This window comes from Candidatus Methylomirabilota bacterium, assembly GCA_003104975.1.
Classification (GTDB): domain Bacteria; phylum Methylomirabilota; class Methylomirabilia; order Methylomirabilales; family Methylomirabilaceae; genus Methylomirabilis.
The window spans coordinates 1-57,671 of the sequence record PQAM01000017.1 but is presented as its reverse complement, the minus strand read 5'-3'; the positions used below and the strand labels follow the sequence as shown (position 1 = coordinate 57,671).

Below are 57,671 nucleotides of genomic sequence, written 5' to 3'. Positions count from 1 at the left end.
TCGGTCTGGGCGGCGTTGCTCTGGGTGACGCTGTCCATCTGAGTAACCGCGTTGTTGACCTGTTCGATCCCCTGGGCCTGCTCCTGCGAGGCGGCTGAAATCTCGGCGATGAGATCCGCCACCTTCTTGACGGCCGCCACGATCTCGGTGAGGGTCTCGCCGGACTGATGGACCAGCCGGGCCCCATCTTCCACCTTGGTCATCGAATCGGTAATGAGGGCCTTGATCTCCTTGGAGGCAGCGGCCGAGCGTTGGGCCAAGGCTCGGACCTCGGAGGCCACAACGGCAAAGCCGCGACCTTGTTCGCCGGCGCGGGCGGCTTCAACGGCGGCATTCAGCGCGAGCAGGTTGGTCTGAAACGCGATCTCGTCGATGGTGGTGATGATGGCGGCGATCTGCCTGGAGGACTGGGTGATCGCCTCCATCGAGGCGACGGCCGCCCGGACCACCGCGCCCCCTTGCTCAGCCCCGTCGCGGGCGCTGACGGCCATCCGGTTGGCCTGCCGGGCGTTATCGGCGTTCTGCTTGACGGTGGAGGTCATCTGCTCGAGGGAGGCAGCCGTCTCCTCCAGGGAGGAGGCCTGCTCCTGGGCGCCACTACTGAGCTGCTGACTCCCTGCTGCGAGTTGGTGTGAGGCAGACGCGACCTGCCCTGACACCTCCTTTACCCTGGATATGACGTCGTGGAGCTTGTCCACGAAGGTGTCGAACCAGCGAGCCATCTCCCCAATCTCATCCTGGCTCGTGATCTCCAGCCGTTTGGTCAAGTCGCCTTCGCCTTCGGCAATGTCCTTCAGAACCGCGACTGCTTGGCTCAATGGCCGGGTAATCGAACGGACCGTGAACCACGCCAGGCAGAGGCCCACCACAATCGAGATCGTCAGCAAGACCAGAGAGAGCTGTGTTGATCGTGCCGCACCGGAGAGCACCACTTCACCTGCCTGCTTCGCTTGTACCTGCTGCTCGGAGACAACCGCCTGAATTAAGCGGGACGCCTCCTCCGCACTCTGCCGGCTCTTCGCCACCATTGAGTTCCCCAGCACCCGATTGTCATCAAGATAGGCCTTCAAAGCCTCCTGCATCGCCGTCCAAATGTCGTCCGAATACTTCTGAATCTCCGCGACCCGCTTGGGGTCAGCCGCCTGAAGAGCCTTCAGATGCGTGTCCATCAACCGGCGAGCCTGTATCGCCTTAGCCTCGGACTCATTGAGCTGACTGACGGCCAAATCTGTGAGCCAATATCGGAACTCGCTGAAAGTCTTGGCCACGGCATTCCCGGTCTCCAACTGTTCCAAGACGGCGCCCTGGGCGCGCATGGCCTCACCGCCGCGCACGAGCGTTACCCGCACATACCAGAGCGAGCCGCCAAGAAGCACCAACAGGAATATATTGGTAAGAATGATCTTGGCTCGAATCGTCAAGCAAAATCGCCATATACTCGTCGCCATGGCCTATCTCCTATCACTTCGACGCGGACTCGCGGCGGCTTCGGCGCCTTATCCCCGGTCGGCAGGGCGCGCGAAAGCCGGCGCCAGTCGTAAAATTATTTGATGTAGATCGCCACGCTGATCGCTCCGCCGAGTTCATCCAGCTTGCCGCCCTCTTTCTTGCCACCGCCGTGGGGGTCCTCTGCCCCTTTCGGCTCACCATGACACTCGAGACAGGAGGCGACGTAGTACTCCGGGATGATCAGCCGGAACGCGGGCTTCCCCTTGTGTTCCTTCATCTCAGTGTACGCCTTCCCTTTAGCCCACCCGTTGGATTTGAACTGGCTCTCAATTGCCAGATCCTCCCAGGCGTCTGGGGCATTGGCCCTATTGCGCACGTAGTCCTTTGGCGCGGTCAGTTTAATGTCCGCGACGCCGTCGGCCTTCTTCCTGAAGGCGTCTCCGACCTGCTTGGCAAACACCGCGGGCAGGAATCCCTTGTACTCGACCCCTTTTTTGTTGATGAGGGGCTGGGCCTTGTCCATTACTTCCTTCATGGACTCCAGCATGGCTTGCGTCAGCTTGCCCTCCACCGTGCTACGATCAACCTTGTCCAGTTCCCTGTTGGTAGCCTTCTTATAGTTCTCCTTGGCGAGGGCCACCACCTTCTCCCCAGTCAGCCCCTTGTCACCCTTTGTCTCGTCGTTGATGAGCGCCTGGTTGTTCGAGATGACCGCTCGACCGGATCGAAGCAGCGTGGCCAAATGTACTGCCATCCGTTCCTGCTCCGCCGTTTGCGCAAGAGCGCCCGCCACCTCACACTGCCCCAAGCTGAGCGCAACCGTCCAACTCACGAGGCCGGTCACCATCACCGTAAGAATCCGCTTGCCTTGCGCGTGCCACTTCATCTCTTCCTCCTTTTCATGCCGGGCGAGCCCGCTGGGCTCGCCCTAATTATGTAGCGCGGCCTCGACCGTTGCCCCGATGGCCCGTGCCGCCTCGCCCGTCGTCAGGACCTTCTCGATATCTACGAGGATCACCAGCTTCTCTCCTGCTTTGGCCAACCCGTTGATGCAGGTTGTGTCCACCTGGCCATGGAGGTCCGGGGCAGGCTGGATGTCGGTCCCGGCCACGTCCAGGACGTCGGAGACGGCATCGACGATAAACCCCGTGATCTTGCCCTGAACCTGGACCACCACAATGACCGTAAACTTGGTCAACTCCACCTCCGGCAGACCGAACTTCTTCCGGAGGTCGATGATGGGGACGATGGTTCCCCGGAGGTTCAGCACCCCTTTGAGGAAGGTCGGGGCATTCGGGAGGGGGGTGATGGCCGCAAACCCCTTGATCTCCTGGATCTTCAGGATCTCGACCCCATACTCCTCCTGGCCCAGGGCGAAAGTGAGAAACTGCTGCGTGTCATTGGCATAGCCGGTCTTGATCGCTACGTCCGTCATATCCGTGCCTCCTTTCATAGCTGTCAGCCATCAGCGGTCAGCCTTCAGCCTATTCGCCTGTCGTTCTAAAACTCCTCGAACGTTCCGTGCGCCGCATCGGTCCCGGTGGCGGCTGCTACCGCCGGGTACCCACGGCCCGCCGTGGGTGCGGTCTCGGGCTTGCCTTTGCCCCTCGCCTTTAACGGCACCACTTTCTGGCTCACCGAGACCTGTCTGACCGCTGCCGGCTGATCGCTGCCGGCTGTCGTCGTCAGCCGGAACTGGCCCACCTGAGCCGAAAGCTCCTCCGCCTGCGCCGCCAAGGCCTGGGCGGTCGAGCTGAGCTCCTCGGTCTGGGCCGCATTCTGTTGGGTAACGGAATCCATCTGGGTGACGGCCTTGTTGACCTGCTCGATCCCCTGGGATTGCTCCTGGGAGGCGGCGCTGATCTCGGCGATGAGATCTGCCACCTTCTTGACCCCAGTCACGATCTCGGTGAGGGTCTCGCCGGACTGGTGGACCAGCATGGCCCCGCCTTCGACCTTGGCCACGGAGTCGGTGATGAGGGCCTTGATCTCCTTAGAGGCGGCGGCAGAGCGCTGGGCGAGGGCCCGAACCTCACTGGCGACCACGGCGAACCCTCGCCCCTGTTCCCCGGCGCGGGCGGCCTCCACGGCGGCGTTCAGGGCCAGGAGGTTGGTCTGAAACGCGATCTCGTCGATGGTCGTGATGATTTCAGCGATCTTCTTGGAGGAGGCGGTGATCGCCTCCATCGAGGCCACGGCCTCCTTGACGACGGCGCCGCCCTTCTCGGCCCCGCCCCTGGCCGAGACCGCCATCTGATTGGCCTGCCGAGCATTATCTGCGTTCTGCTTCACGGTGGAGGTAATCTGCTCCAGCGAGGCGGCGGTCTCCTCCAGGGAGGAGGCCTGCTCCTGGGCGCCACTACTGAGCTGCTCGCTGCCGGCCGCCAGTTGTTGGGCCGCGCCGGACACCAAGGACACCGCCGTCGATACTTGATGGAACAATGGATTCAAGGTGTCCAGCGAACCGTTAAGCGCCGCAGCGATCTGGCCCAGTTCATCGCCCGAGCGCGCCTCGACGCGCTTGGAGAGGTCGCCCTCGGCCATTCCCCGGATTACGGGAAGTATGCCGGCCACGGGGCGCTGCACGGAGGCGCGAACGATCCACGCTAGACCTAGCCACAGCCCGCCCAGCACAACCGCCAGACCACCAATGGCGCCCCAGGCACTCTTGGCAGCGCCGGCGAAGGCTGCCGTTAACGGAACCTGCACCATCAGGCCCCCCATGACGTCGCCCATCTTGAAATCTTTCCTGGGGCTGTCAGGGTGGCCGTTATGGCACTCCGCGCACGCTTGAGCCGACACCACATCCGGGACAAAGAAGTGCAGCGATGGCACGCCATCCACCCATCGAATCTCCACCGGCTGGGTCTTCGGATCCTTGACGAGCTGCTCAAGAGACTTCCGCTCGAACTCATTTCGAGGCCCTTTGGCCTTGTTGATCGGCCAGAGGCTTAACAGGTCTACTTTGTAGAGCCCCTTCTCGTTCACCCGAGCGGTAACCTCGTTGACAAAGGTGGCCGGGAGCGGGATCCATCCCTTTTCGTCTCGATTCTGCGCGTCGCCTGGCTTCACCTCAAGGCCATCCTTCCGCAGTTTGGCCACAACCTGACTGTTGTAGTAAGCGCGATCCTCGGCGACCTGCAGTGCGATGGCCTGCGCCGTCTGCCTGGCCTGAGACTCAACGGCCTGCATAGCCTGGGAATAGATATAGAACGCTCCGCCTACGCAGAGCAGCACCACCACGGCTCCAAAGGGGACCAGAATCTTTGCACTGATGTTCCAGTTCGCGAGCTTCATGACTGTCTCCTTCTCCGAGCAGTTCCCTGCTCCTCAGGCCGCAAGGCGGAGCACGTGTGATCCGGACGCCAGCCGAATCAATCCCGGGATGTCCAGGATCATCGCTACCCGACCGTCACCCAAAATCGTCGCCCCGGACACGCCAGGAACCTTCCGGTAATTGGTTTCCAGACTCTTGATCACCACCTGTTGTTGCCCCAGAAGTTCGTCTACCAGGAGTGCGATCCTCCGGCCTTCCTGCTCAACGATGACGAGCAGGCCCTGGGCGGGATCATAGATCTTTGGGGTCACATCAAGACGCTCGTAGAGGCGAACAATCGGCAGGGCCTGACCGCGAACGTTGACCACCTCGCCGCGACCGACCACGGTCCCCAGATCCGCCGGCTTGGGCCGAATCGATTCGGTGATCGAGAGGAGCGGGATGATATAGACCTCATCGCCGACCTGGATCGACAGGCCGTCCATGATCGCCAGGGTCAGCGGCAACTTGATCGTGAACCGGGTCCCGCGGCCCGCCTCGGTCGCAATGACGATCGAACCTCCCAATCCTTCGATGTTCCGAATGACGACATCCATCCCGACCCCGCGGCCGGATACGTCGGTCACCCGTTCCGCAGTCGAGAAACCGGGCTGGAAAATCAGGCGATAGACCTGGTCGTCGGTGAGCGACTCATCCCCACTGATGAGGCCCTGCTCAGTTGCCTTCCTGAGGATCCTGGACCTGTCGAGACCCCGGCCGTCATCGGCCACCTCAATAAAAATGCTGCCGCCCTGATGGTAGGCGTCGAGCTGAATCCGCCCCTCTGCAGGCTTGCCCAGAGCCAGCCGCCGATCCGGAGGTTCAATGCCGTGGTCCACCGCATTGCGAATCAGATGGGTCATCGGATCACTGATCCGCTCGATCACGGTCTTATCCAGCTCGGTCTCCTCGCCATGGATCTGCAGCACGATCGTTTTCCCGCACTCCTTCGCCAGGTCGCGTACCACACGAGGAAATCGCCTGAATACCGTTCCAATCGGGAGCATCCGTACGGCCATCACCCGCTCCTGCAACTCCCGCAGATTTCGATCCATCTGGCCGACCACCCCCTCCAGCAGCCCGGCCCGCGCCGGGCCGAGCGCCGCCACATTCTGGTTAATGATCGATTGGGTGATGACCAGCTCACCAACCAGATTGATCAGCTTATCCACCTTTTCGGTGCTGACGCGTATCGTCGAGGAATCCTGCTTATGTTGCAGTTCTACCTGCTGCTCGAGGGCTCTCGCGACATGCGGCGGACTTGTCGCCCGGTCCTCAATCAGGATCTCGCCGACCTTCTTCTGCTTGCGAAGGGCCTCATCCAGTTGGATCGGCGTGATCGCCTGCGCCTCAAGCAGTAACTCACCGATCTTGGGGACCTCTTCGTGTGGGCGGATGTCTGAGGTCGGACCCGATTCGGCGACTGACCGGCTTACAGCGGGGCCGTCCACTCCGCGCTCCAGGAATTCATGCAGTGCCTGCTTCAGCTCGTCGCCATCGGTCTCGTCACCCTGCCCCCCCCGTGCCGCGGCGAAGAGGCGCTTGATGACGTCGGCGGATCGAAGCAGGAGATCGGCGGCGGGACGGGTCAGTGGCATCTCGTGCTTTCGGAGACGGCCGAGCAGATCCTCCACGCTGTGCGCTACGGCCCCAATCCGTTCAAATCCCAGCATCCCGCTGTTGCCCTTGATGGTATGAATGGCGCGGAAACTCTTATTCAGGAGTTCCTGATCGTTGGGGTTGGTCTCCAGTTGTAAGAGGCACTCCTCGAAATCTGCCAGCAATTCGGCCGACTCCTCAAAGAACCCTTGCAACAGATCATCGTCTTCCACGTCGCGCCTCCTTCGTCCCGGCCTAGCCCGCCTGCAGCGGGAGAACCTTGGCGATGACCTGCCGAAGCTGTTGAGGATTAAACGGCTTGACGATCCATCCGGTCGCACCGGCTGCCCTGCCCGCCTGCTTCATCGCGGCATCGCACTCAGTCGTCAGGATCAGGACCGGGGTCGACCCGTTGACCGGGCGTCGGCGGATCTCCTTGACAAGGGTGATCCCGTCCATGACCGGCATATTCACGTCGGTAATGATCGCATCAACCGCGTGCCGATCCAGCATGGTGAGGGCATCCCGCCCATTGCTCGCCTCGATGACGTCGAGACCGCCGTCCGTCAAGGCGGTACGGATAAACCCCCGCATCGAGTTCGAATCATCGACGATTAATATCCGCTTCGCCATCCCTACCTCCTGCCATTATTCGGTCGGAAAGAACATCCACATCGCACACAAGGGTTACCACTGACGGCTTGCGCTCGGTTTACGACACCTCCGTCTTGTTGCGTTATCGGCAGCCGTGGCCCCGCACTTGAGTCGCTTCGCGCTCATCGGAACCGAGATCCTGCAGCACATTACAAACCGGTCATCGGAAGCAAGAGACCTGCCGATAGGACAAGAGGGGCTATATCGATAGGAGGACAGATGATGAAGACGATGCTGCAGCAGCCTGAGCGCGCAATCGCCGCAGACCCGAGTCAGATCGCATTGTGTACGCACGCCGAGACTCTAATTGGCCGTTCGCGACCGGACGACGACTCTCGGTTACAAACGACCGATCTCGGCCAGGCTCATTGGACAGCGGTGGGCAAACTGACGCCGGGGCTTATCCACGAAATCAACAACGCCCTGTGCGTCGTCGGCAACTATCTTCAACTCCTGATGTTGGAACGGGAACGTCGTGGCTGGGATATTCTCAAGCCGCTCACGGCAATGAGCAGCTCGCTCGAGCGCGCCCAGACCGTCACTCGTCGTATTGCGGCCTATGCGAGAGAAAAGGCGCACCCTCCCTCTGTCATTCGGGTGAACGACCTGATGGAAGCAGTGCTGACCCTCGCCAGCGTGCAGAGGCGGTTTCAGGAGATCGAGATCTGCAGGGTGTTCGACGCTAATTTACCGGAGATCACAGGCGAATCCAGATCGCTCACGGATGCCTTTGTCGAACTGCTGACCATCGACGGCCAGACAAGCGTGCAAGGGAACATCATCACAATCTCGACACGCTCGATACCGGGCTGGGTGATGGTCACCCTGAGCGTACCGGACCACGCGTGGCCCTGTTCGGAGGTGAGCGTGGATCTTGCCCGCTGGATTATCGAGCAACAGGGAGGCCGAGTGGTACGGAACGGGGGCTCGGACCGGGCGGGGGATATTTGGGTCTGGCTTCGGGCATCGGCCGGCACTACAGCGTCGCAGGCGGCCTAGAGGACGAACGGTCCGAGGTTCGTTCAGCAGCGAGCCTCAAAGCGCCGCCCGCCCTGCGCCCGCACCCACGCCTGACTCAACCCCTGCAACAGCGCCTGAAGCGTGTAGGGCTTGGCCACCACGGCGTCTATTCCGCTCCCGGCGAGCTGGGCGGGCTCCAACTGGTCCCCCCACCCGGTGACGAGAATGACCGGAAGGTCCGGGCAGTACGCCCGTGACGCCCGAGCCACCTCCCAGCCCGACATTCCCGCCATCCCGAGATCGGTGATGAGGAGATCAAAGCGCTCGGCACGCAGACGCGCAAGGCCCATCTCGCCGCTTGTCGCCACAATGGCCTCGTGATCGAGGAGTCTCAGAAGGTCGGCCAGGGTTTCACCGAGCAGCGGTTCATCATCGATGACAAGCAAACGCAGCCGATGCGGTAATCGTGGGACCGGAGCATCGACGGGCAACTCCGAATGGCCTGCTTGCGCTACCGGCAGCCGAACGATCACGCTGGTCCCCCACCCCTCCGCACTCGTAATATGGATCTCGCCCCCATGGCGTCGTACGACCCCTTGAACCATACTGAGCCCGAGGCCGGTTCCATGGGCCCCTTTCGTAGTAAAGAACGGTTCAAAAAGACGCGCCTTGACGTCTGGAGTCATCCCGATGCCGGTGTCGGTGACGGCCAGCTCTACCCACTCGCGCTCATTCGGCAATCCCGGGGCCAGTGACCGGGTCCATGGTCCGTGAGCAGGCGCACCGCTCATCTCGGACACCGGCACATGTCTCGTCGCGATCGTGACCATGCCGCCCTGCGACATGGCATCCAGGGCGTTGAAGAAAATATTGGTGAGCGCTTCCCGCAGTTCCGCCGCATTCCCCAGAACCGGAGGCGCGTCGCCCAACTTCTGCGCGACCGTGATTCGAAGCCCTTGTGCTTCGGCCTGATCTTTCCACCGGGGCCGGGTGGTCTCGAGGACCTGTTCAACAACCTTGTTGAGCGGGACCGGCGTGAACGGCTCTTCACCTCGAGGTCGGGTGGCTTCCCGGATCTTCCGGACGATATCGGAGCCGTCAAGCGCCGACCGCTCCACCAGGCGCAGGTTCCGACGGAGTTCATCGGACGTGACGACCCCCTGCGCAAGGCGCGTCTGCAAGAGCAACACCTGTCCGAGGATGCCGGTCAGGATGTTGTTGAAGTCGTGGGCGACCCCGGAAGCCATCTGTCCCATCGCTCGAAGCCGTTCCGTTTCAATGAGGGTGGCCTGGGCGCTTCTTAACGCTGTGGTTGCCGTCTTCGCCGCTTCGTAAAGACGGGCGTTCTCAATGGCAATGGCCAACTGCTCACTCAAGGGTACCAGGAGGTCCAACTCGCGCTCCCCATAGCGATATGGATCAACGCTCGCCATACAGAGGATACCGATCGCCTGCCCCTTGCTGATCAGCGGGAGGCGCACGCAGGAACGGATACCTGCCTGCAAGAGGGCCTCGTCTTCTCTGAACTGCTGCGCCTCGGCGAGATCCGATTCGAGATAGGGTTGGGACTGCGTAAGCATCCACTGGATATCGGTCCTTTCCGCTCGTGACGCGATACGCACCCGGTGGATCGGCCGATCGACCGCGAGTTGTAGTACTCGAAGGCTCGCATCGGCTCCATCCGGCACGACGACCTCCATCTGGTCGTATGGGATGAGCCGCTTGACCTCTCTCGCGAAACTCTGATAGATGCTCTCGAGATCAAGCGAAGAGCTGACGACCCTACTCAGTCGGTTGAGGGCATGCAGCCGATCCGCGCGCTCCTCCAGACGGATACTTAACTCCCGGACGACGGTCTCCGCCTGCTTACGATCGGTGACGTCCTGCTTAATCGCAATAAAACGGATGATTTCTCCGCGCTCGTCCCGTACCGGAGCGATGGTCTGCTCCTCAGTATAGAGGGTTCCGTCTTTACGCTTATTGATGATCTCCCCCTGCCAGACCTGCCCCGCAAGGATCGTCTCCCACAACTGCCGATAGACCGCCTCATCGTGCCGACCAGACTTGAGCAGGCGAAGATTCCGGCCGACAACCTCTTCAGCGGTGTAGCCGGTGAGCCGCGAAAAGGCGGGGTTCGCCCAGATGACTTTGCCCAACAGATCGCAGATCACAATGCCGTTCGCGGCGGCCTGCAGGGCGGCGGCCTGAATCAGTAGACTGCTTTGCGCCTGCTGGACCTGTACTATGTTGTCCTGAACACTGTCCAGCACCCGGTTCAGGGCGGCCCCCATCTGGGCAAGTCGATCCTCGCCGGTAGTACAGACCCGTAGCGTCAGGTCGCCCCTGATCCCCTTGGCCAAAACCGCCATGACCTGCCCCACGCTGTCCTCAAGGCGCGCCAGCATCTGATCGATCGCCTTTCCCATCTGACCCAGATCATCCTCAGTCGGTAGGCCGACGCGCGCGGAAAAATTTCCAACCGCCGCTTGCTCAGTAACCGTAATCACCCGATTGAGCGCCCGGCCGATGAGGGTGGCGATGACGTACCCAAGGATGAGGCCAACAATCACGCCCCCCGCAATAAAGCTGAGCATGAGGATCCGAGAGTGGCTGTAGGTCGCCTGGGCCTCCTCGTAGCGGTCCCTAGCGGCCTGAGCCTTCAGATCGATGAGGACATTGACCGCTGCAACCGAGGCTTGATACCGCTCTCTGTCCTTATTCAACGCAAATTGGTAGGCCTCGTACTTCCTGCCCTGGGTACTCATTGGCAGAAAATCGTTTACGAAGTCCGTCTGGTAGGCAGCGACCGCCGCCTTGAACGCGCCAAGCGCTTCGCGCTCCTGCCGTGTGAGCCGCATCTGCTCAACCTGTCCGATCCGCGCCTCAATCAACCGATAACCGTCCCGAATCTGGACGGCCAATTGGTTCATCTTGGCGGGATCGTGTTCGATGGCGTGTTGGAGAATCCATCCGCGGATCTGATGGGTCAGCCCGCGAGCTTCGGCAATAGCCTTGATGCCAAGCAGGTCCTGCTCATATACCTGCTGTACACCGGCATTGACGCTTCCCATGTTACGGATACCGAGAACACCGACACCGGCCATGATGGCGCCGATCGAGGCAAACCCGATCGTCAACTTGGTCGCCGTCTTAAGATTTTTAAACCACTGCATCGCTATTGTGTCGGATCGCAGCAGAGCAGAAGGCGGACGGGGCGGGTACGCGAAACAGGGATGGTGGGCCGTGTAGGACTCGAACCTACGACCCGCTGATGAAGCGTTCTCAACGCGGCCGGTCGCGCCCACGAAAACCGTTGTATGTCAATCAGTCGCAAAGCGTCCGTGTGTTCCACCTAGTCGCACAATCCCTTTTGTGCCATTGTTCCCACCTCAAGATGGAATGCCGGTAGAGTAATAACGCAATCCGATAGCTGATGAGATTTTTACCACAGTTGCGCCGCCGTGAAAAGAATTTTGGGCAAGGCCGCTGCTATGTGATCAGATCCCACAGGTGCGCCGCCATCTGCCGTGTCGCCTCTTCCACCATCTGATCAATCTTGGGCCGATCCGCGGCTCCCACGGGGCCGCCCGCCTCCACGTACATCTTTAACTTGGGTTCAGTACCGGACGGCCGCACGGTAACCTTGAGGTCTTGGTCGAAAAAGAACGCCAGGATGTTGCGAGAGGCGAGATCGGTCTCGGATGTGATCGGGCCATAGCGGTCCTCATCCTGATAGTCAACCGTCTGGATCAACCGACAGCCCACCAACTCCGGTGGCTGCCGGCGTCGGAGCGCCACCATCATATTTCTGATGCGCTCCTCCCCCACCCCGCCCTCCAGGATCAGCGAATAGGCGCTGTGGGCCACGTAACCGTACCGATCGTACAGGCGCTCGAGTTCGTCCTGTAAGGTCTTGCCGTGGCGTTTGAGGGCCGCAATGTACTCGGCAACGAGGAGAGCGCCGCCGGCCGCGTCCTTGTCGCGCAGCTCTGGGGTCACCAGCACCCCGTGGCTCTCCTCGGCCGCACAGAGAAAGTCATCAGGGGTCGCTACCATGTCGTGATAGCGACCGGTACGAGCCACGGCCTCCAGGACGTCGCCGATGTGCTTAAAGCCGACCGGCAGATCGCCGATGATCGCCACTCCGTACGCCCGGGCGATGGCCGTCATCAGTTTCGTGGTGACACAGGTCTTGACCACAAACGGATGCGGGGGCATCTCGCCACGCGCCGTGCGGCGTTCGATGATCCACGTGGTGAGCAAGGCCGCGATCTGGTTGCCGTTCAGAAACCGATCGCCCTGGGCTGTTCGAATCACGACACCCAACCGATCGGCATCCGGATCGGTGGCAAACGCCGCATCTGCCTCCAGGCGGTGCATCTCCGCGGCGGCTCGATCCAGTGCCTCAGGCAGCTCCGGATTGGGCATCCGATTGGGTACGTCGGGAAACTCTCCGTCGGGGTCGGCTTGACTCGCCACCAGCGCCACACGGAAGCCGGCCTTGGTGAGCAGGTCATAGACGGTTCGTCGGCCGGCGCCGTTGAGCGGGCTATAGACAATGAACGCGTCGCGTGCCTCGCGCTCGATCGAACGGGCCAGGCTCGCCTCGAGGTAGGCCTCATGCTTAGCCGGTCCCCACCACCTCACCAGATTGTCTTGCGCTGCCTGCTCGAACGGCATCTTCCGGACTTCCTGCACAGCCTGCACCGCTTTGGCCATCTCGTCATCGCGGGGCGGGACCGGCTGCCCACCGTACTCGGTATAGAACTTCATGCCGTTATCGTCGGGATGGTTGTGGGACGCGGAGATATTCAGGCCGCCGCTGGCGCCCAGATGCCGAATGGCAAACGACAGCTCAGGCGTCGAGAGGAGCAGGTCGCTCCCTCGAACCGTCCACACGGTGATCCCGTTGCCGGCGTAGATCTCGGTGGCTAGTTGCGCGAAGTCGCGCGAGCGAACGCCGAGCAGCGGATTCGGTAGCGACGGATCGTACCGTCCACGCAGGTCTTTGTAGATGCGACAGTCAAAGGCCACGACGACCGAGAGCGGCTCGTCGCCATACCGCCGGCGCAGGTACTCGACGTGGCCCTGGACGGCGGTCGCCACGGTGTAGCGATTGATCCGGTTAATGCCGATGCCGACCGGGCCGCGCCGGCCGCCGGTGCCAAAGGGGATCACACGACGGAACGAGTCGAGCAGAAACTCCCACTGCTCGCGACCGATCAGGCGGACCAGTTGCGGCCGATACGGCTCAAACTGCTCTCCCTCGAACCAGATCCGAAGGCGCCGGAGCGCCTCAGCGCGCACCTGCGCCGACACCTCCAGCGTAGCGAACCCCTGCTCGACCGTTTGCTCCCACGATGGTGTCATGCCGTCTCCCCCGAATCATTTCAACTCAACGCGGGCACCAGCATCGATACCCACCCATGTCTGATCTACCGTAACCGCTGTGGCGCCAAAACGTCGAGCGAGGACCAAATAGACCCCATGGCCCACAGCGACAACTCCCAAGATCGAGTCGCAGGGACGAGCAGTCCCACCTCGCTCCATTGCTCCACAACGAACGGGACTGCTTCCAGTGGAATGAGGTTTGAATGAATGTGGATGGCCGCGAATGACGGTGGGAATAGTCGGAAAGCCGGACTGCCGGCAGTTAGGGGTGGTGGGCCGTGTAGGACTCGAACCTACGACCCGCTGATTAAGAGTCAGCTGCTCTACCAACTGAGCTAACGGCCCCATGACATCAGGGTATAGGGTTTAGGGTATAGGGTATAGGGTTAAAAGCACGGCGCGCCTCCCAAACTTGGATCCTGTTTTTATACCCTACACCCCACACCCTCCACCCGATCTTTTCATGGCGCGCCCAGCAGGACTCGAACCTGCGACCTACTGCTTAGAAGGCAGCCGCTCTGTCCGACTGAGCTATGGGCGCAGTAGAACGGGGTGTAGGGTATAGGGGGGTCGGGTGTCGGGTTAAACGAATCAAGCCGCAATCCTGTCTCGTCCCCCACACCCTACACCCTCTGCCCTAAACCCTGTCTTATCGTGGCGCGCCCAGGGAGACTCGAACTCCCGACCTACGGATTCGAAGTCCGGCGCTCTATCCAACTGAGCTATGGGCGCGTGGGGTGAACGGAGGGACTCGAACCCTCAACCCCTGGAGCCACAGTCCAGTGCTCTGCCATTGAGCTACGCTCACCATTCGCAAAACAGTGATGAGTGACTAGTAATTAGTGAAGGCGGCGGGCTCTTTTCCTGACCACTGACCACTTATCACTATTCACTGTTAAACTGGCGCGCCTGGCCCGATTTGAACGGGCGACACACGGCTCCGGAGGCCGTTGCTCTGTCCGGGCTGAGCTACAGGCGCAAAACAGCAGGGGTATAGGGGTTAGGTGTTTAGGGGTCTAGGACAAATAATAAATCGTTGAACTATCGATTTAACCCTTACCCTTCTACCCTATACCCCGAACCCTGTCTTTTTGGTCGGGGCGAGAGGATTTGAACCTCCGACTCCCTGCTCCCAAAGCAGGTGCGCTACCAGGCTGCGCCACGCCCCGTCCTTCGTCCCCTCAGACCTGGGGGTCGAGATCAACCGCCGCTCAGCTCACGCCGCGGCGAGGTAGAGGCGGCGCAACAACGGCTTGATCTTCCCAAGAGCCTGGGCACGATGACTGACTCGATTCTTCAGATCCGGCGGAAGTTCGGCCATCGTGAGTCCGAGGTCCGAAACAATGAAGATCGGATCGTAGCCGAATCCACCGCCACCGCTGAGCGCTTCAGCGATGATTCCGTCGCAACTCCCATCCGACAGGGTCAACTCGCCTTGTGGGCCCGCCAGAGCCACCACACACCGGAAACGGGCGCAACGCTCAGAGGCCGGCTTCCCCTCCAACAACTCGAGGATCCGCTCGTTGCGCTCCTGATCGGTCGCCGTTGGGCCGAGATACCGGCTCGAGTACACACCCGGTTGCCCCCCGAGTGCTTCAACCTCAAGCCCCGAATCGTCTGCAAGCGCCCAGCAACCGCTGTACGCCGCAACGGCCCGAGCCTTGATCCCGGCGTTCTCAGCGTACGTGGTTCCCGACTCGACCGGCGGCACATACCCATAAAGGGACGCAAGCGAACAAAAAGAGATCCTCAGGTCGCTGAGGATCGTGACGATTTCTTGAAATTTGCCCGCGTTGGCCGTGGCTACAACTACCTGCATTCTAGAAACCTCGCCCCCCGATGTCAAGCTACATCTTTACATCTTCAGGCCGTTGATCTCAGTCCCCAACAACCCCCGTTGAAGGTCGACAAACCGGTCGATCCCTCGTGTCGCCAAGCCGAGCATCTCATCCAACTGCGCCTTATCAAAAGGGATCTCCTCGGCGGTCCCCTGGACCTCAACAAATCTCCCGGAGCCGGTCATGACGACATTCATATCGACGTCGGCCATAGAGTCCTCGGGGTAGTTCAGATCCAGCAACAGTTCCCCGTCGACATACCCGACGCTCACGCCGGCGACAAAATCCTTCAGGAGCGGCCCCTTCAGTTGCCCGTTCTCTTGGAGCCGAGCGAGCGCATCGGCCATCGCCACAAAGGCCCCCGTAATGGCGGTGGTTCGGGTCCCGCCGTCGGCCTGGATCACGTCGCAATCGACCAGCACCGTTCGCTCCCCCAATCGCGTCAGATCGATCACAGCCCGTAAGGAGCGGCCGATCAGACGCTGAATCTCAAAGGTCCGGCCGCTGGCGCGCCCGGTCGCCGATTCCCGAGGCGTTCTTGTCGTGGTCGCGCGGGGGAGCATGCCATATTCGGCGGTCACCCACCCCTGACCGGTCGCGCGCAGAAACTGCGGGACCTTCTCCTCTACCGTCGCCGTGCAGAGGACCCGGGTCTCACCGACCTCAATGAGTAGCGACCCCTCGGCATGTCTCAGATAACCGCGGTTTATCTTTATCGGCCTGATCTCATCTACCTTTCGACCATCACTCCTCACGGGCTCTCCTTTCATACGATTATCCGACAGATCTCAAAAGACGTATTGCGGTAGTAAGGCCGTGCGTGTGTCCACATGTCCGGCCAATGTTGCCGTCTCGGCCCCCTCGATAAGGATCTGCACACGCGTGATCTGGGAGAAGTTGGAGGCCAGCGTGTTGACGATAGAGAAGACGGTGTAGAGCTCCTCTTGAGCGCCCCCCATCAGACCGTTCCGTATGCCTTGATCAAAATCGACGTACGCGGTCCCGGATGAGTCGATAAAGAGGTTCTGTACCTTCGTCTCTCGAGGAACCGTTGCCGACAGGTCGTCGCCACTCGGTCCCTTCATCAGCTCGACGAGAGTCCGCTTGGCATCGTCAGTTATCGTCGTCCCCGCCTCTATCTCTCGTCGCTCTTCACGGAAGGCGTGATCGTCACGGCTGACAAAGAAGAGCGTCACGCGCCTTCGTCCTCCTTCAGGTGCCGACCTTGGTGCCTCCGAAGCGGTGCGCTGGACATCGGGTCGGATCATCGCGACGAATTCGGCGCCTCGCAGCACGATAGCGCCAACGATCACCACCAGTACGGCAATGAGGATGGCTGCGGTCTTCATCTCATGGCAGACGAGGGTGCAGGTACCCATCCTACCCGTTTTTCATATCGTGTTTTGAACTTGGCGATACCGGCCAGCAAGGCCTGCGCAACCTGGTGCCGATACGACTCCTGTTCGAACTTCTGTTCTTCATCCGGATTCGTGATAAAGGCGAGTTCAACCAGCACGGACGGCATCGCCGCCCCAACCAAGACGTAGAAGGGTGCCGACTTCACGCCGCGATTCTCTACTTTGAAATGGCGTCCAAGCTCATTGAGGAGTGACTCCGCCAACTCACTCGATTCCTTTACGTAGAACGTATGCGTCATATCCCAGAGGATAGTCTTGAGGCCTCGCTGGGCATCTCGACCGACACCATCAAGATGGAGAGCCGTATTCTCCCTGATCGCGGACGCCTTTGCGCCCCGGTCGGACGGTTCGCGGCTCAAGAAATAGGTCTCAAAGCCGACCGCACGACTCTGAGGAGCGGCATTGACGTGTAAACTGATAAAAAAATCGGCCTTGTGGCGATTAGCAATCATCGTCCGATCTTCAAGCGGAACGAAAATGTCCTCCGTCCTGGTCATGATGACCCTCATCCCAAGCGTCTCTTCGATCAGTTCCTGCAGTCGGAGGCCGATATCAAGAACGATGTCTTTCTCTTTCGCACCAGACTGGCCGATCGCTCCGGAATCCCTGCCTCCATGACCGGGGTCAATGACGACCGTCTTGATGATGTGTTCCGGCGACGATACGTCGGACGGCGCGATCGGTTCGTCGCTTCGAACTGCCGCCTTCGACCCGACGGTTTGTCCGGGTGTTGGTTGGATCGCGGCTTCGGCCTGCCGTGAAGAGCGCGCTTGCCGATCGCGCGAGAAGAGATCGACGACAATCCGGTCAGGCCGCTGCAGGGCGAAGATCGTACTCGATAAGCTGCGCCCCATCCCATAAATAGTAATCTGACTGGCATTACCGAGCTGTTGAGTTTCAATCGTTCTCACCAGACCATCAGACACGTGACGCGATCGAATTAACGGGCTCAAGATCCCTTGTTTCACCTCCACCACAACCCGACCCGATGCCCCATCATCCAACACGATAAAATCGTGCGGTCTGGTACCTTCCAGGACGACCCGGGTATGGTCTGGATAGGTGTGAAATCGTAAGACGCGCAGCGTATGGTCCCGCTCGACGATCGTGGCTGTCAGCGTCTCCTGGTCCCAACTGACCCGGGTTTCACCATACTGCGCACCGAGGGTAATCGGTACAAGCTCAATTGGCACCACGATCGCCCTTCCGAGTCGGCGAGGCGGTTTGGACAGCGAGACGACGCGCGTGCCCACTCGAACCTCCGGTGAGCCGACTGTGAGTGAAAGAACAGATCTCCCCAAGGGAATTCTGACACGCTCTCGGGTTACGACTTGATTTGCCGGACGTCCCACAGCCTTGGCCAGATTTGCCAGCGACAGATATTCCTCGCCTTGAATCACGATGGTGGAAAGCGTCAGGCGCTGCTCTTTCAGAATAACCGTCACCGGCCCCGCCAGGGCCACGGGTAAATGCGTGGCCACCACCGCAAATCCACACAGCAGCGAGACTGCCCTCACCAGCCATTGTTGAGCTGGTTTCCTATATCTCACCCGATACTTCCTCTCTCAGCCTTCCCGACCCATTCGTACATCTCTCTTGCGAGTTGCTGTTATTATAGTCTCGGGAGGTTCTCCAGGACGACCAAAAACACAGGAAAAACGAAAAGCCCACACGGTAGAGCTAGCCGTGGGGGCTTTTGTTGAATAAATCCTGGCGGCGACCTACTCTCCCGCGCAGTTGCCCACGCAGTACCATCGGCGCTGGAGGGCTTCACTTCCGTGTTCGGTATGGGAACGGGTGTTTCCCCTCCGCTATGACCACCAGGAACTGTCCAGCTTTCCGGGTCTTGTTGTATCGGATCAGTCTCGTGTTGGGCGACAACATTTTCACTGCACTCCATTCACCCGAACCCACTCCTTGATTCTTGCCAATTCCTTCCGCCCCAACACGTTTCTGACGATTAATTCATCAAGTTTATGATAGGGTCGATTCCGAACGACTCGCTCGGCCACTTCAGGGCTGATACCGGGAAGCCTTTGAAGCTCCCGCATTGACGCCGTATTTATATCGAGTTTTGACGCGACCGACTTACTGTTGACGCCCCTCTCTTCAGCCGCGAGACGACGTTCGAGCCATCCGTTCGACATAGCCGGATAAAGTACGATCCCGACTACGCATACCAGCCACAACGCGATCCACTTCATGACCGAACATCCATACAGAGAAAAAAATAATTGGGGTCAAGCCGCACGACCGATTAGTACCAGTAAGCTAAACGCATTCCTGCGCTTACACATCTGGCCTATCAACCTTGTAATCTGCAAGGGGTCTTTAGGGGTTTGCACCCGGGAGATCTCATCTTGGGGTGGGCTTCGCACTTAGATGCTTTCAGCGTTTATCCCTTCCGAACATAGCTACCCAGCGATGCCCTTGGCAGGACAACTGGCACACTAGAGGTTCGTCCATCCCGGTCCTCTCGTACTAGGGACAGATCCCCTCAAATCTCCTACGCCCACACCAGATAGGGACCGAACTGTCTCACGACGTTCTAAACCCAGCTCGCGTACCGCTTTAATGGGCGAACAGCCCAACCCTTGGGACCTGCTTCAGCCCCAGGATGCGATGAGCCGACATCGAGGTGCCAAACCTCCCCGTCGATGTGGACTCTTGGGGGAGATAAGCCTGTTATCCCCGGAGTACCTTTTATCCGTTGAGCGATGGCCCTTCCACTCGGGACCACCGGATCACTAAGCCCTGCTTTCGCACCTGCTTGACTTGTAGGTCTCGCAGTTAAGCTCCCTTATGCCTTTGCACTCAACGCACGATTGCCGACCGTGCTGAGGGAACCTTTGGGCGCCTCCGTTACGCTTTAGGAGGCGACCGCCCCAGTCAAACTGCCCACCTGACATTGTCCCCGACCTGGCTTCACAGGTCCGGGTTAGAAGCCCAGTATAGAAAGGGTGGTATTTCAAGGTTGGCTCCACGAGGACTAGCGTCCCCGCTTCAAAGCCTCCCACCTATCCTACACAAACTACACCAAGATCCAATGCCAAGCTACAGTAAAGGTTCACGGGGTCTTTCCGTCTAGGTGCGGGTAACCGGCATCTTCACCGGTACTACAATTTCACCGAGCCACTCGCTGAGACAGCGGCCAAGTCGTTACGCCATTCGTGCAGGTCGGAACTTACCCGACAAGGAATTTCGCTACCTTAGGACCGTTATAGTTACGGCCGCCGTTTACCGGGGCTTCGATTCAGAGCTTCTCCGCCTTGCGGCAAATAACTCCTCCTGTTAACCGTCCGGCACCGGGCAGGCGTCAGTCCGTATACATCGCCTTTCGGCTTCGCACGGACCTGTGTTTTTATTAAACAGTCGCTTGGCCCAATTCACTGCGACCTTCCGACGCTCCGCAGGGCGAACCTGCTCACGTCGGCATGGTACCCCTTTTCCCGAAGTTACGGGGCTATTTTGCCGAGTTCCTTAGCGAGTGTTCTCTCGAGCGCCTTAGGATTCTCTCCTCATCCACCTGAGTCGGTTTGCGGTACGGTTACCGAACGACTCGCTAGAGGCTTTTCTTGGCAGTGTGGTTGAGCCAGTTTGTGGCCTTGCGGCCTCCCCATCGCTTCTCGGAGTTGACGTCTCGACGGATTTGCCTATCGAAACCTCCTACCAGCTTAGAGCCCGATGTCCGACACGGGCATGGCCTACCCTTCTGCGTCCCCCCATTGCGTCTTTGTCGTCGCCCGGTAGTACAGGAATATTAACCTGTTGCCCTTCGCTTACGCCCGTAGGCCTCAGCTTAGGAACCGACTAACCCTGGGCGGATTAACCTTCCCCAGGAAACCTTAGATTTACGGCGACTAGGTTTTTCACCTAGTTTATCGCTACTTAGGCCGGCATAATCGCTTCTGCACTCTCCACCGGTCGTTACCGTCCGGCTTCACTGACTGCAGAATGCTCCCCTACCGATCCCATTCGCCGAAGCGAACGAGATCCCACAGCGTCGGTAGCAGGCTTGAGCCCCGTTACATTGTCGGCGCCAGAACACTTGACCAGTGAGCTGTTACGCACTCTTTAAAGGATGGCTGCCTCTAAGCCAACCTCCTGGTTGTCTAAGTAATCTGACATCCTTTCCCACTTAGCCTGCATTCCAGGACCTTAGCTGGTGGTCTGGGCTGTTTCCCTCTCGACCATGGAGCTTAGCCCCCACAGTCTGACTCCCGCAATTCCAGTTGACGGCATTCGGAGTTTGGTTGAGTTTGGTACCCTTGTGAGAGCCCTAGCTCATCCAGTGCTCTACCTCCGCCACTTACGTTGCGAGGCTAGCCCTAAAGCTATTTCGGGGAGAACCAGCTATTTCCAGGTTTGATTGGCCTTTCACTCCTACCCCCAGCTCATCCCACACGTTTTCAACCGTGATGAGTTCGAGCTTCCATGCCGTGTTACCGGCACTTCACTCTGGCCAGGGGTAGATCACCTGGCTTCGGGTCTACTGCACGCAACTCAATCGCCCTATTCGGACTCGCTTTCGCTACGGCTCCGCCTCGCGGCTTAACCTTGCTGCGTACAAGTAACTCGCCGGCTCATTAAGCAAAAGGCACGCCGTCAGGCATTCTCGCCTTGCAGCGAGCATAGCCCTCCGACTGCTTGTAAGTGTACGGTTTCAGGTACTATTTCACTCCCCTCACTGGGGTGCTTTTCACCTTTCCCTCACGGTACTGGTTCGCTATCGGTCATCAGCAAGTGTTTAGCCTTGGAGGGCGGTCCCCCCGGATTCCCACAGGATTTCACGTGTCCTGTGGTACTTGGGTATCCTGCGCAAAGAGTCTCATACCTTTACTCTACAGGGCTGTCACCTTCTGTGGCCGACCTTTCCAGATCATTCAATTAGGCATGAGATTTTTTACTCTTCGACCCCGCCGTATCAGGGCCAGGCAAGACCCCTCAACCCCAATGGCGCAACGCACACGGGCTATCACACGCCATCGGTTTAGGCTCATCCCTTTTCGCTCGCCGCTACTGGGGGAATCGCGGTTGCTTTCTTTTCCTCGAGGTACTGAGATGTTTCAGTTCCCCCGGTTCGCTTCGTCTGGGTTATGAATTCACCCAGCGATGATCCGACATAACTCGGATCGGGTTTCCCCATTCGGGCATCCTCGGATTAGCGTCTGTGTGCGACTACCCGAGGCTTATCGCAGCTTACCACGCCCTTCATCGCCTGCTGATGCCAAGGCATCCACCGTACACTCTTAGTAGCTTGACCCCAATTATTATGGTTATCGAGGTCTGTATGAATTATTTAGTGGAGACCCGGATCGCTTATTCAATTGTCAAAGAGCTCTGCGAGCAGCGCTCGCACCAACCGTCCGTTACAACCTGCTCGATACCTCTGTCAGGGGCACCGCCCACTCAACACCCCCATGGTGGAGATGAGCGGGATCGAACCGCTGACCCCCTGCTTGCAAAGCAGGTGCTCTCCCATCTGAGCTACATCCCCATGCGTTACGGATGCGGGCCCACTTGCGCGGTTGATCCGCGATGACTACACCGACACCAGTAATGGGTTGGTGGGCCTTCCTGGGATCGAACCAGGGACCTCACGCTTATCAAGCGTGCGCTCTGACCGGCTGAGCTAAAGGCCCCCTTCGAACTTCACGGAGGATCGACAACGTTATGCGCCCACGCTGACTCATACGCCACAGGCGTGGGGCGCGACTCTGCGGATGGAATAAATATCATTGCTACCGACTTGGGGTACATTGACCTGGGAGTTTCTAATTACTCCTTAGAAAGGAGGTGATCCAGCCGCACGTTCCCGTACGGCTACCTTGTTACGACTTCACCCCAATCACTGACCATACCTTCGGCGCCTGCCTCCCTTGCGGGTTAGCTCAGCGACTTCGAGTACAGACAGCTTTCGTGGTGTGACGGGCGGTGTGTACAAGGCCCGGGAACGTATTCACCGCGCCGGGCTGATGCGCGATTACTAGCGATTCCTCCTTCATGCAGTCGAGTTGCAGACTGCAATCTGAACTTAGACCAGCTTTTTGGGATTAGCTCCACCTCGCGGTCTCGCGTCCCTTTGTGCTGGCCATTGTAGCACGTGTGTAGCCCAGGGCGTAAGGGGCATGATGACTTGACGTCATCCCCGCCTTCCTCCAGCTTGACGCTGGCAGTTCCCCTTGAGTGCTCGGCATAACCCGGTGGCAACTAGGGGTGAGGGTTGCGCTCGTTGCGGGACTTAACCCAACATCTCACGACACGAGCTGACGACAGCCATGCACCACCTGTCTCCGCGCTCCCTTGCGGGCACCCCGCCCTTTCAGGCAGGTTCGCGGGATGTCAAGCCCTGGTAAGGTTCTTCGCGTTGCGTCGAATTAAACCACATGCTCCACCGCTTGTGCGGGCCCCCGTCAATTCCTTTGAGTTTTAGCCTTGCGGCCGTACTCCCCAGGCGGGGCACTTAATGCGTTAGCTTCGGCACGGAAGGGGTCAATACCTCCCACACCTAGTGCCCATCGTTTACGGCTAGGACTACCGGGGTATCTAATCCCGTTCGCTCCCCTAGCTTTCGCGCCTCAGCGTCAGTGCTAGTCCGGAAAGCCGCCTTCGCCACCGGTGTTCCTCCCAATATCTACGCATTTCACCGCTACACTGGGAATTCCGCTTTCCTCTCCTAGACTCCAGCCAGACAGTATCGGATGCGGGACCTCGGTTAAGCCGAGGGATTTCACAACCGACTTACCTGGCCGCCTACGCGCGCTTTACGCCCAGTAAATCCGAACAACGCTCGCCCCCTACGTCTTACCGCGGCTGCTGGCACGTAGTTAGCCGGGGCTTCCTTCGGTGGTACCGTCACACCCGGCGGTTATTTGCCGCCAGATCGTTCGTTCCACCCGACAGGGCTTTACAACCCGAAGGCCTTCATCACCCACGCGGCGTCGCTGCGTCAGGCTTTCGCCCATTGCGCAATATTCCCCACTGCTGCCTCCCGTAGGTGTCTCAGTTCCAGTGTGGCCGGTCGCCCTCTCAGGCCGGCTACCGATCGTCGCCTTGGTAGGCCGTTACCCTACCAACTAGCTAATCGGACGCAGGCTCCTCCTTTGGCGGGAGCTGCTTGCGCTCGCCCCCTTTGGTCCCCCCAAGATCCTCACAAGGACATTACCCGGTATTAGCCCACCTTTCAGCAGGTTATCCCGATCCGAAGGATAGATTACCTACGCGTTACTCACCCGTTCGCCGCTTTACTCATCCCGTTGCCGGGACTTTCACGCTCGACTTGCATGTGTTAGGCACGCCGCCAGCGTTCGTTCTGAGCCAGGATCAAACTCTCCAAATTGAAACGCACGAGGTATAAGCCTCGAAGCGAGCTTCCGTTTCCGGTCGACTCGCTCTGGCAAACTTCATCCGCCCTCAAGTCAGTAGCAACGATATTCTATTGTCAAAGAACAGTCAGAAAAACCCGGCAAGGTTGCCGGGCACCGCTTCTCCAGTTAATATAGAGCATCATTTCGAATACGTCAATGCTCAATATCGAATAACGGAAGTTGTAAAGTACAATAAGGCATCGTAGCTGTCAAGCATTTTCTTTCGGCTGACGACTCTTTTTCACCCGTCGGAAAAATCGCTTGCCCACCTTCAGCAGGTGCTCCCGTTCCATCGGAACCTTCAAGGTTTCATTCCGGACGACCTCCCCATCAAGACTCACGCCGCCCTGACGAATCAACCTCCTGGCCTCCGAGAGGCTCTTGGTCCCACCGGACTCTTTGATCAGCCAGGCGATATCTACGTCGGCCTTCGCATCCTCTATGATAAACAGATCGATCTCGTCAGGTAGCCGCTTCTCGCGGAAGATCCGATCGAACTCAGTCGCCGCCTCTTCGGCGGCCGGCTCACCACGATAGAGCGCCGCCAGCCTCTTGGCTAACTCGACCTTCGCTGTCCTAGGATGCAGCGTGCCGGCCTTCAACCCCTCATCCATCGCCTCTACCGCCTCCAGTGACATCCCGGCCACCAACTCGGCGTACTTCACAATCAACTCATCTGGAATCGACATCGCCTTTCCAAATACCTCTCTGGCCGGCTCATCGATCCCGATATAGTTGCCGAGGCTTTTGCTCATCTTCTGCACCCCATCGGTCCCTTCCAGTAAGGGTGTGATGAGCGCGACCTGCGGCTCCTGCCCATAGGCGCGTTGCAGCTCCCGTCCCACGAGCAGGTTGAACTTCTGATCGGTACCGCCCAGTTCAACATCGGCCCTGAGCACGACGGAATCGTACCCTTGGGCCAGCGGGTAGAGAAACTCATGGATCCCGATAGGCCGTCCCTCCCGGTATCGCTTTTCGAAATCGTCCCGCTCCAACAACCGGGCCACCGTATACTGGGCCGCCAGGCGGATTACGCCGGCGAAGTCCATCCGACTCAGCCACTCACTGTTGAAACGAATCTCGGTCCGACCTTCATCAAGAATCCGGAAGATCTGTCTTTTATAGGTCTCCGCGTTCGCCCGGACCTCCTCGGACGTTAATGGCTTCCGGGTCTCTGATCGTCCCGTCGGGTCGCCGATCATGCCGGTAAAATCGCCGATGAGAAAGATCACCCGATGACCCAGATCCTGGAACTGCCGCAGCTTTCTCAAAACGACAGTATGGCCAAGGTGCAGGTCCGGCGCGGAGGGATCGGCGCCAAGCTTGACGCGGAGCGGGACGCCGGTTTGTAGCGAGCGCTCAAGTTTCGCAAGCAGTTCCGCCTCGGAGATGATCTCCACCGTAGCGCGCCGGAGGGCGCACAGTTGCTCATAGGCTTGCGCTTTCACGTCATTCATCTGCGAGTTCTCCATTGTGGGGGTGGTTGCCTTTCTAGCATAAGCGTACGCTCCCTGCAACCTCAAACCGTTCCGCCTCATGTCCCGTCGATCATCGTGAACAACGAGGCCGGCGACACTTGTTGGGGTCTTATTGCTCTGTTATAGTGGTGTCAATCGAGATCGGCATATTGAGCGGTTCAGTGACCACTTCTCTGGATATCCAGCATATAGAGACATAGTCGGTGCGGCGGATCATCTGGTCTATTCTGTTGTTGATGGCCGTCGCCTCAGGCGTCCTCGGCGGCTTGTTGGTGACCTATCTCCGAGATCTCCCCACACTTGATGCGCTTGAGGAGTATCAGCCCAGTCTCGTAACCACGCTGTATTCCGATCACGATGAGCCATTCGCGACCCTGTATGAGCAGAAGCGCTTCTGGACGCCACTGGACAAGATCCCCCGCCACCTGATCAATGCCCTGATCGCGGTTGAAGATGCCCAGTTCTACCAGCATCGCGGGATCAATTTCCGGGGTATCGCGCGAGCGGTGCTTGTCAACCTGCGGGCGCTGCGCCCCGCTGAGGGCGGAAGCTCCATCACCCAACAGTTGGCGAAGCTGCTGCTGCTCACCCCGGAGAAACACCTGTCGAGGAAGATCAAGGAGGCCATCCTGGCGCTCGAAATCGAGAAACACTACTCCAAGAACCAGATCCTTGAGCTCTACCTCAATCAGGTCTATTTCGGGCATGGGGCCTATGGGGTGGAGTCCGCCGCTCATACCTACTTCAAGAAAACGGTCGAGCAGTTGAATCTTGCCGAGGCGGCCACCCTCGCCGGCCTGCCGAGGGCGCCGAACTACTACTCCCCGATCACCGACAAGGAACGGGCAATAGGCCGCCGGAATCATGTGCTGGCCCGGATGGTTGAGGAGGGGTTTATTACCAAGCAGCAGGCGGCGTCTGCCCTGACCGCGACATTCGACGAGTTTCCGTTCGAGAAGACCCGGAACCTCGGCCCCTACTTCGTCGAATACATCCGCCAGCAACTGGAGGACACCTACGGCACCTACGCCGTCTACCATGGCGGCCTCAAGGTCTACACGACACTGAACATCGCTGCGCAACGCGCCGCGGAGGCGGCCCTGATCGAGGGGTTGAGGGAGATCGACAAGGCTCGCGGCTTTCGCGCACCCCGACCACGATCCCCAACCGTTACGATCACCGACCGTACCGCTCCCACCTACCTGATCCCGAAGGCGGGCGAGACCCTTCGCGCGACCGTTACGAAGGTTCTACCGAAGGCTATCACGGTTCAGATCGGCGGCTATCACGGCGAGATCGCCCTTGACAAGATCCGTTGGCTCAACACCTCGCAACCGCACCAACAGCTTCAGGTCGGAATGGAGGTGAAGGCGCAGATCCTCAGTGTCAATAAAAAAACCAAGACGTTGAATCTGAACCTTGAACAGGATCCTGAGATGGAGGGCGCCTTCCTCGCCATCGATCCGAGAGATGGGGGCGTCAAGGCGATGATCGGCGGCTACGATTTCGAGCGATCCAAGTTCAACCGCGCGCTGCAGGCCAGGCGGCAGCCGGGTTCGGCCTTCAAACCGCTCGTCTACGCGGCAGCCTTTGATCGCGGGCTCACCCCGTCCACGATCATCAACGACACGCCCGTACGCTATCCAATCCTTGTGGACGGGAAACGAACCGACTGGAGCCCCGATAACTACGATCGGAAGTTCCGCGGCCCGACCACGTTACGATATGGGCTCGAACACTCCGTCAACGTGGTTGCGGTTAAGCTGATTGAGCAGCTCGGGGTCGATCCGGTCATCGAGCTGGCCCGCACCCTCGGGATTGAGAGTCCGCTGCGCAGGGAGTACGCGCTGGCCCTCGGCGTCTCGGAGGTCACATTGTCTGAGATGGTCTCGGCCTTCGGCGTCTTTGCACATTCGGGAATACGGTTTCTACCCTACGGCATCAGGAAGGTGACGGACAACAAAGACGCGCTCCTGGAAGAGTACACCCCGGCGGGGCAACAGGTGATGAGGGCCGAGACGGCATTTGTTCTGACCAACGTCCTGACGGGCGTCATCGAGCGGGGGACGGGGTCGCGCGCGCGCATCCTGGGAAGGGTCATAGCGGGTAAAACGGGAACGACTCAGGCAGCCACTGATGCCTGGTTCATCGGGTATACGCCCACGCTCGTCGCAGGTGTCTGGCTCGGCTACGACACCAAGCGGTCACTGGGGCCGCACGAATCGGCCGCGACCCTCGCCGTTCCCATCTGGACCCGCTTCATGCAGCGGGCCCTTCAGGATACACCTCTGGAAGATTTCCCGATGCCGGAGAACGTGGCGCCGGCGCTGGTCAACTACCTATCCGGGCGTCCCACCACAGCCGACGACAAGGATGCTGTCAAGGAGTTTTTCTTCAGGTGAGAAGGGCGGCTGTCTAACTGGGCCAGCCGATGTACTGCCCATCCTCCCACAGTTCCACCATCCTGCCCACGATGATCAATCGGTCCTCAAACCGTTCGCGCTGTGACAGGGTCTGGTCAGACGACCAGTGATCCCGTAAAGGAGGACGGGCGTGTTCGCTGAGGCTGAGGTAGCTGTCGCCTAGTTCCGCTACCGTACTCTGGTTGCACCGAAGCAGGTTCGAGGCAGGCACAATCAGCGGCTTCGGATTGTCGAACAGATGGCCCCAGTGCAGGCAGTCGCGCAGATTGATCCCGGTCAGACGATGGGCCAGGCGCGCGAACTCCATAAACCAATCGGTGGTACGGGTGCAGACCAGGCAACCCCGGCAGTCGTCATGCTCAACGACGGGGACATAGGCCGCCGCCATCGGCCCGCCCGTCAGTATCCACTGCACCGCCCGATAATGATGAAAGCGCAGCTTCGGTGACGTCGTATCGACCCGGTCCCGGGTCGGCTCGCGCCGGCTTACGCGGACCGGAACCATCGCGCGGCCGGCGCGCACAACGCTCGACATTGAAGACCGCGGTACAATCAGCATGCGTTCGGTTCCGTTCCCCACAGTCTGCACCACCCTATTCAGTCGATTCCGTATTGGGGTACCGCGGCTTGATGGCCGCCGGAACCCGCACTATCCTTATCGCCGCCAGCCGATCCTGTCAACACTTTCTTGCGCGCAGACAGCAAGGCCCAGCTCACCCGCGCCTCTGTCTGAACCGGCTCTCACCCGCCTTGTCCGCTCCGTTAACCCTACGGCAACAGGATCGTCCGCAACGTCGTCCGCTCCTGGACCATCTCGAGTGCTCGCGGCAACTCCCTGAGGGGGAGGCGGGCGGTGATGAGTCGACCGACCGGCACCTCGCGGCGAGCGATCGCCTGGACGGCATCGGCAAAATCTGCCGGGGTATGGTGGTAGATCGGAACGATCCGGATCTCTTCATAGTGTAACCGATGCAGGTCGAGAGGAAGCACCGCGTCCTTCGCCACCCCGCCGAAGGGGATCAGCGTCCCTCCCCGACCGACCAGCTCAAACGCCTCCTGATGTGCCTGCGTACTCCCGACCGCCTCGATGACGACATCGGCCCCTCCGCTGCCCAAGGCCGCCTGCACGCCCTCTTTCTCCGATCCACCGGCCGTATTCAACGCCGCATCCGCACCGAGGCTCTTCGCGAGCGCCAGACGATCCTCATGATGATCTACGCTGACGAGACGGATCGACGACCCGTACCGATGCCGCAGGACGGCAATGAACAGCAGGCCGATCGGTCCGGCTCCGACAACGACGATCTGATCGCCGTCGGCGATCGGCACCCGCCGGACCGCGTGCATGACGCAGGCGAGCGGCTCGGCCAGGGCGGCCTCCTCAAAGGGAACCTGCGCAGGCAACTCGTACAGGTTGACCTCGACAATCCGTTGAGGGATCCGGAGGTAGGGGGCGAAGGCGCCGTTATTATACAGCAATCGTTCGCACATACCCTGGCGGGCGCGACGGCACGCGCGACAGCGAGCCGCCGGATCCTGGTCGGTACAGGGGGCCGAATTGGCCGCAACCACCCGCATGCCGGGCTGCCACCGATCATCGGCCTGTTGGCCGCGCGCTGCCACGACCCCGGCCCACTCGTGCCCGAAGAGTCCCGGAATCCGCATCATCGGGTGAGAGCCGCGCAGGTAGACCTTGCGATCGGTAAAATCGATGGAGGCGGCTTCAACCCTGGCCAGCAGCTCCCTGGGCCCGATCGGCGGGATCGGCACCTCCTCCAGCCGCACGTCTTCCGGACCGTGAAGTACCGCCGCCGTCATCGTCCGGTTGCGGGTCTCTCCGGGGATCATGCCGTCCCTGCTCCTTTTGCATAAAACAGGACCTTCGTCGCCTGCCCTTCCCGCTGCAGGCGTGCACCCTCGGCGAACCGGCTCAGGTCAAACCGATGACTGATGAGGGGGGCGGTTCGGATCCGTCCGGAGACCAGGAGGCGAATCGCCTGTTCCAACTCGACCGGCGTAGCCGAGTAGGTTGCCGTAAGCGACAGCTCCTGTCGGTAGAAGAGACCGAGGTCGATCGGCATACGTCCGGCCTCGCCCGCGTCCGCGAAGAGGTTGATTGTCCCTCCGGCACGCAGGACGCCGAGCGCTGCCTCCACCATCGGCGCATTGACCGCGGTGAAGATCGCACCATCGACCCCGTCATCGTCCGCCACCGAGCGAAGCGCCGCGCACGGATCGGATCCGGTCACATTCAGGGTCGTCTCGATGCCGAGCGTTCGAGCCAACTCGAGGCGATCCTGTCGAATATCCACACAGATCGGCCTCGCGCCGAATACGGCGACAGCCTGCGCGACCAGCACCCCCATACATCCGGCGCCCACGACGACGATCTGATCCCCAGCCTGGACGTCGGATCGTTTGACCGCCCGCAACGCGCAGGCCACCGGCTCCATGAAGATGCCGACATCATCCGGAAGAGAGTCAGGCAGCGCGAAGGCCGCCTGCGCGGTCTGCATGGCAGGAATCCGAACGAACTCGGCAAAGCCGCCGGGATCGATGTTGGTCGCTTTGAACTGAGGGCACATCGAATCGTTGCCGTGGCGACAGTAACGGCACCGGCCACAGGGGACATGGTGCGCCACGGCCAGGCGGTCACCCGGCGCAAACCGCTGGACCCCCTCGCCAACCGCCTGAACCACCCCTACCAACTCGTGGCCCAGCGGGACGGGCGGCTTCAGCGGGGTCTTCCCGAAGATCTTTGCCAGGTCGGACCCGCACAGACCGCACGCTCGCATTGCCAGCAGCAATTCGCCGGGTCCAATGGATGGAACCGGCAGTTCGGTACATTCCACAGCCCCCGGTCCCAGCAGTCGGATCGCGTTCATCCGGTCACCGTTGCCGTACCGGTACACTGCTCACACGGGCAGTTCGCCCGTAGCGACTCGTAGGTATAGATGCCGGTATCGTGTCCGTCGCTCCAGGTGAAGTTCAGCGCATACCATCCCACAGGTCGATAGTTGGTGATCTGCACCTCGCCGGGTTTCAGGACCGGACCGCTCAGCACCAGGAGCTCTCGGGTATGCGTCCGCTTGTCCCTGGCGTCATTACAGGAGGCGCATGGACAATCGCGCCGCAGATCGTCAAATGGATAGCGGCTGCAATGTCCGTCGCGCCATGTAATCATCAAGGCCCGCTCCTGGCGGTCGACGATCACCTCGGTCGGATCAGACGATTGTGTCGATATCACCGTTCGCCCGCTATTTTTCTCTGTCCAGGCTACCAGGAAATCCGCGCTGTTGTCGGACCACTCGACCGCGAGAAATGGCGCGAAGCAGCAATCGCCCCTCATCGGTGTCCCGCTCGAGGTGAGGAATCAGGTCGCCGTAGCGGACGATGGTCTCTCCCACCCTGGCGAAGATCTGGTTCGGATCGATCTTGTACCGTTCAAACCACCGCTGCACCTCAGCGATGGCCTCCTCCTTCGTCAACAGCGGGGCCTCATGCTCTTCAGCTTCCGGTGCGGTCGGTTCTTTATTTGGACGCTTTGACTGTTCCGCCATATCGATCACGTACGCTGCCGACTATCGACGCGGCACCTCACAACCGTTGAGCATCACACCAGCGACGACAGGCATCTGCCGTATTGCGCAAGAGCATGGCGACCGTCATCGGGCCCACCCCGCCAGGCACCGGCGTAATCAGCGAGGCCTTCTCCGCAACCTCAGGAAAGTCCACATCGCCGACAACCCGACCGTCGCTCAGGCGATTCACACCGACATCAATCACGACGGCGCCGTCTTTCACCATCGAGCCGGTGACCAGACCGGGCTTCCCTGCCGCCACGACAAGGATATCGGCCTGGCGGGTATGCGAGGCAAGATCGCGGGTCTTGATGTGGCAGATGGTGACGGTCGCGTGATTTTGCAGCAGAAGGAACGCCGTCGGTTTGCCGACGATCACACTCCAGCCGACAATGACGGCGTGCTTCCCCTCGATACCCACACCCGATCGATTCAGCAGCTCAAGAATGCCCAGCGGTGTCGACGCCACAAAGAGAGGTGACCCGACCAGCAGTCCTCCCAGGTTGGCAGGGTGAAACCCGTCCACATCCTTTTCAGGGTGGATCGTCTCCAGGACCCGCCGTTCGCCGATGTGGGGTGGAAGCGGAAGCTGGACAAGGATCGCGTGTATGGTGGGATCGCTGTTCAGACGCTCGATCTCGTGAAGCAGGAACGCCTCCGACAGATCGGTCGGCAGATCGATCCGCACCGAGGTGATCCCGACCTCCCTGCACGCCCTGGCCTTATTCCGGACGTAGGTTGCAGCGGCCGGATCGTTCCCGACGAGGATCGCGGCCAGGCACGGCACGACCCCGGTCTGCGCAGCCATTGCAGCGACATCAAGCTGGACTTCTCGGCGAATGTCCGCCGCAATCGCCTTGCCATCGATGATCCGTGCTGACATGCGTCCGCCTAGGGTTCCCGCTGGATCCGCAGGATGGAATTCGAGCGGCCGGTCCGCTCGTCGATCTCCACGACGACCCCGCACAGTCGAGGTGCCCCCGTAGCCGGTCGGTACTGCTTCGGCAGACCGGACAGGAATTTGGCGATCGGCGCCTCGATGCCCATCCCGATGACCGAGTCATATCCGCCCGTCATCCCTGCGTCGGTGAGAAGCGCCGTCCCTCCTGGAAGAATCCGCTCGTCGGCGGTCTGCACATGCGTATGGGAGCCGATCACCGCCGAGACCCGCCCGTCAACATACCAGGCAAAGGCCTGTTTCTCAGCCGTTGCCTCGCCATGAAAATCGACGAAGATGAGGGTTGTTTCCCGACGTAACCGGTTGATCTCGCGGTCACCCACTCGGAACGGGCAGTCGAGCGTAGGCATGAACGCCCGCCCCTGCAGATTGAGTACCCCGACAAGACAGCCGCCTTTGTCTATCACCGTACTTCCCCTCCCCGGCGCCGGTTCCGGGTAGTTGGCGGGTCGCAGGAGACGCTCCTCCTTCCCGATATATCCCTCAACCTCCTTCTTATCCCAGACATGATTACCGGATGTCAGGAGATCCACGCCAAGCGCGAACATCTCCTCCGCGATCGCGGCTGTGACGCCGAAGCCACCGGCCAGGTTTTCGCCGTTCGCAATGACGAGGTCGATCGTCTGCTCCCTGACCAGACGCGGCAAGACGGTTGCCACGATCTCACGACCCGGCTTGCCGATAATGTCGCCAATGAATAAAATGCGCACCTCGCACCTCGCACTACTCTATTTTGCGTACTCCACGGCCCTGGTTTCGCGGATCACGGTCACCTTGATATGGCCGGGATACTGGAGTTCCTCTTCGATTCGCTTTGCCACATCCCGCGCAAGCTGATACGACTGCACATCCGACACATCAGCGCTCTCGACGATAATTCGCACCTCGCGTCCTGCCTGAACGGCATATGTCTTGCTGACCCCGGCAAAAGAGTTCGCGATCCGCTCCAATCCCTCGAGTCGTTTGACGTAGCTTTCCAGCAGCTCACGTCTGGCGCCGGGTCTCGCCGCCGAGAGCGTATCGGCCACCTGGAGCACGACGGCCTCCAGGCAGGTGATCTCAACATCCTCATGGTGGGCGGCGATTGCGTTCACAACCCGCGGGTGCTCGCCGTACTTTTTGGCTAACTCTGCCGAAATGGAGACGTGCGTTCCCTCCATGTTGACATCGGCCGACTTCCCGATATCGTGGAGCAAACCCGCCCGCTTGGCTACCTTGACATCGAGCCCCAACTCGGCCGCCATGATGCCGGCAAGTTGTGCCACCTCTATCGTGTGCTGAAGCTGATTCTGTGAATAGCTGGTCCGATACTTGAGTCGCCCGATCAAGCGCACGAGTTCGGGGTGGAGGTTGTTGATTCCCACTTCAAAGGCCGCTCGCTCACCGGTTTTCTTGATGTCGTCGTCGATCTCACCCTTCACCTTCTCGACCATTTCTTCGATACGAGCCGGATGGATTCGCCCATCGGTGATGAGCCGTTGCAGCGCCTCCTTGGCGATGGCCCGCCGGATCGGATCGAAGCCGGACAGGATCACCGCTTCGGGGGTATCGTCCACGATCACATCGATCCCTGTGGCTCGTTCGAAGGCCCGGATGTTGCGTCCCTCCCGGCCGATGATCCGTCCCTTCATCTCCTCGTTCGGCAAATCCACCACGGAGACCGTCGATTCCGTGATGACCTCCGGGGCGCACTTATCGACAGCAATGGTCAGGATCTCTTTGGCCTTGGCCTCTGCCGCCATCCTCGTCTCATCCTCAAGCCGCTTGAACAAGGCGATCGACTCGGTTCTGGCCTCCTGCTCCAGATTCTGAAGGAGGATCTTCCTGGCCTCTTCGGCCGTGAGGCCGGAGATGCGCTCGAGTTGTCGCTGCGCCTCATCCATCAACTGAGCGCACTGAGCCTCTTTGCCGGCCGCAGCCTGCTCCCGGCTACCGAGCTCTTTGGCCAGCGAATCCAACTCGCGGTCCCGTCGTTCCAACTGCTCCAGCCTCCGCTCGACGGTCTCCTCCTTCTGATTCAACTGGCGCTGCGCGCTCTCGATCTCGTGACGCCGGCTCTTGGTCTCGCGCTCCAGATCGGCCTTCGCCTGGATAGCCAGTTCCTTGGCCTCGAGCTCTGCCTCCCGGATTTTGGTTTCCGCCTCTTTTTCTGCCTCGGTCACGATACGCTTGGCCAAGGTTTCCGCCTCGGCTATCTTGCTTTCGAAGACCTGCTTTCTCAGCAGGTATCCGACCACAACACTTGCAATTGCTACGATCAGAACGATCGCAAGCTGATCAACGCCTATTGCCAACGGAGGCCCACCTCCTTCCACACGTCCTATGCCAAGGCCATTCCATGCATGGCCGGAAAAATCATCATATGGGGATTACGTCCTGTGGGATCGGGCAACGCGCTTGGATCGAGGCGAGAAAGGTACAAAGCGTGAGTGACCTTGATACCGCGTGAGTCTGCGATAGGGAAGGAGGGGTGAACCCCCCACCTTTGTGCCGTTTGAGGGGTGAGGTTTGAACCTGGCTAACCAGGTGGCTGCCCGGGCAACGCTTCAGGCTCTCCCCACGTCAGTGGGGCTATGCACACCACGCTGCGAAAAGGGCCCCCGTTGTTTTCTGTTGGTTCAAAAATACGTACCCTCATCACGAACACGGCAGGGGGTCTCGCCAATACTATGCTGCGCAGGATGATACATCGCAGCCCTCTTGCTCCACCTATACGCCACCGACTTCCGACTCTTGATCCACGCCGTGAGAGCTGCTTGCATCTTTTTCAATGGCGGCTCTCAACAGCTCTGATAGTGTACCCAGCTTCGCCGCAATCCATTGCTCGGACCGCTCACGTTCTCTCTCTGCCTTAAACAGCTCATCCGCAATATTGAGTGAGGCCAGAACAACGGCCTTTGTGGGTGGAAGCGACTGAGATCTCTTGACGACCCCATCACACTTTGCATCGACATATGCCGCAACCTCCCGGACGTACGATGGATCTTCGGTCGCCCGGATCGTGTATTGCTCACCCCTAATGGTGACACTGACCAGTTGCTCCATGCGGGTCCTCACGCACCGGACTCAACAGCAGCCTCAATCCGTGCGATCTCCTCCAACAGTCGATCTATCTTGAGTCGAACCTCCTCACGTTCCTCTGTCATTCGGTTAAGTTGCTCCTGATCCTTCTTTCGTGCGGCTTCAAGCGCTCCCACCTGTTCCGTCCGCGTCATGATGACGGCCTGCATCTCCTCCACCCGCCGCGCCAGAACGCCCTTTTCTTCCTTCAACCTTGCCATGAGCGCGACAACCAACTTCACTCGACCTTCCAACTCCTCCAGTTTCTCGGCAAGCATCGTGTGGTCCTGGTCTACCGCGTGTTCTCGCATGAGTTCTCCGCTGTGCGCGCTATCACCCGGTGAAAGCCTACCAAAGCCCCGCACCCTTGTAAAGCGAAAACTATCCCCGTAAATGCGCCCCGGTGATTCGTCGTAACTGCTGAATAATATGGGTTTCCACTTGAACGACTGCGTCGTCGGTCAGGGTCTGGTCCGAAGACCGAAAGACCAAGCCAATCCCACACGATTTATATCCGTGTGGCAGTTCTCCGCCGCGGAACAGATCGAACAACTCCACCTGTTCGAGCAGGGGCCGCCCCGCCTGCCTGATGATCTCGAACAGCTCAGCAACCGGCACATGCTCCGGAACAACCAGCGCCAGGTCTCGTCGAACTGCGGGAAAACGGGACGGCGGCTCAACCCGCCAGAGCCCTTCCCCGACGACGTCCAGAAGCTGCTCCAGGTCAAATTCAGCCAGATACACGGGGGCTCGAACCTCAAGGGCGCGCCCGACTGCCGGGTGAAGCTCCCCGATCACACCAAGCCTGACATCCCCAGTGTATACTGCCGTTGTCCGCCCCGGGTGAAACGGCGGCTGATCTGTGATGTGGATGAAGTGTATCGGCCCGAGCTTCAGGCGATCGAGCAACACCTCTACGATGCCCTTCAGATCATAAAAGTCCGATGGTAAGACGGCCCGACTCCATTGCCTCGGCCATCGGGGCCCCGTGAGGCCTATGACCAGCATATGCCGCTCCAGGGGCAGGTCGTCATGGCGCGGCAGATAGATCCGTCCGATCTCAAACAGACGAGGACCGGCCTCGTCCTGTCGAATATTCTTGTGCAGACATTCCAGGAGGCTTGGCAGCAACGACGTGCGAAGGGTCTCCTGATCTGGAGTCATCGGGTTCGCCAGACGAAGCTCATGCGCGGTTCCGAGATCACTCCCCGTCACCATCTTGGCCGGCAGGCGCCGACCCACCAGCGAATAGGTAATGACCTCCTGAAGGCCGCAGCCAACCAACAGATCACTGATCCGTTCGATCAGACCGTGGATCGGCTGAGGCGGGTGATCAGGGAGATGACCGGCCAACGTGGCCGTCGGAATCCGATCATAGCCGATCAGGCGCGCCACCTCTTCCACCAGATCGACGGGAATCTGAATGTCGCCTCTGTGCGCCGGCGGTATCACCCGCAGACCGGTACCATCTTCGCGGCACTCGAACCCCAGTCGACCGGCCAATACCTCCCGAATCTGCGCTACTGTCAGATCAATACCCAGAACGCGGCGAAGCTCTGCCGGAGTAATCCCGACCTCCATCGCTTCTCTGGGCGCAGGAAATGCATCCTGCAACCCGCGCGACGCTGTACCGCCGCAGATCTCCACAAGCAGCTTGGTGGCCCGCCGCAGCGCGACGGGAGCCGTAACCGGCGAGAGCCCCTTATCGAAACGGAACGACGCCTCGGTCCTCAGCCGCAGCACACGGCAACTCTGCCGGATCGAGGCGGGATTGAAGTTGGCCGACTCCAGCAGCACATGTGTGGTCGACTGGGTCACCTCCGTCTCCGAGCCGCCCATGATCCCGGCAAGCGCCACAGGACGATCGGCATCGGCGATCACCAGCATCTCGGGCGACAGTGTCCGTACGACACCGTCCAGCGTCCGAAGCGATTCTCCAGGTGCGGCGCGCCGCACGACAATCCGTCTGTCGCGAATCGTGTCGTAGTCGAACGCATGCAGTGGCTGCCCATATTCCAGCATGACATAGTTTGTGACATCGACGACATTATTGATGGGCCGTACGCCCGCCGCCATCAGGCGCCGCTGGAGCCATGATGGGGACGGGCCGACGCTAACCCCATGGACCGCGGTTGCGCTGTAGCGTGGGCACAGGTCGGGTGTCAGGATGTCCACCTGGACCTCATCCTGAACATCACCCCCCTCCTCTTGGTAGGAGAGATCGGGCAGATGGAGCGGCTCCTCGGTGATAGCGGCCACCTCGCGCGCGACCCCGATCATGCTGAGACAATCCGGCCTGTTGGGCGTCACCTCGAGATCGAGAACGGTGTCCCCCAATACGGTATTGAGCGGCACACCAATCTCGACCTCACCAGGAAGGATCAACACCCCCTCGTGAGCCTCCGACAGGCCCAGTTCCTTTTCGGAGCAGAGTACGCCTCGCGAGGTGACCCCCTGAATCTGAGCGGCGTCCACCACGGTCGGCCGCCCCGTTTGGGCATCCGTCAGGCAAGCCCCGACCGACGCATACGGCACCTTGTCACCGACCTTCAGATTCGTCGCGCCGCTTACGACAGTGATTCTCTCGCCAAGCAGTTCCACACCCACCAGGGTAAGGGAATCGACCGTCGGGTGCGGACCAAGGAATTCAACCCTGGCGACAACAATCCCGGGCCAGCCGTTACCGCGCTCTTCGATCCCACCCACCTCGGTCCCTGACATGGTCAGTCGATGGGCCAGCTCCTGAGCTGGCAGAGCCACATTGACATAGTCAGACAACCATTTTAGCGATACCTTCATCGTCTCATTCGACCTCTTTGCCCACGCAGTTGCATTGCCGCTGAATCCCAAAACCGACGGGGACAATAACGCGACAAAACCGCCGCTGTCAACGGAAAAGGGTCCTGTTCTTCTTCTGTTCTTCTGATGACTTGACAGCGAAGCGAATTGTAGATTACATTGTGTTATATATTGTACATCATAGAGGAGGTACGCGATGGGCGTGAGAATACCGGTCAGTGAAGCGAGAAAGCAGTTGTCCCAACTACTCAAACAGGTGCAGGAGAACCCGGATCTGACGTATGAGATTACGGTGAATGACATCGTCCTCGGTGAACTCGTGACCCCTAAGGGGCAACGGCGACGCCTGGGTACCGGCGCAGCGCTCCTACGAGCAGCCGAGGAGATCGGCGAGCCTGACAGCAGTTCGACCAAGCGACATGCCGTCGCCAGAGACCATGATGTCCATCTCTACCACCGGAAGGGCAAATGACGATCCCTGAGGGAACGCAGGTTGTGTTCGCCGATACCTCGTATTTTTACGCCGCACTGGACCGCCGTGATCGGGATCATGGACGTGCGCAGGCTTTAGTCCGCCAGGTTGAGGAGCATAGCGTCGGGATTGCGACAACCTGGGAGGTGATCGTCGAAACCGTCACGCTGCTCCGGTATCGTTATAGCTACCTGGGAGCACAGACGTTTCTTCGGCGGGTTTTACCGACGCTGAATCTCGTGTATGTGGATGACGCGGAACGACAAAAAGCCCTGGCATTATTCAGCCGAGTCAGTCGTGACTGGAAAATTTCATTGTGCGATGCAATCTCGGCAGTCGTCGTGAAAGATCGCCTGGGGGCGATCCCCTGTCTTGCGTTCGATAATGACTTTCGCCGACTGGGCCTTACCGTGATCTGATGGGCCGCGCGTCGATGGCGCCACCACTCTATCAGCCTTGACCGCCCTCACGGCCCCGGAAATTGGGAGTTGGATGGTCTCGCCTGAGACTAGGCGAAAATCAGCCGCCGCCCTTTCGGGACAGGAATAGGATCACCAAATTCTGTGGCCGTGTCGATCCAAAGGCGGATCGCCTCTTGAGCATTGGCCAGTGCGCCCTCGTGCGTCGCTCCGTGGGCTGAACAACCCGGCAGTTCGGGCACTTCGGCAACGAATGCCTGATCTTCTTCACTCCAGTATATGATCACTTCGTACTTGTTCATGGCTCCTGCCCTCCAAACCGATACTTCAGGATCACCGCCCGTACCTGACGTACTTGGTATGGCTTCGCCTCACTCCCCTCCCGCTGGAGGTTGATCTTCTCCTCTACTCCTGCTTTGCGAAAGATATGATGACCGCCGCGAACCCGCATGTCAAAGCCAAGGCTCCTGAGCAACCGACACAGGTCGTCAAACCGGATGTTCGCGTCGGACACTCCACTGAGGACTCGCCCCAGAACCCGGTCCATGCTCATGGAGGCATTCTACGCTGATCGTAATCTGTTGTCGATCCACATCACGACAAGACTAATGGATTCCCGCTTAAGGACTGCGGGAATGACGTCACGGGTATTGTTGCAATCAAGTACGAGCCGCCGTTTATCAGTTTTCTGGATCTCCTATCGTCCTGCAGGCGTCAACAGGAAGGCGCGTATCGGGATGTGGTGTTGATCGAAACTACAACCGACGATCTGCCCCAGATCGTTGATATCGGTCGCTCTAGAAAGTTCCCACCCCCAATTGGGGCCGATAAGGGTGTTGAGGTCTTGCATCCCGACGCCACTCTTCCATACGAAGGCGTGCCACCTCCCAGAAACGATTGCCAAGCCCACTACCTCACCGTGATTATTGATTGCCTCTGCCATACTAGCTGACCCGAGTGACCCGAGATCGATCGTCGAACCGTTGTCCCACATTGTGGCGTGAATTAATTCACCTAGTCGAAACTGTTGTCCGACTATTTGACCTGCATCGTTAATGTCAGAGGCTTGACTTCCCAAAGCCGAACCGTTAAGGTTAATCAGTGCACCTCCCTGCCACAAAACGGCCCCTCCTGTGGATGATGTGGACTCGCCAACCACGTGACCGTAACTATTGATGCCATTTGCAACACCCGTCCCCAGGTCCTGCATCGCGCCGTCGTGCCACAGGAATGCATGATGATCTGACTGCTCGTAGGAATAACCAACTACCTGTCCGGCGTTGTTGATGGCCGTAGCCCAGCCCCCAGCGCCGCCCAATGAACCCAGATTGGTGACTGACCCGTTTTGCCACAGGACTGCAGAAGTTCCCATGCGTCCCACTACTTGACCGGCATCGTTGATATCCTCTGCCAACAAGTCGGTCATGTATGTCGTAGCCGTACCCTGCTTCCAAAGAAATCCACCACCCCCGATCATACCTACCACTTGTCCGCTGTTATTGATACCCCTTGCGCAGATCTGGCTGTTGCCCCCAAGGTCTAGGTCAGTGACACAGTACGACGCACCAGCAGGAGGCTGACACACCCCTTGCGGTGGCCCATAAGAGATGGTGACCGTGCGGGTATACTCCTGATCGTCAACCGTGGCGACAGCCGTAACCACGCTTGATCCGCTTCCCGAATCGGGCGCCGTGTAGTCGATGCTGATCCGCCCGTTCTCGTCGGTCACACCGCTATCGGCACTTAACGTACCGGGGCCTCCCAAGCTGAACTCTACGGGTAACGCAGGCACACGTGCCCCGTCTACCAGCACCTCGGATACGACCTGTGTCGATACGCCGTTATACACCGAGTTCGCATCCGCATGCAGTGTCGTATCGACGCCGCTGTCAACCGCTAGCGGCATACTGGTGGACACTGTTGCTGTTTGTGAAAGCTGGGTCTGAGCCGTAATGTTCGCGAGCCCTCCCTCGTTTCCGGCTGTAAATGTCACCGTGGCCTGGCCATTTGAGTCGGTCGTCACGGTGGTGGTATCCAATGTCCCCCTAGTGGCGGACAGGGTCACGATGGCCCCCCCTATCGGCATCCCGAAATGGCTCAACGTGATGGTCACCTGTTCGCTTGAACCTGCCGGCGTCTCTGCCCTCGCAGCACTCAGATTCAGGTCATCGGTCCCCCTGACCCTGTAGCTTGCAAATTCGTCCTGTAACACCTTTCCTCTGCGAATAAATTGGGCATTCACCTTTCCTTCGCCAGGTGCGTTGCCCACCTGTAGCTGTGTCACGAAGGCGCCGTTGGTATCGGTCACACCGTCAATCCGTACCGGCGTAGACGCGCCGGGCAACGTATGAAACAGCGTAACAGGCCGGTTCGCCTGAAGTGCGCCGCCTGCATCCTTTTCCCTCAGCACGGCCGTGACGGTCACGCTCCCGCCGTGCTGTACCTCAGCGGGGCTGAGGTTCACCTTCAGATATGGCAGGAAAGGCGTCTCCTGCTCGTGACGCAGTCGATCAAACAGAGCCGGTCTTCCGTATGCGTCATCGGGATTGCTGGCGACCTTTGCCGCCACATCGTCAACTATCTCTATCGTAAAATCCTGGCTGTTCGGAATCCGATTCGACTCTACCCTGCGAATGATGCTTCCGTCCTTCACATCCAAAACGCTGGCTATGAGGTACTTACCTGTGGCGTCACTTTTGAACGACAACACCATAAGGAATTCGGTAGCCACCATTTTACTCAATATGTCGAGGTCTGTGACCGGGGCACCCGGATTTGTTCCAAGTTGCATCTCCAAAATGATATGTTGGATCGTGGCCCGTACCTCAGACTCCGTTATACTATTCACGTCCCGCTGACTGTCGCGGACTTGCACCCGAAAACGCCCGGTCAACAAATCTGCTTCGTCCCCGCTCACATTGGTCGTGGTCGTGGTAATGAACATCCTGGGTTTCGGGAATCCATCGCAGGCATTAGCCCCGCAGGTACCCTGAGCTGCATTAAACAATGCGTGCTCGGCGGCTCGATCCGCCAAGCGAAGTGCCGATGTTTCCTTCGATAACGTGAACGCCGTATCAAGCGGTGCCGGAAATCCTGCGGTCAGATCCACAGTGACGCCTCCTCCGTCACACCCGATGACCGCCAAGCGGTCAGCGATCGCCTGATGACGTCCGGCGGAATCGATCACATTGGCGGATAAGAGATAGCGCCCAGGTGGCAATTCAATCGCAAACCGACCATCCGTCCCGATGCCCATACTGCCGGCCATACCGCCATCATCGATATCCAACGCCTGTACCTCCGCCGAGACTGGATTCCCGCCTCCAAGCGCCTGCCGGTTCGCGTCGTACACCGTCCCGGAAATAGTACCTAACGGCGAGTCGCAGATGCTGAATCCGGCGTCCGCCATCCTTAACAGGGCGCCCGTCGCCCCATCCAGCATCCTTACCTGTATACGATAATTCCCAGGCCCCATCGGTCCAATCGGCCGGTTCAGCAAGGTGTATTTCGCGTTAGTAGATATCCCCTCATGCAGAAACCGGAGCCCGGATTCGAACGCGGGGAGCGACACCTGGGTATGATCCGGCGTGATCAACCAGGCCGCAATCCTGATATCCCGTGGCGATAGACCGGCGGAGGTGATGAGCCGGGCAGACACCTGGTCGGTGCTGTTGGCAACAGGCCGGTTGAGACGAAGGTTGATCTCTGGTCCGGAGCCGACCAGCAGGTTGACGGCATCATACGCGGTAATACTGCCATCCGCCGTAGAGCGCAGCATCGCTTCGATGAGCCACTGACCCTCTTCATGGTTCGGCAGTCGAAGCTGAGCCCGACCCAATCTTCGGACGCTCCTATATGCAACGGGTGCAGCATCCCATGAGCGGTCCGCCTTCAGGTAGAATATACGGCCTGTGGGCGGGCGCACGCCGGGATGATAGGCCAGCGGACCTGGTTCTGTCTCAATATCTCCTGGTTCACGTGCACGAATCCATAACTCAAGACCGGTAGGCCTGCCTTCGACCTTCCACGAAGCCGTCACCGTACCGCCGGGCACAAGAGACGTTTTGTTCAGATTCAGCGTCAGCGAAGCAGGCATAGTGCCCAATCGAACTTTTTTGGCTCTTACGGGAACAATGCCGCGGGCATAGGCCGACGCGCACAACACCAGTCCGCTGATACCCAGCACCACCATCGCAAACAAGAACACACACGTGCGGCGCCTCATAGAAGTCTCCTTCTTATGGATTCGGCTCCTCAGGATTTCGTGATACTGAAAGCTACGATTGAGGTTGGTCACATATAACCCCAGGCGTTGCGGCCGGTCAATACGCTTTTTGGCGTACATGTCCTACTGCAACCTCCTCAGACCTTGTCATCACAGGGGATGGGCGGCGAGAGAAAAACGTAGAGGTTTCTCGGAAGAACAGGCGAAGGAGACGTAGATCGTTAGTATGGAGGGACGGATCTTATCGATACCGGACTTGGGCGTGGCGACGCGCGGCGGACTCAAGCCCTGGCGCTACCACCTATTCTGACGTCACGGGGCGGCCGTGGCGGGCGCGGCCTACGAGTTTGCGAAGCTCCTCCATCGACTGCTCAAGCCATCGCAATCGTTCGGCAGGACTGAGCTGCAGCCCGAGCCGGACCTGTCGGCGACGGTGTCCCTCGAAGTCCCACTCCAGGTCCTCCGTCCTCCTTGAAGAATTCACCCGCTGTTCGTCATCCATCGGGACGTTCCCTAATCTTCCTCTATCTTGTCTGAGAGCGCCTCCAGAATACTTTCGATTTCGCCGACCATTGCCCTTGCCCGATTCCTCCTATCCTGCCATGCGTACTACGATAGGAGAGTATGCGAGCAGCAGAATCATGTCAAGCAGGGGGGTGTGTGCAGAGGGCAATAGGTGTCAGGGGAACTGCTGGAGGAAGCGGAGGTCGTTACTGTGGAAGAGGCGGATGTCGTCGATGCCGTACTTCAGCATGGCGACACGCGCCGGGCCGAGGCCGAAGGCGAAGCCGGTGTAGCGGGCCGGGTCGTATCCGACGCGCGCCAGGACATTCGGATGCACCATCCCGGCGCCGAGGATCTCGAGCCAGCCGGTCGTCTTGCACAGCCGGCAGCCGGCGCCCTTGCAGCGAAAGCAGTCGATCGACATATCGACGCCCGGCTCGACGAACGGAAAATAGTCGCACCGGAAGCGGATCTTCCGCTCATTGCCGAAGAGGCGCCGCACAAAGGCGTAGAGTGTCCCCTTCAGATCGGCAAAGGTGAGGTGCTCGTCGACCGCCAGCCCCTCGATCTGATGAAACTGGCTCTCGTGGCTGGCATCCACCGCCTCGTACCGATAGCACTTCCCTGGGACCACCACGCGGACCGGCGGCTTGGTCTGCTCCATGATGCGGATCTGCATCGGCGAGGTGTGCGTCCGCAGGAGCATCGGCTTGCCGACAGGCGCGCTGGCCGGATCGATCCAGAAGGTATCCCACATCTCCCGCGCCGGATGATCCTCCGGGATATTGAGGGCCTCAAAGTTGTAGTAGTCCCACTCCACCTCCGGCCCCTCAATAACGGCGAAGCCCATCCCTGCGAAGATGCTGCAGATCTCGCGGATGATCTGGGTGAGGGGATGCAGGCGACCGACGGTCGGTCGTCGCCCCGGTAGCGTGACGTCGATTCGGTCTGCCGCCAGCAGTTCATCGCTGGGGATCGCTTCCAGAGCCGCCCGTCGGTTGGTGATGGATGCCTCAATCGCCTGCTTGACCTGATTGGCCAGCAGGCCCATCGCCGGTCGATCTTGCGGCGGAAGCGTGACCAACTGTCGAAGGATCGTCGTCAGCGTAGCCTTGCGACCGAGGAAGTGGACGCGCGCCTGTTCGAGCTGGGCTGCGTCAGTGCTCTGCGCAATCCGGTCGAGCGCTGCGGCCTTTAGATCCTCCAGTTGCCCTCGTAGCGTCTCCACGACTCCCCTTCAACAACAAGCCCCGACATCGGTCGGGGCATGTCTCGGCCGATTATGTCAAATCATCACGCCGCTAACTGCCCCCGGGCGGCCTCCGCCAATTTGGTAAATGCCGACGGATCCTGGACGGCCAGATCGGCCAGGGCCTTCCGATCAATCTCTACACCGGCCTTCTTCAGACCGCCCATCATCACACTGTATGACAGGCCTGACAGGCGGGCCGCTGCATTGATCCTGATGATCCACAGGCTGCGAAAGTCCCGTTTGCGCGCCTTTCGGTCGCGATGGGCGTACCGCTTAGCCCGATCGACCGCCTCTTGCGCGCTCCGGTACGCCTTACTCCGTTTTCCAAAGTAGCCCTCGGCCTCTTTGAGGACCCTGTTCCTGCGACGCCGTGTCTTAAATCCACCTTTTGCGCGTGGCATCCTACTCCTCCAGATAAGACAGCGTTCAGCCTTCAGCAGTCAGCATAGCTCCAAGACAGGATGCGCCTTTCCTCTGACTGAATGCTGATAGCTGATTGCTATGTATCAGCCGTTGTTGTTACAAATAGGGGATCAGTCGCTCCATCCGGGCCGTATCCTCCTTCGACACCAGACCCGGCTGACGCAGATTTCGTTTACGTTTTCTCGACTTACCGGTCAGCAGGTGACTCTTGGCCGCCTTATAGCGCCTGATCTTACCGGTTCCCGTCACCTTAAATCGCTTCGCGGCCCCTTTCAGCGTCTTGATCTTCGGCACGTCGCTCCTCCCTGTCAATGCTTTGGGGTCAGGATCATCACCATGTTCCGACCCTCCTGTCTGGGGTACTGCTCGATCACCGCGACCTCTTTGAGCGCCTCCGCGAAACGGTCCAATTGTGCCTTCCCCCGCTCAATATGAACCATCTCACGGCCCCGGAACATCAAGGTCACCTTGGTCTTATTCCCCTCCTTCAAGAAGCGCTCGGCATGCCTGGACTTGAACTGAAAATCATGATCATCGGTCTTGGGCCGGAGTTTGATCTCCTTGATCTGGATGACCGTCTGTTTCTTTCGCGCCTCCCGCGTCTTTTTGTTCTGCTCGTACCGATACTTCCCATAATTCATGATCCGGCAGACGGGAGGCTTGGCGTCCGGCGCCACTTCTACCAGATCAAGCGAGAGCTTCTGGGCGGTCTCGAGGGCCTCCTGAATCGGCAGGATACCCAGTTGCGCCCCCTCCGGACTGATCACCCGCACCTCTTTGATCCGAATCCGCTCGTTCACCCGAACACTTCTACTGATGGATGCTCCCTCCTTCACAGGAAGCCGACATGGAAGGTTCCATGACCGGCTTGAGTTCCTCTTGGATGACGGACGCGAATTGATCGATCGGCATCACGCCCAGATCCCGTCCGCCGCGCTGTCGCACCGACACGGCGCTTGCGCTGGCCTCTTTTTCCCCCACCACCAGGATGTAGGGGGTCTTCTGGACCTCCGCATCCCGAATCTTGTAGCCGACCTTCTCGTTCCGGACGTCCACCTCCGTGCGCACCCCGATGGCCCTGAGCCGCTCGGAGACCTGCCGGGCGTACGGTTGAAAACGATCCGCCACCGGCACCAGCCGCGCCTGCACCGGCGCCAGCCAGGTCGGGAAGGCGCCTGCGTGGTGCTCGACCAACACCCCAAAGAACCGCTCTAACGATCCGAGGATCGCCCGGTGGACCATGAACGGTCGATGTGGTCGATTATCCTCCCCGACGTACGTAATGTCAAAACGTTCCGGCAAATTAAAATCGAATTGTATGGTCGTGCACTGCCAGGCCCGGCCCAACGCGTCCCGCACCTTGAGATCGATCTTCGGCCCGTAGAAGGCGCCGCCACCGTCGTCGATCTGGTACGTAAGACCCGCATCGTCGGCCGCCCGGCGCAGTGCGTCGGTCGCCTCGTTCCAGAGTCCCTGATCCCCGATCGCCTTCTCCGGCCGCGTGGCGATATAGGCATCAAACCGATCAAACCCGAAGCTGCTCAAGAAGCCGAGGCTGAAGCTGACGGCGCGCGCCACCTCGCCCACCATCTGCTCGGGTGTGCAGAAGATGTGCGCGTCGTCCTGCGTAAACCCCCGGACGCGCAGCAGCCCATGCAACACACCGGCCCGCTCGAAGCGATAGACCGTTCCCAACTCGGCGAACCGCACCGGGAGTTCCCGGTAGCTGTGGACCTTCGACTGAAACAGCTTGATATGGAAGGGGCAGTTCATCGGCTTGACGTAATAGTCGTTCCCCTCCATTTCCATTCTCGGATACATGAACTCCTGATAAAAGTCAAGATGGCCGCTCGTCTCCCATAACTTGGCCCGGCCGACATGCGGCGAATAAACGAGATCGTAGCCGCGCTGGAGGTGCTGCTCACGCCAGAGATCCTCAATCAACTTCCGGACCAGCGCCCCCTTCGGATGCCACAGGACCAGGCCGCCGCCGATCTCATCATGCACGCTGAACAGATCCAGGTCGCGGCCCAGACGCCGATGGTCGCGTCGCTTGGCCTCCTCGAGTAGAAACAGGTGCGCCTCGAGCGCCTCCTGTGTCGGAAAGGCGATCCCGTAGATTCTGGTCAGCATCGGCCGCCGCTCGTCGCCACGCCAGTAGGCGCCCGCCAGGTGGGTCAGCCTGAAGAAACGGATGACCGACGTATCGAGCACGTGGGGACCACGGCAGAGATCGACGAAGTCGCCGGTAGTATAGAAGCTGACCTGCTGTGCGGCGGGGTCCACCTCGTGCGCCAACTCATCCTGCTCAGTCGCTCCAGCCGAGGCTGCGGCCCGGTCTCGGATGCTCTCCAGAAGCTCTACCTTATACGGCTGCTCTAACGCGGACGTCTTCACAATCGCCTCGTCCAACGGGACCTCGAATCTGACGAACGGCAACCGCTGCTCAGCGAGCTCGCGCATCGTCGCCTCGATGGTCGGTAGATCGTCCGCGGTCAGCGGGCGGGGCGGCTCAATGTCGTAGTAGAAACCGTCCTGGATGGCCGGACCGATGGCAAACTTTGAACCTGGCAGGAGCTTCTGCACGGCGGCGGCCATCAGGTGGGCGGCGCTATGCCGAAGCATCGACAGGCCTTCCGACGACGTGATGCTCACCCACTTTACATGGGCGTCGCCCTCAATGGGACTCCCCAGATCCACAAGACGCCCATTGACGGTTGCCCCGATCGTCTCCTTCCGCGCGGCCGGATCTACCGCCTCCAGCACAGCCAGCACCGTCACGCCGGACGGAAATTCGTATCGCCGTCCGTCGTCCAGGGTGACCGTAATCGATCGGATCTGAGTCTCACTCACTCTACGTCTCTACCTTCACGCACAACAGGGCGCCACCAAAGGCATGACGCCCTGTTGTGCTTAGGCGATTCTACCCGAGATAACAACCTGTCTGCGCACCGCACACAGGCGGCCGGGCATGATGAGCAATGGTAGGCGCGGGCGGTCTTGAACCGCCGACCTCTTGCGTGTCAAGCAAGCGCTCTCCCCCTGAGCTACGCGCCTGAATGTCCTCTTTACCTCCCCAATCACTGGGGCTTATCTTCAATCACTTGGGCCTATTCTGTCAAGGAAAAAGGCAAGATGCGGGGCAGGGTTGTGTCGCTCTCCAGAGCGGTGAGTGCTTACCGGAAGAACGTCTCGATCTCTTCGCCACTGAAGCCGAACTGCCGCAGGATGCGCAGCACGTAAAGCGGTGAGAGCTCACCTGCGCCCATATCTATTGGGACAATGCGTTTCCTGCCAGCCACTACACGGCTGTACAGCCGGTGATCACCCTTGCCTTCGCGACAGAATGCACACCCCGCGGCAAGCAGCAAGCGGACGAGTTCCCGCGGCTTGAGTGCGGGAATCTTTCTAGCCATAAACGGCGCATAATTCGTAGCGCTCGTCCGTTGGTTGATCCACTTCGTAGGTTAGAAACTCGTGCAGTTCTCTGATGGAGACTGGTGCGGAATATACGTCCCCTTCCACCTTCACCGCCTCCTCGAGCGAAGCAATCGCTTCCCTGAGCCGCTGTATGGCCTCTTCTCTGCTTACCCCTTGGCCAACCACGCCGTTCTCGAGACAGAGCGTCACCCACTTACCGCCGGCTTGTCGTACCACCACCGTATAAAGCGTCTTCATCTTCACCGCACCTCTTGTCCGACTGTTCCCACTCCACCCTGCGCTTGCTGCGTCCCGCAGCACATTCCTTCGATTTCTAGAAGTCGTTGTAGATTTTTCGCCGTCATTCCGGCTAAGCCCGCTCAGCGGGCGCGAGCCGGAATCCAGACCGTTTTGCGATCTGTATCGCTCTGCCTGCAAGCATACGATACCACGACTCGTTCACCGGAGGAATCACGTCTGTAGACCGATGCGATCGTTTCGTCTCGGTCGCGATCCCCCATGTGCCGCCAACTCCCCCATGAACCTAACCACCACTGGCCGTAGGTGGGTTCTTTTTACTTGATAAACGGCCACTCTTGCGTTGTCGGGATGACGTACCGGGCCTCTGAAGACGTGAGGCCTGCGATGGACGAGCGAGGGATCAACGGCATGTTCGAACCTGCTGCTCCTCGACAGGTTTGACGGTACTTAGTCGACTCATTACGTACTCCAGACCTCCCTCAACGTGTTACGGAACAGTTCGTTGAGCTCCTCAACGGGTGGAATTAGACTGGGTCGGTCCAGCTCCGTGTCTTCAAGGCGGGCCATCTCTTGCTCGATGAACTCGCTGATGGCGGGGATACGCGCTCCGCGATCGAGTTCGTCTCCGGCGCGTTTCGCTATGAGAAGCTCGGCGATGGCGCCGCGGACCGTGGGATCGGCCACTGTGGCGTCAACCAGCTTGCCGAACTCAACAGGAACCGGACCAAGGCCCTGGTCGATCCAGCGCATGGCAAGCAGAGGACGGAGAACGTAAAAGTACTTCTTGCGCCAGACGACGTCGCCCTTCAAATACTCCCGGATGTTGCCACGAGCCATGTGGAGATAGTGAAAGAAACTGGCCCGCGGCGAGTAAAAGGCCGGCAGGAGCGCGCGCAGGCGTGTCGCACACGAACCCCGCTCACGATAGACAATCGGACACTGCAGCCATTCGAGCAGCGGCGGGTTGGATTTCCGGAACAGTTTCAACGCCTTACAGATATCCCATCCACTCAGGTCGAGATCGCCGCGAAGTGGATGTTCGATAACGTCGCGTTGCTCTTCCAGATCGATCGAGAGGTACCACTCCGGGCGATGAACGTACAAAAAGCGAACATCGTAGTCCGAGTCCGCAGAGGGGAATCCCCATGCGCGACTCCCAGACTCCACGGCGAGCAATATGGCAATGTCGCCATCCGCTTCGACGGCGTCCAGGGCGTTCTTGATCGCAGTGATCACCGGGTCATCCATACGTGCGCCCCATTCGCCACGTCCAACACGGTCGATAGCCTGTCACGTTTAGTGGGGATTGTACAGCAGTTTTGGGGAGTACAAAAGGCTGAAGCGGGGAACGGGTTAATGGCCGAGGTGACGAGCCTGATGCTCTGATTCTGGTGTGGTGTGTCTCACGCTTCTTTGCATTCATCCTGGACCCGTCGTTCCCGCGAAAGCGGGAATCCAGTACAGAAAGACTGGATTCCGGGCTTGACCCCGGACCTGATCCGGGGTCAAGCCCGGAATGACGTCGGGAGTAGGTTTTTGTTGACAGGTGTGCGCCTTCTTTGTTACGGTGACGGAACAGTTCATGCGTGCAAATAGATAACAATTATTGTAATCTAATCGAGAAGCGCGGATCAACTGTCATGCTACTCTTCGCCAATTCAGCTCATCAGTCCTTTCCATTCACCACTCTCGTACGTAGCTCCAAAAACATCTGTCAGGTCATTCCTGTGGTCTATAAGCGGGAATCCATTGATTGTGCTGGAGGATACCGGCTTTCGCCGGTGTGATGATTTATATGCGCTGATTTTCGCAAGTAAGCACCAGACAATTGGAGCATTTGCGAAGAAAGGAGGCGGCTGTGGGACGCAGGGTGTCACGACGCGACTTCCTGAAGCTGGCCGGGATGGCCGGACTTGGCACAGCGCTGGTTCCCGAGGACCTCTTCGCACAGTACCGTTACCTGGCCCCCGTATCGGTCCCCAACCCCCTGGCCGCCTACCCCAACCGGGACTGGGAGCGGATCTACCGCGACATCTTCCGCCACGATAAGAATTTCGTCTTTCTCTGCTGTCCTAACGATACCCACAACTGCCTGCTCAACGCCTTCGTCAAAAACAATGTTATGGTCCGCATCGAGCCCACCTACGGCTACGGCAAGGCAACCGACCTGTACGGAAACAAGTCCAGTCATCGCTGGGATCCCCGCTGCTGCCAGAAGGGCCTGGTCCTGGCCCGGCGATTGTACGGCGACCGCCGTATCGATGGGGCCCTCATCCGACGCGGGTTCAAGGAGTGGGTGGATAAAGGATTTCCGCGCGATCCGAAGACCGGGGCGGCGCCGAGGGAACTGATGCAGCGAGGCTGGGACCGTTGGGTGCGGGTCTCGCACGAACAGGCCTACGCCTACCACGCCAAGGCGCTGCACAACATCGCCAGGACCTATTCCGGCGAGCAGGGCAAGGCATATCTGTTGGCCCAGGGGTACGATCCCGATATGGTCGAACAGGTCGGCGGGGCCGGTACCCGTGTGATGAAATTTCGTGGAGGGATGGCGAAACAGGGAGCGGTGCGGATCTTCGGGGCCTTTCGCCTGGGCAACAGCATGGCGCTCCTTGATCACCATATCCGCGGCGTCAAACCCGACGAGGCCAAGGGGGCCGGTTCATGGGATTCCTACTCATTCCATACCGATCTGCCGCCGGGACACCCGATGGTCACCGGCGACCAGACCAACGACTTTGAGCTGTTTGACGTCGAAAACGCCAGGCTCGTCGTGGTATGGGGGATGAACTGGATCACGACCAAGATGCCCGACAGCCACTGGATGACAGAGGCGCGGCTGAAGGGTGTCAAGACCGTAGCCATCACCGTTGAGTACTCGGCTACCGCCAGCAAATGCGACGAGGTCGTGGTCATTCGACCGGGCACCGATCCGGCCTTCGCGCTGGGTCTCGCTCAGGTGCTGATGGCCGAACAGCGCTACAATGCCGACTTTGTCAAGCGGTTCACCGATCTGCCGACATTGGTCCGGATGGATACGCTCGAACGTCTCCAGGCCAAGGACCTGTTCCTCAATTATCAGGAGAAGAGCTGGCAGAATTGGACCCAGGTGGTGCCCAAGGGGAAAATGCCGCCGCCCACCCCACAGCAAAACGGCGTGCAGGTGCCGGAGCATCTGGTATCAGAGTTGGCCGATTCTGTCATGTGGGACCTACGCGCCAATCGGCCCGTGGCGGTAGGCCACGACGATCTCGGCGCGCATTTCGCCAAGTTGGGGATCGATCCGGCCCTCTCCGGAAGCTTCAACGTCACACTCACAGACGGGATGACGGTCGCCGTGAGACCGGTCTTCGATCTGACCCAGGAGTACCTTAACGCCAATATGACCCCGGAGCAGTGCAGCCGACTCACGTGGGCGCCGGAGGAGGCGATCCGGGCATTGGCGCGCGAGATCGCCGACAGCGGCGGCAAGACCCTCATCGCCTGCGGGATGGGACCCAACCAGTTCTGGAACAACGACAACAAAGATCGGGCCATTTTCCTGGTCCTCGCGCTGACAGGCAGCCTGGGTCGGCATGGCGGCAACATCGGCAGCTTTGCCGGCACCTACAAGAATACCCTCTTTTCCGGAATCGGCCGCTGGACCATCGAGGATCCCTTCCGACCTCAGTTGGATCCTGCCGGCCCCGTCGCGACCCGCTCGTACCTTCGTCCCGAATCGATGCACTATTGGGCCAACGGCGAGCGGATCATGAAGGCCGGCAACAAAAAGATTACGACGGGCGCCCATGTGCCCACCCCCACCAAGAGTATCTGGCAGGTCAATTCCAACTCCAGCCTGGGCAATCAGAAGGGTTTTTACGATGTGGTCTTCAACACGCTGCCGCGTGCCGAGTTAGTGGTCTATAATGACTGGTGGTGGACGGCGTCGTGCGAGTTCAGCGACATCGTCTACGGCGTCGATTCGTGGATGGAGTTCAAGTATCCGGACATGACGGCGTCCAACACCAATCCGTTTCTTCAGGCCTACCCGCGCACGCCGGCCCGCCGCGCCTTCACCACCGTGTCAGATAACGACACCTACCTGGGGGTCGCGCGAGAACTGGGTAAATTCACGGGTGATCCCCGCTTTGAACAGATGTGGCACTTTATCGCCGCGAACCGGGTCGAGGTCTACCTGCAGCGGATTCTCGACGGCTCCGCCCCGCTGAAAGGGTACCGTTTCGAAGAGCTGGAAACGCTGGCAAAGGTCGGGATCCCGGCCCTGCTGAACACACGAACCTACCCCCGCATCAACAGCTTTGAGCAGGTGCAGGAATCCAAACCCTGGTACACCAGGACGGGGCGCCTGGAGTTCTACCGCCCGGAGCCGGAATTCGTCGACGCGGGAGAGAACCTGATCGTGCATCGCGAGCCGTCAGAGGCGACCTTTTACGATCCATGCAGCATCGTCGCGGCGCCCCATCCGGCCATTCGCCCCAAGCGACCAGAGGAGTGGGGGATTGCGCCGGACGACCGCAGCCCCATCACCCGCCAGATGCGGAATACGACCTATACCGTCGCCGGGCTGCTGGCCTCCGCACACCCGCTGAAGGATCGAGGCTGGGACCATGTATTCCATACGCCGAAATACCGTCACGGGGCCCATACCATGCCGATCGATACCGACTTCATGGCGGCGCTCTTCGGGCCGTTCGGCGATATCTACCGACGTGACAAGCGAATGCCGGACACCGGCGAGATGTATGTGGACATCAACCCGGAGGACGCCAAGGGGATGGGGATCTACGACGGCGACTATGTATGGATCGATGGCGATCCGGATGAGCAGCCGTTCCGCGGCTGGAACGACCCCAAGCGACGGGCGGAATACAAGGTCGCCCGACTGCTGGCGCGCGCCCGCTACTACCCGGGGACCCCGCGGGGGATCACACGCATGTGGTTTAACGGCTATATGGCGACGCCGGGCTCGGTCAAGGCGCATGAAACGCGACCTGACGGAATCGCCAAGAATGCCGAGACTAACTATCAGGCCCTGTTCCGATACGGCGGCCATCAGAGCCTTACACGGACCTGGCTCAAACCCACGCACCAGACCCACACGTTGATCACCCGTAAATCGTGGACCCACGAGATTACCCGGGGCTTCAACGTGGACGTCCACTGCGTCACCAGCGCGCCGAGGGAGTCGCTGGCGAAATTCACCAAGGCCGAGGACGGCGGTCTTGGCGGCAAAGGGCTGTGGCGTCCGGTGACGCTGGGTCTGCGGCCAAGCGCCGAGAGCGATACCATGAAACAGTACCTGAAGGGCGGGTTCGTGAGGGTAACCAAGGCCTAAGATCGGCCTTCAGCCAACAGCGTTCAGCAGCAGGCAACAGAGCTTTTGCTGATCGCTGTTAGCTGAAGGCTATGACGGAGACACTATGCCGAAGGTATACAACTGGCAGCTCGGACGCGAGATGGAGTACCCCTATGAAGGGGTGAGACCCCAAAGGCAGTTTGCCATGGTGATGGACACCAACAAGTGCATCGCGTGCCAGACATGTACGGTCGCGTGCAAGACCACCTGGACCCCTGGGCGCGGACAGGAGTATATGTTCTGGAATAATGTGGAGACCAAGCCGTACGGGTACTACCCGCTGGGGTGGGACGTCCGTATCCTCGAAAAGCTGGGCGTCCAGGACATGCGCACCTTCCCCTACCGGGGACAGACCCTCTTTGATGCGGCGCCCAGCGGGGAGCGGATTCTCGGCTATCTGCCCGACGACCTGGATTACGCCGGTCCCAATGTGGGTGAAGACGACTGCTACGGCAACATGCCGCAGGGGGCGTGGCTGCAGATGCCGCACATGCAGTGGCTCTACTACCTGCCGCGTATCTGCAATCACTGCACCTACCCGGCCTGTCTCGCCGCCTGTCCTCGTATGTCGATCTACAAACGGCAAGAAGACGGGATCGTGTTGCTCGATCAGTATCGCTGTCGCGGCTACCGCGAATGCGTCCGAGCCTGCCCCTACAAGAAGGTCTATTTCAACTCCATGACCCGCGTCTCAGAGAAGTGCATCGGCTGCTATCCCGCCGTCGAAAACGGTCGGCAGACCCAGTGCGCCATCACCTGTATCGGCAAGATCCGCCTGCAGGGATTTCTGTCGTCACCGGATAAGGTAAGAGAAGACAACCCGCTGGATTATCTTGTCCATGTCACCAAGATTGCCAAGCCGCTCTATCCGCAGTTCGGTCTGGAGCCGAATGTCTACTACATCCCTCCGGTGCATGTGCCGTCAGCCTTTCTCTCCCAGATGTTCGGCTGGGGCGTGGACGAGGCCATCACAGCCTATCGTACCGCCTCCGGGAACCCACGGCTGCTGGGCGCGCTGCTCCTCTTCGGCAGTACCCCCGACATCATCCACCACTACAAGGTCGAGGGGAACCATGCGATCGGCTATGATGAAAAGGATACCGAGGTGGCGCGGGTACCGATGAGTGAGCCGATCCATCTCCGCGCCGCCTATGACGAACAGTTCCAGACCTTCCGCACTAACATCTCGTGAGTGATGGGCGATGAACAGACGCGGTCAGTTCGGCCTGGTTACCCTTATTGCCCTGGCATTGGGCCTCGTGTTGATGGTCCCCCTTTCGGACGCAGAACTGCTTCAGGCGGTTCGTGTGAAAGGTCAGGGCCATCTGGCGGATCTCCAGGCGGGGTTCTGGAAGCAGGCTCCTGCCGTCAAAGTGACGCTGCTGCCGCAGGTATTTGTCCCACCCACCAATCCCAACGCATCCGTGACCGCGCTCAACGTGAAGGCCGTTCACAACGGGCAGTGGCTCGCGATCCTGTTGGAATGGAAGGATCCTACAAAAAACGACCGCATCGTGCCGGACACGTTCGCGGATCAGGCGGCCGTCGAACTGCCGGTCCACTACAGAAAAGATACCTTGCCCAGCCCCATGATGGGGAGTCGAGGGGGAGCGGTAGTGATCTGGCAATGGCGGGCGGCGTTCCAGCGTGACGTTGACAGGGGCGAGCCGACGGTGCGAGACCTCTACCCCAATACCCTGGTCGATATCTACCCTGACCAGGTGCTCAGGGCGATCGATGTCCAACCATATACGGGGGCCCTGGGCCTCGATAATCCGATCTCACGCCACAAACAATCACCCGTCCTCGATCAGATCGCAGAGGGATGGGGCACCATGACCGTTCACTCCGACCAGAAGGCGGACGGCAAGGGAGAGTGGAGAGACGGCGTCTGGCGGGTTGTCATCACCCATCCGCTGGTCGGCGCGAATGAAAACCAACCTCGTCTTTCGCCGGGCAACGAAACCGCGATCGCATTTGCCGTGTGGGACGGCGGCAACCACGAGGTCGGCTCGCGTAAGTCCTGGTCCGACTGGATACCGCTGAGACTGGCCAAGTAGCAATTGCGAGGGGTTAGGGGTTGGGGGTTAGGGGTTGGGACTCAGATCCAAAAAGAACGCCCGTTGGATTTCCCACAGATAAAACGATGGAGACCCGACCAGCATCGGCAAAACAGGTATCGACTGCACTCGGTCGTGGCGCCGCCTTTCAGGCGCTCGCTCTCGCATTTGCCTACCCTTCCACCGATGTCGTCACGCGACTGGAGGCGCGGTGGAGCGCGCTATTGAACAGTCCGCACTCCTGGCCGGCCGATCTGAGGCACGCCTCTCAGCAAATCAACAGGCTCCTTCTTCATGTAGATAGCGAAACGCTCGAATCCGAGCACATTCGACTCTTCGGTCCTGCCGCTCGCTGCCCGTTGCATGAAACCGCCTATGGCGACGCGGGGCGCCTGTTGGGGCGACCGGCAACTCTCGCGGATATTGCCGGTTTCTATCTGGCATTCGATCTGCGCCCCTCTTCCGACAATTCCCATCCTGAAGACCATCTCGGCCTTGAACTCGAGTTTATGAGTCTACTCGCCGTGAAGGAGGCATACGCCATAGCCGAAGGATGGCAGGAGGCCCTGGACACGACCCGAACGGCTCAGCAGCGCTTTATCCAGGATCATCTCGGGACCTGGACCGACGCCTTCACCGAACAGTTGCGACAGTGCCAGGCCCATCCATTTTACCTTGTTATGGGGGAATCGCTGGGGGCGCTGGTTCACGCCGAGATCACCCGTCTGCAGGCGTCGCCCGTACCGGTCGGTGGTCCGGTCGGCGATCCGCTGATGGGAGGAGACTCCCTGCAGTGCCCCTATGCATCCGGCAACCAGGAAGAATAGACGCTGAATATCTGTCCTTCATCGTCGGTCGCAGGACGCTCCAAGTAGCCTCAGGCCTCATCGCTCTACGAAATCTGGCCCCCAACTTGCTAACAGACAGCCACAACCGGCCACTGGTTGCACAGGACACGCGAGCCCCAGGAGCCCATGAGCATGAC

At 59.7% G+C, this 57,671-nt stretch carries 45 protein-coding genes, 9 tRNA genes, 3 rRNA genes and 1 other RNA gene (1 of these 58 running past the window's edge); 8 read left to right on the top strand and 50 right to left on the bottom strand.

Annotation, left to right across the window (positions count from 1 at the left end):
• The 6 genes from C3F12_12665 to C3F12_12640 form a co-directional block, all read right to left on the bottom strand.
• Nucleotides 1-1,448: the 5' portion of a histidine kinase gene (locus C3F12_12665; GenBank protein PWB43510.1), read on the bottom strand. 238 nt of this gene lie to the left of the window's left edge; 1,448 of the gene's 1,686 nt are visible here — the first part of the coding sequence; its start codon is at nucleotides 1,446-1,448; the stop codon falls past the left edge of the window.
• A 95-nt stretch (nucleotides 1,449-1,543) separates the two neighbouring features.
• Complete coding sequence (locus C3F12_12660) at nucleotides 1,544-2,335, bottom strand: hypothetical protein (GenBank protein ID PWB43509.1); 792 nt, start codon at nucleotides 2,333-2,335, stop codon at nucleotides 1,544-1,546.
• Between the two features lie 42 nt (nucleotides 2,336-2,377).
• A complete protein-coding gene (locus C3F12_12655) occupies nucleotides 2,378-2,884 on the bottom strand; it encodes a chemotaxis protein CheW (GenBank protein PWB43508.1) in 507 nt (168 codons plus the stop codon).
• A 65-nt stretch (nucleotides 2,885-2,949) separates the two neighbouring features.
• Nucleotides 2,950-4,746, bottom strand: coding sequence for a hypothetical protein (locus C3F12_12650; GenBank protein ID PWB43507.1), 1,797 nt, complete (start codon nucleotides 4,744-4,746; stop codon nucleotides 2,950-2,952).
• Between the two features lie 33 nt (nucleotides 4,747-4,779).
• Nucleotides 4,780-6,705: a chemotaxis protein CheA gene (locus tag C3F12_12645; protein PWB43506.1), complete on the bottom strand. Its 1,926-nt coding sequence runs from the start codon at nucleotides 6,703-6,705 to the stop codon at nucleotides 4,780-4,782.
• The gene (locus tag C3F12_12640; GenBank protein ID PWB43505.1) at nucleotides 6,620-6,997 is read right to left on the bottom strand and encodes a two-component system response regulator; all 378 of its coding nucleotides are present in this window, start codon (nucleotides 6,995-6,997) and stop codon (nucleotides 6,620-6,622) included. Before C3F12_12640 ends, C3F12_12645 begins: the two co-directional genes overlap by 86 nt.
• Before the next feature lie 240 nt (nucleotides 6,998-7,237).
• On the opposite strand from C3F12_12640, the gene C3F12_12635 reads away from it, so the two are divergent.
• Nucleotides 7,238-8,017 (top strand): hypothetical protein, encoded by a 780-nt coding sequence (locus tag C3F12_12635; protein ID PWB43504.1) that lies wholly within the window; start codon nucleotides 7,238-7,240, stop codon nucleotides 8,015-8,017.
• A 23-nt stretch (nucleotides 8,018-8,040) separates the two neighbouring features.
• Here the strand turns inward: C3F12_12635 and C3F12_12630 are convergent, their stop codons facing one another.
• The 19 genes from C3F12_12630 to C3F12_12540 form a co-directional block, all read right to left on the bottom strand.
• A complete protein-coding gene (locus tag C3F12_12630) occupies nucleotides 8,041-11,151 on the bottom strand; it encodes a hypothetical protein (GenBank protein ID PWB43503.1) in 3,111 nt (1,036 codons plus the stop codon).
• A 316-nt stretch (nucleotides 11,152-11,467) separates the two neighbouring features.
• A complete protein-coding gene (locus C3F12_12625; GenBank protein PWB43502.1) occupies nucleotides 11,468-13,348 on the bottom strand; it encodes a phospho-sugar mutase in 1,881 nt (626 codons plus the stop codon).
• Nucleotides 13,349-13,638: 290 nt separating this feature from the next.
• Nucleotides 13,639-13,714: transfer RNA gene (locus C3F12_12620), tRNA-Lys, on the bottom strand.
• 119 nt (nucleotides 13,715-13,833) lie between these two features.
• Nucleotides 13,834-13,910: transfer RNA gene (locus C3F12_12615), tRNA-Arg, on the bottom strand.
• A 114-nt stretch (nucleotides 13,911-14,024) separates the two neighbouring features.
• Nucleotides 14,025-14,101: transfer RNA gene (locus tag C3F12_12610), tRNA-Arg, on the bottom strand.
• Between the two features lies 1 nt (nucleotide 14,102).
• Nucleotides 14,103-14,177: transfer RNA gene (locus C3F12_12605), tRNA-His, on the bottom strand.
• 93 nt (nucleotides 14,178-14,270) lie between these two features.
• Nucleotides 14,271-14,348 (bottom strand) — tRNA-Arg (locus tag C3F12_12600).
• A gap of 113 nt (nucleotides 14,349-14,461) precedes the next feature.
• A tRNA-Pro gene (locus tag C3F12_12595) sits at nucleotides 14,462-14,538 on the bottom strand.
• 47 nt (nucleotides 14,539-14,585) lie between these two features.
• On the bottom strand, nucleotides 14,586-15,188 hold the full coding sequence (gene rdgB, locus C3F12_12590; GenBank protein PWB43501.1) for a non-canonical purine NTP pyrophosphatase, RdgB/HAM1 family: 603 nt from the start codon (nucleotides 15,186-15,188) through the stop codon (nucleotides 14,586-14,588).
• A gap of 36 nt (nucleotides 15,189-15,224) precedes the next feature.
• On the bottom strand, nucleotides 15,225-15,977 hold the full coding sequence (locus C3F12_12585) for a ribonuclease PH (GenBank protein PWB43500.1): 753 nt from the start codon (nucleotides 15,975-15,977) through the stop codon (nucleotides 15,225-15,227).
• A gap of 18 nt (nucleotides 15,978-15,995) precedes the next feature.
• Nucleotides 15,996-16,586, bottom strand: coding sequence for a hypothetical protein (locus tag C3F12_12580; GenBank protein ID PWB43499.1), 591 nt, complete (start codon nucleotides 16,584-16,586; stop codon nucleotides 15,996-15,998).
• The gene (locus tag C3F12_12575) at nucleotides 16,553-18,028 is read right to left on the bottom strand and encodes an N-acetylmuramoyl-L-alanine amidase (protein PWB43539.1); all 1,476 of its coding nucleotides are present in this window, start codon (nucleotides 18,026-18,028) and stop codon (nucleotides 16,553-16,555) included. Before C3F12_12575 ends, C3F12_12580 begins: the two co-directional genes overlap by 34 nt.
• A gap of 305 nt (nucleotides 18,029-18,333) precedes the next feature.
• A 5S ribosomal RNA gene (gene rrf / locus C3F12_12570) occupies nucleotides 18,334-18,450 on the bottom strand.
• A 61-nt stretch (nucleotides 18,451-18,511) separates the two neighbouring features.
• Complete coding sequence (locus C3F12_12565) at nucleotides 18,512-18,829, bottom strand: hypothetical protein (protein ID PWB43498.1); 318 nt, start codon at nucleotides 18,827-18,829, stop codon at nucleotides 18,512-18,514.
• 28 nt (nucleotides 18,830-18,857) lie between these two features.
• Nucleotides 18,858-21,888 (bottom strand): 23S ribosomal RNA (locus C3F12_12560).
• Between the two features lie 158 nt (nucleotides 21,889-22,046).
• Nucleotides 22,047-22,122 (bottom strand) — tRNA-Ala (locus C3F12_12555).
• Between the two features lie 68 nt (nucleotides 22,123-22,190).
• Nucleotides 22,191-22,267: transfer RNA gene (locus C3F12_12550), tRNA-Ile, on the bottom strand.
• 139 nt (nucleotides 22,268-22,406) lie between these two features.
• Nucleotides 22,407-23,962: ribosomal RNA gene (locus C3F12_12545) — 16S ribosomal RNA — on the bottom strand.
• Together the 16S, 23S and 5S rRNA genes with 2 tRNA genes alongside form the textbook arrangement of a ribosomal RNA operon.
• Before the next feature lie 239 nt (nucleotides 23,963-24,201).
• Complete coding sequence (locus C3F12_12540) at nucleotides 24,202-25,530, bottom strand: tyrosine--tRNA ligase (protein ID PWB43497.1); 1,329 nt, start codon at nucleotides 25,528-25,530, stop codon at nucleotides 24,202-24,204.
• A gap of 176 nt (nucleotides 25,531-25,706) precedes the next feature.
• Between C3F12_12540 and C3F12_12535 the strand changes: the two genes are divergently transcribed.
• Nucleotides 25,707-27,872, top strand: coding sequence for a penicillin-binding protein 1A (locus tag C3F12_12535; GenBank protein ID PWB43538.1), 2,166 nt, complete (start codon nucleotides 25,707-25,709; stop codon nucleotides 27,870-27,872).
• A gap of 13 nt (nucleotides 27,873-27,885) precedes the next feature.
• On the opposite strand, the gene C3F12_12530 is transcribed toward C3F12_12535, so the two are convergent.
• The 12 genes from C3F12_12530 to C3F12_12475 form a co-directional block, all read right to left on the bottom strand.
• Nucleotides 27,886-28,452: a hypothetical protein gene (locus C3F12_12530; protein ID PWB43496.1), complete on the bottom strand. Its 567-nt coding sequence runs from the start codon at nucleotides 28,450-28,452 to the stop codon at nucleotides 27,886-27,888.
• Between the two features lie 209 nt (nucleotides 28,453-28,661).
• Nucleotides 28,662-29,741, bottom strand: a complete 1,080-nt coding sequence (locus tag C3F12_12525; protein ID PWB43495.1) for a hypothetical protein — start codon at nucleotides 29,739-29,741, stop codon at nucleotides 28,662-28,664.
• Complete coding sequence (locus C3F12_12520) at nucleotides 29,738-30,778, bottom strand: alcohol dehydrogenase (GenBank protein ID PWB43494.1); 1,041 nt, start codon at nucleotides 30,776-30,778, stop codon at nucleotides 29,738-29,740. Before C3F12_12520 ends, C3F12_12525 begins: the two co-directional genes overlap by 4 nt.
• Nucleotides 30,775-31,140, bottom strand: coding sequence for a hypothetical protein (locus C3F12_12515; protein PWB43493.1), 366 nt, complete (start codon nucleotides 31,138-31,140; stop codon nucleotides 30,775-30,777). The genes C3F12_12520 and C3F12_12515 overlap by 4 nt, the downstream gene beginning before the upstream one ends.
• A gap of 10 nt (nucleotides 31,141-31,150) precedes the next feature.
• Complete coding sequence (locus tag C3F12_12510) at nucleotides 31,151-31,453, bottom strand: hypothetical protein (GenBank protein PWB43537.1); 303 nt, start codon at nucleotides 31,451-31,453, stop codon at nucleotides 31,151-31,153.
• 37 nt (nucleotides 31,454-31,490) lie between these two features.
• Nucleotides 31,491-32,357 (bottom strand): bifunctional methylenetetrahydrofolate dehydrogenase/methenyltetrahydrofolate cyclohydrolase FolD, encoded by an 867-nt coding sequence (locus C3F12_12505; protein PWB43492.1) that lies wholly within the window; start codon nucleotides 32,355-32,357, stop codon nucleotides 31,491-31,493.
• A gap of 8 nt (nucleotides 32,358-32,365) precedes the next feature.
• Nucleotides 32,366-33,142: a TIGR00282 family metallophosphoesterase gene (locus tag C3F12_12500; GenBank protein PWB43491.1), complete on the bottom strand. Its 777-nt coding sequence runs from the start codon at nucleotides 33,140-33,142 to the stop codon at nucleotides 32,366-32,368.
• Nucleotides 33,143-33,160: 18 nt separating this feature from the next.
• Complete coding sequence (gene rny, locus C3F12_12495; GenBank protein PWB43490.1) at nucleotides 33,161-34,726, bottom strand: ribonuclease Y; 1,566 nt, start codon at nucleotides 34,724-34,726, stop codon at nucleotides 33,161-33,163.
• Nucleotides 34,727-34,904: 178 nt separating this feature from the next.
• A non-coding RNA gene (gene ssrS / locus C3F12_12490) (6S RNA) lies at nucleotides 34,905-35,090 on the bottom strand.
• Nucleotides 35,091-35,141: 51 nt separating this feature from the next.
• Nucleotides 35,142-35,477, bottom strand: a complete 336-nt coding sequence (locus C3F12_12485) for a hypothetical protein (GenBank protein PWB43489.1) — start codon at nucleotides 35,475-35,477, stop codon at nucleotides 35,142-35,144.
• 8 nt (nucleotides 35,478-35,485) lie between these two features.
• Nucleotides 35,486-35,803, bottom strand: a complete 318-nt coding sequence (locus C3F12_12480) for a hypothetical protein (protein ID PWB43488.1) — start codon at nucleotides 35,801-35,803, stop codon at nucleotides 35,486-35,488.
• Nucleotides 35,804-35,873: 70 nt separating this feature from the next.
• Complete coding sequence (locus C3F12_12475; protein ID PWB43487.1) at nucleotides 35,874-38,291, bottom strand: phenylalanine--tRNA ligase subunit beta; 2,418 nt, start codon at nucleotides 38,289-38,291, stop codon at nucleotides 35,874-35,876.
• 196 nt (nucleotides 38,292-38,487) lie between these two features.
• Between C3F12_12475 and C3F12_12470 the strand changes: the two genes are divergently transcribed.
• Together C3F12_12470 and C3F12_12465 are read left to right on the top strand one after the other, a co-directional pair.
• On the top strand, nucleotides 38,488-38,763 hold the full coding sequence (locus C3F12_12470; GenBank protein PWB43486.1) for a hypothetical protein: 276 nt from the start codon (nucleotides 38,488-38,490) through the stop codon (nucleotides 38,761-38,763).
• Entirely contained in the window at nucleotides 38,760-39,182 is a 423-nt protein-coding gene (locus tag C3F12_12465) for a hypothetical protein (GenBank protein ID PWB43485.1), read from the top strand. The genes C3F12_12470 and C3F12_12465 overlap by 4 nt, the downstream gene beginning before the upstream one ends.
• An 89-nt stretch (nucleotides 39,183-39,271) precedes the next feature.
• Here C3F12_12465 and C3F12_12460 read toward each other — a convergent pair whose 3' ends face one another.
• The 13 genes from C3F12_12460 to C3F12_12400 all read right to left on the bottom strand — a co-directional run bounded on the left by C3F12_12460 (nucleotide 39,272) and on the right by C3F12_12400 (nucleotide 50,515).
• Nucleotides 39,272-39,484 carry a hypothetical protein gene (locus tag C3F12_12460; GenBank protein ID PWB43484.1) on the bottom strand — a complete coding sequence of 71 codons (213 nt, stop codon included), beginning with the start codon at nucleotides 39,482-39,484 and terminating at the stop codon, nucleotides 39,272-39,274.
• Nucleotides 39,481-39,735 carry a toxin HicA gene (locus tag C3F12_12455; protein ID PWB43483.1) on the bottom strand — a complete coding sequence of 85 codons (255 nt, stop codon included), beginning with the start codon at nucleotides 39,733-39,735 and terminating at the stop codon, nucleotides 39,481-39,483. Before C3F12_12455 ends, C3F12_12460 begins: the two co-directional genes overlap by 4 nt.
• 144 nt (nucleotides 39,736-39,879) lie before the next feature.
• On the bottom strand, nucleotides 39,880-43,527 hold the full coding sequence (locus tag C3F12_12450) for a hypothetical protein (GenBank protein ID PWB43482.1): 3,648 nt from the start codon (nucleotides 43,525-43,527) through the stop codon (nucleotides 39,880-39,882).
• Nucleotides 43,528-43,708: 181 nt separating this feature from the next.
• Nucleotides 43,709-43,909 carry a hypothetical protein gene (locus tag C3F12_12445; GenBank protein PWB43481.1) on the bottom strand — a complete coding sequence of 67 codons (201 nt, stop codon included), beginning with the start codon at nucleotides 43,907-43,909 and terminating at the stop codon, nucleotides 43,709-43,711.
• Between the two features lie 177 nt (nucleotides 43,910-44,086).
• On the bottom strand, nucleotides 44,087-45,139 hold the full coding sequence (locus C3F12_12440; protein PWB43480.1) for a phenylalanine--tRNA ligase subunit alpha: 1,053 nt from the start codon (nucleotides 45,137-45,139) through the stop codon (nucleotides 44,087-44,089).
• 65 nt (nucleotides 45,140-45,204) lie between these two features.
• Nucleotides 45,205-45,564, bottom strand: a complete 360-nt coding sequence (locus C3F12_12435; protein PWB43479.1) for a 50S ribosomal protein L20 — start codon at nucleotides 45,562-45,564, stop codon at nucleotides 45,205-45,207.
• Nucleotides 45,565-45,682: 118 nt separating this feature from the next.
• On the bottom strand, nucleotides 45,683-45,880 hold the full coding sequence (locus C3F12_12430; protein PWB43478.1) for a 50S ribosomal protein L35: 198 nt from the start codon (nucleotides 45,878-45,880) through the stop codon (nucleotides 45,683-45,685).
• A 14-nt stretch (nucleotides 45,881-45,894) separates the two neighbouring features.
• Nucleotides 45,895-46,386 carry a translation initiation factor IF-3 gene (locus C3F12_12425; protein ID PWB43477.1) on the bottom strand — a complete coding sequence of 164 codons (492 nt, stop codon included), beginning with the start codon at nucleotides 46,384-46,386 and terminating at the stop codon, nucleotides 45,895-45,897.
• A 10-nt stretch (nucleotides 46,387-46,396) separates the two neighbouring features.
• Nucleotides 46,397-48,439, bottom strand: a complete 2,043-nt coding sequence (locus C3F12_12420; protein PWB43476.1) for a threonine--tRNA ligase — start codon at nucleotides 48,437-48,439, stop codon at nucleotides 46,397-46,399.
• A 129-nt stretch (nucleotides 48,440-48,568) separates the two neighbouring features.
• Nucleotides 48,569-48,643, bottom strand: a tRNA-Val gene (locus C3F12_12415).
• 119 nt (nucleotides 48,644-48,762) lie between these two features.
• Nucleotides 48,763-49,002: a hypothetical protein gene (locus tag C3F12_12410; GenBank protein ID PWB43475.1), complete on the bottom strand. Its 240-nt coding sequence runs from the start codon at nucleotides 49,000-49,002 to the stop codon at nucleotides 48,763-48,765.
• Entirely contained in the window at nucleotides 48,995-49,264 is a 270-nt protein-coding gene (locus tag C3F12_12405) for a hypothetical protein (GenBank protein PWB43474.1), read from the bottom strand. Before C3F12_12405 ends, C3F12_12410 begins: the two co-directional genes overlap by 8 nt.
• A gap of 462 nt (nucleotides 49,265-49,726) precedes the next feature.
• On the bottom strand, nucleotides 49,727-50,515 hold the full coding sequence (locus C3F12_12400) for a hypothetical protein (GenBank protein ID PWB43473.1): 789 nt from the start codon (nucleotides 50,513-50,515) through the stop codon (nucleotides 49,727-49,729).
• A 655-nt stretch (nucleotides 50,516-51,170) separates the two neighbouring features.
• On the opposite strand from C3F12_12400, the gene C3F12_12395 reads away from it, so the two are divergent.
• The 4 genes from C3F12_12395 to C3F12_12380 all read left to right on the top strand — a co-directional run bounded on the left by C3F12_12395 (nucleotide 51,171) and on the right by C3F12_12380 (nucleotide 57,513).
• On the top strand, nucleotides 51,171-54,605 hold the full coding sequence (locus tag C3F12_12395) for a molybdopterin oxidoreductase (protein PWB43536.1): 3,435 nt from the start codon (nucleotides 51,171-51,173) through the stop codon (nucleotides 54,603-54,605).
• Nucleotides 54,606-54,690: 85 nt separating this feature from the next.
• Nucleotides 54,691-55,818, top strand: a complete 1,128-nt coding sequence (locus C3F12_12390; protein ID PWB43472.1) for a dehydrogenase — start codon at nucleotides 54,691-54,693, stop codon at nucleotides 55,816-55,818.
• Nucleotides 55,819-55,828: 10 nt separating this feature from the next.
• Nucleotides 55,829-56,686 carry a hypothetical protein gene (locus C3F12_12385; protein PWB43471.1) on the top strand — a complete coding sequence of 286 codons (858 nt, stop codon included), beginning with the start codon at nucleotides 55,829-55,831 and terminating at the stop codon, nucleotides 56,684-56,686.
• Between the two features lie 86 nt (nucleotides 56,687-56,772).
• On the top strand, nucleotides 56,773-57,513 hold the full coding sequence (locus C3F12_12380; GenBank protein PWB43470.1) for a hypothetical protein: 741 nt from the start codon (nucleotides 56,773-56,775) through the stop codon (nucleotides 57,511-57,513).
• Nucleotides 57,514-57,671 lie beyond the last annotated feature (158 nt).

Coding starts and splice junctions, on each gene's coding strand:
- C3F12_12660 (PWB43509.1), bottom strand. CDS start 2,335: ATGAAGTGGCACGCGCAAGGCAAGCGGATTCTTACGGTGATGGTGACC.
- C3F12_12655 (PWB43508.1), bottom strand. CDS start 2,884: ATGACGGACGTAGCGATCAAGACCGGCTATGCCAATGACACGCAGCAG.
- C3F12_12650 (PWB43507.1), bottom strand. CDS start 4,746: ATGAAGCTCGCGAACTGGAACATCAGTGCAAAGATTCTGGTCCCCTTT.
- C3F12_12640 (PWB43505.1), bottom strand. CDS start 6,997: ATGGCGAAGCGGATATTAATCGTCGATGATTCGAACTCGATGCGGGGG.
- C3F12_12635 (PWB43504.1), top strand. CDS start 7,238: ATGATGAAGACGATGCTGCAGCAGCCTGAGCGCGCAATCGCCGCAGAC.
- C3F12_12630 (PWB43503.1), bottom strand. CDS start 11,151: ATGCAGTGGTTTAAAAATCTTAAGACGGCGACCAAGTTGACGATCGGG.
- C3F12_12625 (PWB43502.1), bottom strand. CDS start 13,348: ATGACACCATCGTGGGAGCAAACGGTCGAGCAGGGGTTCGCTACGCTG.
- rdgB (PWB43501.1), bottom strand. CDS start 15,188: ATGCAGGTAGTTGTAGCCACGGCCAACGCGGGCAAATTTCAAGAAATC.
- C3F12_12585 (PWB43500.1), bottom strand. CDS start 15,977: ATGAAAGGAGAGCCCGTGAGGAGTGATGGTCGAAAGGTAGATGAGATC.
- C3F12_12580 (PWB43499.1), bottom strand. CDS start 16,586: ATGGGTACCTGCACCCTCGTCTGCCATGAGATGAAGACCGCAGCCATC.
- C3F12_12565 (PWB43498.1), bottom strand. CDS start 18,829: ATGAAGTGGATCGCGTTGTGGCTGGTATGCGTAGTCGGGATCGTACTT.
- C3F12_12540 (PWB43497.1), bottom strand. CDS start 25,530: ATGAGGCGGAACGGTTTGAGGTTGCAGGGAGCGTACGCTTATGCTAGA.
- C3F12_12535 (PWB43538.1), top strand. CDS start 25,707: ATGGCCGTCGCCTCAGGCGTCCTCGGCGGCTTGTTGGTGACCTATCTC.
- C3F12_12530 (PWB43496.1), bottom strand. CDS start 28,452: ATGCTGATTGTACCGCGGTCTTCAATGTCGAGCGTTGTGCGCGCCGGC.
- C3F12_12525 (PWB43495.1), bottom strand. CDS start 29,741: ATGATCCCCGGAGAGACCCGCAACCGGACGATGACGGCGGCGGTACTT.
- C3F12_12520 (PWB43494.1), bottom strand. CDS start 30,778: ATGAACGCGATCCGACTGCTGGGACCGGGGGCTGTGGAATGTACCGAA.
- C3F12_12510 (PWB43537.1), bottom strand. CDS start 31,453: ATGGCGGAACAGTCAAAGCGTCCAAATAAAGAACCGACCGCACCGGAA.
- C3F12_12505 (PWB43492.1), bottom strand. CDS start 32,357: ATGTCAGCACGGATCATCGATGGCAAGGCGATTGCGGCGGACATTCGC.
- C3F12_12485 (PWB43489.1), bottom strand. CDS start 35,477: ATGGAGCAACTGGTCAGTGTCACCATTAGGGGTGAGCAATACACGATC.
- C3F12_12480 (PWB43488.1), bottom strand. CDS start 35,803: ATGCGAGAACACGCGGTAGACCAGGACCACACGATGCTTGCCGAGAAA.
- C3F12_12475 (PWB43487.1), bottom strand. CDS start 38,291: ATGAAGGTATCGCTAAAATGGTTGTCTGACTATGTCAATGTGGCTCTG.
- C3F12_12470 (PWB43486.1), top strand. CDS start 38,488: ATGGGCGTGAGAATACCGGTCAGTGAAGCGAGAAAGCAGTTGTCCCAA.
- C3F12_12465 (PWB43485.1), top strand. CDS start 38,760: ATGACGATCCCTGAGGGAACGCAGGTTGTGTTCGCCGATACCTCGTAT.
- C3F12_12460 (PWB43484.1), bottom strand. CDS start 39,484: ATGAACAAGTACGAAGTGATCATATACTGGAGTGAAGAAGATCAGGCA.
- C3F12_12455 (PWB43483.1), bottom strand. CDS start 39,735: ATGAGCATGGACCGGGTTCTGGGGCGAGTCCTCAGTGGAGTGTCCGAC.
- C3F12_12450 (PWB43482.1), bottom strand. CDS start 43,527: ATGTACGCCAAAAAGCGTATTGACCGGCCGCAACGCCTGGGGTTATAT.
- C3F12_12445 (PWB43481.1), bottom strand. CDS start 43,909: ATGGATGACGAACAGCGGGTGAATTCTTCAAGGAGGACGGAGGACCTG.
- C3F12_12435 (PWB43479.1), bottom strand. CDS start 45,564: ATGCCACGCGCAAAAGGTGGATTTAAGACACGGCGTCGCAGGAACAGG.
- C3F12_12410 (PWB43475.1), bottom strand. CDS start 49,002: ATGGCTAGAAAGATTCCCGCACTCAAGCCGCGGGAACTCGTCCGCTTG.
- C3F12_12405 (PWB43474.1), bottom strand. CDS start 49,264: ATGAAGACGCTTTATACGGTGGTGGTACGACAAGCCGGCGGTAAGTGG.
- C3F12_12400 (PWB43473.1), bottom strand. CDS start 50,515: ATGGATGACCCGGTGATCACTGCGATCAAGAACGCCCTGGACGCCGTC.
- C3F12_12395 (PWB43536.1), top strand. CDS start 51,171: ATGGCCGGACTTGGCACAGCGCTGGTTCCCGAGGACCTCTTCGCACAG.
- C3F12_12390 (PWB43472.1), top strand. CDS start 54,691: ATGCCGAAGGTATACAACTGGCAGCTCGGACGCGAGATGGAGTACCCC.
- C3F12_12385 (PWB43471.1), top strand. CDS start 55,829: ATGAACAGACGCGGTCAGTTCGGCCTGGTTACCCTTATTGCCCTGGCA.
- C3F12_12380 (PWB43470.1), top strand. CDS start 56,773: ATGGAGACCCGACCAGCATCGGCAAAACAGGTATCGACTGCACTCGGT.